At 47.6% G+C, this 57,671-nt stretch carries 43 protein-coding genes, 2 tRNA genes, 1 rRNA gene and 1 riboswitch; of the genes, 36 read left to right on the top strand and 10 right to left on the bottom strand.

Annotated features, from left to right (window positions below; translation table 11 throughout):
- The 5 genes from rrf to PQQ36_RS18760 form a co-directional block, all read left to right on the top strand.
- Positions 1-75, top strand: a 5S ribosomal RNA gene (gene rrf, locus PQQ36_RS22785); the annotation flags it as partial.
- 32 nt (positions 76-107) lie between these two features.
- Positions 108-184, top strand: a tRNA-Asp gene (locus PQQ36_RS18745).
- 51 nt (positions 185-235) lie between these two features.
- Positions 236-312: transfer RNA gene (locus PQQ36_RS18750), tRNA-Trp, on the top strand.
- Positions 313-536: 224 nt separating this feature from the next.
- The gene (locus PQQ36_RS18755; protein WP_130247748.1) at positions 537-1,667 is read left to right on the top strand and encodes an FIST signal transduction protein; all 1,131 of its coding nucleotides are present in this window, start codon (positions 537-539) and stop codon (positions 1,665-1,667) included.
- A 1-nt stretch (position 1,668) separates the two neighbouring features.
- Entirely contained in the window at positions 1,669-3,108 is a 1,440-nt protein-coding gene (locus PQQ36_RS18760) for a sensor domain-containing diguanylate cyclase (protein ID WP_039554808.1), read from the top strand.
- A gap of 29 nt (positions 3,109-3,137) precedes the next feature.
- Here PQQ36_RS18760 and PQQ36_RS18765 read toward each other — a convergent pair whose 3' ends face one another.
- A complete protein-coding gene (locus tag PQQ36_RS18765) occupies positions 3,138-4,472 on the bottom strand; it encodes a cation:proton antiporter (RefSeq protein ID WP_039554806.1) in 1,335 nt (444 codons plus the stop codon).
- Positions 4,473-4,655: 183 nt separating this feature from the next.
- On the opposite strand from PQQ36_RS18765, the gene metH reads away from it, so the two are divergent.
- A complete protein-coding gene (gene metH, locus PQQ36_RS18770; protein ID WP_273662201.1) occupies positions 4,656-8,336 on the top strand; it encodes a methionine synthase in 3,681 nt (1,226 codons plus the stop codon).
- A gap of 81 nt (positions 8,337-8,417) precedes the next feature.
- On the opposite strand, the gene lysC is transcribed toward metH, so the two are convergent.
- The gene (gene lysC / locus PQQ36_RS18775) at positions 8,418-9,767 is read right to left on the bottom strand and encodes a lysine-sensitive aspartokinase 3 (protein ID WP_039554802.1); all 1,350 of its coding nucleotides are present in this window, start codon (positions 9,765-9,767) and stop codon (positions 8,418-8,420) included.
- Between the two features lie 120 nt (positions 9,768-9,887).
- Positions 9,888-10,066: riboswitch (Lysine riboswitch) on the bottom strand.
- A gap of 215 nt (positions 10,067-10,281) precedes the next feature.
- Between lysC and PQQ36_RS18780 the strand changes: the two genes are divergently transcribed.
- Positions 10,282-11,403: a pyridoxal-phosphate-dependent aminotransferase family protein gene (locus PQQ36_RS18780; RefSeq protein ID WP_039554800.1), complete on the top strand. Its 1,122-nt coding sequence runs from the start codon at positions 10,282-10,284 to the stop codon at positions 11,401-11,403.
- 64 nt (positions 11,404-11,467) lie between these two features.
- Here the strand turns inward: PQQ36_RS18780 and PQQ36_RS18785 are convergent, their stop codons facing one another.
- The 4 genes from PQQ36_RS18785 to PQQ36_RS18800 form a co-directional block, all read right to left on the bottom strand.
- Positions 11,468-13,231 (bottom strand): PglL family O-oligosaccharyltransferase, encoded by a 1,764-nt coding sequence (locus PQQ36_RS18785; RefSeq protein ID WP_039554798.1) that lies wholly within the window; start codon positions 13,229-13,231, stop codon positions 11,468-11,470.
- Between the two features lie 66 nt (positions 13,232-13,297).
- Entirely contained in the window at positions 13,298-16,120 is a 2,823-nt protein-coding gene (gene uvrA, locus PQQ36_RS18790) for an excinuclease ABC subunit UvrA (RefSeq protein WP_243301915.1), read from the bottom strand.
- Positions 16,121-16,261: 141 nt separating this feature from the next.
- Positions 16,262-17,134, bottom strand: a complete 873-nt coding sequence (gene galU, locus PQQ36_RS18795) for a UTP--glucose-1-phosphate uridylyltransferase GalU (protein WP_011079387.1) — start codon at positions 17,132-17,134, stop codon at positions 16,262-16,264.
- A gap of 185 nt (positions 17,135-17,319) precedes the next feature.
- Complete coding sequence (locus PQQ36_RS18800; RefSeq protein WP_045596394.1) at positions 17,320-17,967, bottom strand: response regulator transcription factor; 648 nt, start codon at positions 17,965-17,967, stop codon at positions 17,320-17,322.
- Between the two features lie 299 nt (positions 17,968-18,266).
- On the opposite strand from PQQ36_RS18800, the gene PQQ36_RS18805 reads away from it, so the two are divergent.
- From PQQ36_RS18805 to tldD, 26 genes are all read left to right on the top strand, one after another.
- Positions 18,267-18,806: a single-stranded DNA-binding protein gene (locus PQQ36_RS18805; protein ID WP_011079389.1), complete on the top strand. Its 540-nt coding sequence runs from the start codon at positions 18,267-18,269 to the stop codon at positions 18,804-18,806.
- Positions 18,807-18,958: 152 nt separating this feature from the next.
- The gene (csrD, locus tag PQQ36_RS18810) at positions 18,959-20,956 is read left to right on the top strand and encodes an RNase E specificity factor CsrD (protein WP_045596393.1); all 1,998 of its coding nucleotides are present in this window, start codon (positions 18,959-18,961) and stop codon (positions 20,954-20,956) included.
- A gap of 12 nt (positions 20,957-20,968) precedes the next feature.
- Positions 20,969-22,429, top strand: coding sequence for an MSHA biogenesis protein MshI (locus tag PQQ36_RS18815; RefSeq protein ID WP_263217732.1), 1,461 nt, complete (start codon positions 20,969-20,971; stop codon positions 22,427-22,429).
- Positions 22,426-23,076, top strand: coding sequence for a type II secretion system protein GspM (gspM, locus tag PQQ36_RS18820; RefSeq protein ID WP_045596391.1), 651 nt, complete (start codon positions 22,426-22,428; stop codon positions 23,074-23,076). Before PQQ36_RS18815 ends, gspM begins: the two co-directional genes overlap by 4 nt.
- Entirely contained in the window at positions 23,069-23,389 is a 321-nt protein-coding gene (locus PQQ36_RS18825) for an MSHA biogenesis protein MshK (protein WP_011079393.1), read from the top strand. Before gspM ends, PQQ36_RS18825 begins: the two co-directional genes overlap by 8 nt.
- A gap of 15 nt (positions 23,390-23,404) precedes the next feature.
- On the top strand, positions 23,405-25,051 hold the full coding sequence (mshL, locus tag PQQ36_RS18830; protein WP_072612424.1) for a pilus (MSHA type) biogenesis protein MshL: 1,647 nt from the start codon (positions 23,405-23,407) through the stop codon (positions 25,049-25,051).
- A 7-nt stretch (positions 25,052-25,058) separates the two neighbouring features.
- Complete coding sequence (locus PQQ36_RS18835) at positions 25,059-25,907, top strand: ExeA family protein (RefSeq protein WP_273662202.1); 849 nt, start codon at positions 25,059-25,061, stop codon at positions 25,905-25,907.
- On the top strand, positions 25,904-27,025 hold the full coding sequence (locus PQQ36_RS18840; protein ID WP_273662203.1) for a tetratricopeptide repeat protein: 1,122 nt from the start codon (positions 25,904-25,906) through the stop codon (positions 27,023-27,025). The genes PQQ36_RS18835 and PQQ36_RS18840 overlap by 4 nt, the downstream gene beginning before the upstream one ends.
- A complete protein-coding gene (locus PQQ36_RS18845; RefSeq protein WP_263225659.1) occupies positions 27,022-28,746 on the top strand; it encodes a GspE/PulE family protein in 1,725 nt (574 codons plus the stop codon). The genes PQQ36_RS18840 and PQQ36_RS18845 overlap by 4 nt, the downstream gene beginning before the upstream one ends.
- 9 nt (positions 28,747-28,755) lie before the next feature.
- A complete protein-coding gene (locus tag PQQ36_RS18850; RefSeq protein ID WP_011079398.1) occupies positions 28,756-29,976 on the top strand; it encodes a type II secretion system F family protein in 1,221 nt (406 codons plus the stop codon).
- Between the two features lie 3 nt (positions 29,977-29,979).
- Positions 29,980-30,441 (top strand): MSHA biogenesis protein MshF, encoded by a 462-nt coding sequence (locus PQQ36_RS18855; RefSeq protein ID WP_273662204.1) that lies wholly within the window; start codon positions 29,980-29,982, stop codon positions 30,439-30,441.
- A 78-nt stretch (positions 30,442-30,519) separates the two neighbouring features.
- Positions 30,520-31,098, top strand: coding sequence for a prepilin-type N-terminal cleavage/methylation domain-containing protein (locus PQQ36_RS18860; protein WP_045596382.1), 579 nt, complete (start codon positions 30,520-30,522; stop codon positions 31,096-31,098).
- A 33-nt stretch (positions 31,099-31,131) separates the two neighbouring features.
- A complete protein-coding gene (locus tag PQQ36_RS18865) occupies positions 31,132-31,578 on the top strand; it encodes a prepilin-type N-terminal cleavage/methylation domain-containing protein (protein WP_206627579.1) in 447 nt (148 codons plus the stop codon).
- A gap of 59 nt (positions 31,579-31,637) precedes the next feature.
- Entirely contained in the window at positions 31,638-32,123 is a 486-nt protein-coding gene (locus PQQ36_RS18870) for a type II secretion system protein (RefSeq protein WP_011079402.1), read from the top strand.
- Positions 32,123-32,689 (top strand): prepilin-type N-terminal cleavage/methylation domain-containing protein, encoded by a 567-nt coding sequence (locus PQQ36_RS18875; RefSeq protein ID WP_273662206.1) that lies wholly within the window; start codon positions 32,123-32,125, stop codon positions 32,687-32,689. Before PQQ36_RS18870 ends, PQQ36_RS18875 begins: the two co-directional genes overlap by 1 nt.
- The gene (locus PQQ36_RS18880) at positions 32,689-33,378 is read left to right on the top strand and encodes a PilW family protein (RefSeq protein ID WP_273662207.1); all 690 of its coding nucleotides are present in this window, start codon (positions 32,689-32,691) and stop codon (positions 33,376-33,378) included. The genes PQQ36_RS18875 and PQQ36_RS18880 overlap by 1 nt, the downstream gene beginning before the upstream one ends.
- Positions 33,368-33,784: a hypothetical protein gene (locus tag PQQ36_RS18885; RefSeq protein ID WP_011079405.1), complete on the top strand. Its 417-nt coding sequence runs from the start codon at positions 33,368-33,370 to the stop codon at positions 33,782-33,784. The genes PQQ36_RS18880 and PQQ36_RS18885 overlap by 11 nt, the downstream gene beginning before the upstream one ends.
- 41 nt (positions 33,785-33,825) lie before the next feature.
- Positions 33,826-37,758, top strand: a complete 3,933-nt coding sequence (locus PQQ36_RS18890) for a DUF6701 domain-containing protein (protein ID WP_443098527.1) — start codon at positions 33,826-33,828, stop codon at positions 37,756-37,758.
- Positions 37,759-37,910: 152 nt separating this feature from the next.
- Positions 37,911-38,954 (top strand): rod shape-determining protein, encoded by a 1,044-nt coding sequence (locus PQQ36_RS18895; protein WP_011151240.1) that lies wholly within the window; start codon positions 37,911-37,913, stop codon positions 38,952-38,954.
- 56 nt (positions 38,955-39,010) lie between these two features.
- Positions 39,011-39,901 carry a rod shape-determining protein MreC gene (gene mreC / locus PQQ36_RS18900; RefSeq protein ID WP_011079408.1) on the top strand — a complete coding sequence of 297 codons (891 nt, stop codon included), beginning with the start codon at positions 39,011-39,013 and terminating at the stop codon, positions 39,899-39,901.
- The gene (gene mreD, locus PQQ36_RS18905; protein ID WP_011079409.1) at positions 39,891-40,379 is read left to right on the top strand and encodes a rod shape-determining protein MreD; all 489 of its coding nucleotides are present in this window, start codon (positions 39,891-39,893) and stop codon (positions 40,377-40,379) included. The genes mreC and mreD overlap by 11 nt, the downstream gene beginning before the upstream one ends.
- Positions 40,380-40,383: 4 nt before the next feature.
- Entirely contained in the window at positions 40,384-40,944 is a 561-nt protein-coding gene (locus PQQ36_RS18910) for a Maf family protein (protein WP_011079410.1), read from the top strand.
- 22 nt (positions 40,945-40,966) lie between these two features.
- The gene (gene rng / locus PQQ36_RS18915) at positions 40,967-42,436 is read left to right on the top strand and encodes a ribonuclease G (RefSeq protein ID WP_011079411.1); all 1,470 of its coding nucleotides are present in this window, start codon (positions 40,967-40,969) and stop codon (positions 42,434-42,436) included.
- Between the two features lie 10 nt (positions 42,437-42,446).
- On the top strand, positions 42,447-46,334 hold the full coding sequence (locus PQQ36_RS18920) for a YhdP family protein (RefSeq protein WP_206627577.1): 3,888 nt from the start codon (positions 42,447-42,449) through the stop codon (positions 46,332-46,334).
- A 10-nt stretch (positions 46,335-46,344) separates the two neighbouring features.
- A complete protein-coding gene (locus PQQ36_RS18925) occupies positions 46,345-47,169 on the top strand; it encodes a carbon-nitrogen hydrolase family protein (protein WP_273662218.1) in 825 nt (274 codons plus the stop codon).
- A gap of 22 nt (positions 47,170-47,191) precedes the next feature.
- Positions 47,192-48,637 carry a metalloprotease TldD gene (tldD, locus tag PQQ36_RS18930; protein ID WP_263180588.1) on the top strand — a complete coding sequence of 482 codons (1,446 nt, stop codon included), beginning with the start codon at positions 47,192-47,194 and terminating at the stop codon, positions 48,635-48,637.
- Positions 48,638-48,768: 131 nt separating this feature from the next.
- Here tldD and PQQ36_RS18935 read toward each other — a convergent pair whose 3' ends face one another.
- Complete coding sequence (locus PQQ36_RS18935) at positions 48,769-50,148, bottom strand: PhoH family protein (protein ID WP_273662210.1); 1,380 nt, start codon at positions 50,146-50,148, stop codon at positions 48,769-48,771.
- 521 nt (positions 50,149-50,669) lie between these two features.
- On the opposite strand from PQQ36_RS18935, the gene rapA reads away from it, so the two are divergent.
- The 3 genes from rapA to PQQ36_RS18950 all read left to right on the top strand — a co-directional run bounded on the left by rapA (position 50,670) and on the right by PQQ36_RS18950 (position 55,585).
- Positions 50,670-53,579, top strand: a complete 2,910-nt coding sequence (rapA, locus tag PQQ36_RS18940) for an RNA polymerase-associated protein RapA (protein WP_225470987.1) — start codon at positions 50,670-50,672, stop codon at positions 53,577-53,579.
- A 234-nt stretch (positions 53,580-53,813) separates the two neighbouring features.
- The gene (gene rluA / locus PQQ36_RS18945) at positions 53,814-54,566 is read left to right on the top strand and encodes a bifunctional tRNA pseudouridine(32) synthase/23S rRNA pseudouridine(746) synthase RluA (RefSeq protein WP_013571073.1); all 753 of its coding nucleotides are present in this window, start codon (positions 53,814-53,816) and stop codon (positions 54,564-54,566) included.
- A 56-nt stretch (positions 54,567-54,622) separates the two neighbouring features.
- Positions 54,623-55,585, top strand: a complete 963-nt coding sequence (locus PQQ36_RS18950; RefSeq protein WP_123773065.1) for a D-2-hydroxyacid dehydrogenase — start codon at positions 54,623-54,625, stop codon at positions 55,583-55,585.
- 59 nt (positions 55,586-55,644) lie between these two features.
- Here PQQ36_RS18950 and PQQ36_RS18955 read toward each other — a convergent pair whose 3' ends face one another.
- The 3 genes from PQQ36_RS18955 to pyrB all read right to left on the bottom strand — a co-directional run bounded on the left by PQQ36_RS18955 (position 55,645) and on the right by pyrB (position 57,548).
- Entirely contained in the window at positions 55,645-56,034 is a 390-nt protein-coding gene (locus PQQ36_RS18955; RefSeq protein ID WP_011079420.1) for a RidA family protein, read from the bottom strand.
- 108 nt (positions 56,035-56,142) lie between these two features.
- Complete coding sequence (gene pyrI, locus PQQ36_RS18960; RefSeq protein ID WP_011151230.1) at positions 56,143-56,604, bottom strand: aspartate carbamoyltransferase regulatory subunit; 462 nt, start codon at positions 56,602-56,604, stop codon at positions 56,143-56,145.
- 14 nt (positions 56,605-56,618) lie between these two features.
- Positions 56,619-57,548, bottom strand: coding sequence for an aspartate carbamoyltransferase (gene pyrB, locus PQQ36_RS18965; RefSeq protein ID WP_011079422.1), 930 nt, complete (start codon positions 57,546-57,548; stop codon positions 56,619-56,621).
- Positions 57,549-57,671 lie beyond the last annotated feature (123 nt).

A 57,671-nucleotide genomic window follows, 5' to 3' on the forward strand; every position in this document is an offset into this window, starting at 1 on the left:
GAACTCAGAAGTGAAACGAAATAGCGTCGATGGTAGTGTGGGGTTTCCCCATGTGAGAGTAGAACATCGCCAGGCTTTAAATTTAGACTTAAATGTCTAACCAGTGCGGAGCGGTAGTTCAGTTGGTTAGAATACCGGCCTGTCACGCCGGGGGTCGCGGGTTCGAGTCCCGTCCGCTCCGCCACTTATTTAGAAACCTCGCTAATTAGCGTTTTTTTAGATATAAGAAAAATTTAGGGGTGTAGCTCCAATTGGCAGAGCAGCGGATTCCAAATCCGCGTGTTGGGAGTTCGAATCTCTCCACCCCTGCCATATTTAAGGCTCTGAACGAAAGTTCAGAGCCTTTTTCATATTCCATTTTAGAGTATGTAAACTTCTGTTGTTGGTGACTATATCATCGATCCCATATTCCCTTTCGCATCTTCTTTGTTTCTGAAAGCGCCTCTCTGTCTGCTTATTTTATTCCACCTTCAGTATTTGCTCTTGAATGATAGGCAAAAGCAACTAACTTTAATTTAAAGGGATGGGAGCGCATCATGAAGATTGAGCAAATTGTATGGCAAGAAGGTCATTGGCAAGGTTTATCTTCCTCCAGCCAGTTAGATAGCATAAATACATTAATCATCGTGTTTGGACGAGCGAGTGATACATCGCTCGAGCAGTTAAGCGCTCAGATGCCCTACTCCCAAGTCATAGGTTGTAGCACAGCAGGAGAAATTATTGACAATACGATTCTTGAAGATGCTGTAGTTGCAACCATCATACTATTTGAAAAGTCGACAATTCATCTAGCGAGTGCACACATCGAAGAAGGAATGAGAGCAAGTTTCAACATCGGAGTTCAGTTAGGTCAGGAGTTATCTTCTCACAAGGATAATTTAAAACACGTCTTTGTTCTGAGTGATGGTTTGCTCATTAATGGGGGGCATCTTGTTGAAGGCTTTCATTCTGTCTTGCCGAAAAACATTAAAGTGACTGGCGGGTTAGCGGGTGATGGTGAGCGGTTTGAGCAAACAACCGTGATTTCAGGAAACCGATCTAGCTCTGGGCTTGTGGTCGCGTTAGGGTTGTATGGTGAGCATTTGTCTGTAGGGTATGGTTCACGTGGCGGTTGGTGTCCTTTTGGCATGGAAAGAAAGGTAACACGTTCAACCGATAATGTTCTTTATGAGCTTGACGATCAGGATGCTTTGTCTATATACAAAACGTATTTAGGAGACTTAGCACAAGAACTGCCCGCTAGTGGTTTGCGATTTCCCCTAGAGATTAGTGTACCTGGTCAAGAGCTAAAGCTTGTGCGCACGTTACTCGCGATTGATGACGCACAAGGATCGATAACGTTTGCAGGCAACGTACCCAAAGGCGTCACTGCTAAATTGATGAGAGCCAGTTCAGAATCGCTTATTGAGGGGGCGCGTAATGCCGCGAGTTTGTGCCATCACGATAGTTCATCTCCTGCGTTGGCCATCTTAATCAGTTGTGTCGGAAGGCGCTTACTCTTGAGGCAGTTGGCTGAAGACGAGGTTGAGGCGGTGAGCGAAGAGTTAGGCGAAAATACTAGGGTATGCGGTTTTTACTCTTATGGTGAGATTGCCCCTAGCTCGGAGGAAGGAAGCGCAGATCTGCATAATCAAACCATGACCATTACTACTCTGTCGGAAATATAGTATGCATCGCTTACTGCAGCGACAGCTCAGAAAAGTATTTCCACAAGGTCTTCCCGATGACCCTAAAATTCAGTTGTTGGTTGAGTTGGTGGAGTCTGGCTATCAATCCTTCTCAGAGCAACTCACGATATTAGAGCGTTCACTAGACATTAGTAGTGATGAGCTCAATCAACGCAATCAAACCTTAAATTCGATTTTGGACTCTTTGCCTGACATGAGTTTATGGATGGATAAAGATGGCATTATTCGAGATGTCAGAATTGGTCATTTTGACCCTCCACTACTTGGCCATGATACTGATACGGATTGCATTTTTGAGCTCCCTTTCATCAAAGCATCTAGCGAGTTTCAAGCTTTTCTTGAGAACTATCAGTCACGTGGTGGAAGAAGCGAAGACATCGCATTTCAGTTGGATGACCACGAATATAGAGTGAGGGCGAACATTACTGCTGTCGGGAATCATCGTTGGCTGCTTGTGTTACAAGACATCTACCTGCGTAAAAAGCTCGAAGAGATGCAATATCAGCGTTTACAACAATCGAAACGTGCTGAAAAACAGCTACAGCAGCTCGTGAACTCTGCTCCTATTGGTATTTTAATTTGCGATCCTCGATTGAATATCTTGATGACGAATGATTTTATTTGTCAGCTATTTGGCATGTCTGAACAAGATGTGTTGTTCCACCATCCAATGGATTTTATTTCTTTGCGTAGCCGGGAGTTATTCCAGCGTTATATTCAAAAAACCATTAACGAACAAGATAGTCAGGAAATTGCTCGTGCGGATTTGTTACTCATGCTGCCGGAAAAGAAAGATATTCCGATTGAGATGGCCTTCAGCCGCTTAGTTTTTGAAGGCAAACCAATGATCATCATGTCGATCACCGATATCAGTGAACGTAAAAAGCTTGAAGCCATGTTGCGTAATCTGGCGGCGACCGATCCGCTTACAGGTGCATTTAATCGCCGTAGTTTTATGGAGCAAGCCGAAAAATCAATCAGAACGTGTCAACGTTGGAACTGTCCACTGTCAATCATGATCCTAGATATCGATCACTTTAAACAATTCAACGATAGCTATGGTCATGCCGCTGGTGACTTGGTCCTTGTTGAACTTGTTAAGATGGCTGATTTATCAACACGAGAAATAGATATTATCGGTCGTTTAGGAGGAGAAGAGTTCGCCGTTGTATTACCAGGATTAGGTGAAAAGGAAGCATTTGAAGTGGCGAAGCGATTACGAAGCGTTGTGGAAAACATGCAAGTCCACTATGAACAGCAACCGTTACAAATGACCATTAGCATTGGCGTGGCAACATTGCAGCCGTCGGAGCTTAACACGCCTCTCGAACAATTGATGAAACAGGCTGATGAAGGCCTCTATTACGCAAAAGCGCATGGTCGGAACTGTGTTATCTCACCACTGTTAATGAATGGCTGAAGTAAAAAGGGCCCTAAGGCCCTTAATCATTATGATGAAATGGATTCTGTCTTGCCCTCAGGAACAGTCACCGAACTTTGCTTCGCTTCGAATTCAGCTTCTGATTTTTTGGCTTTCTCGATCATTGGAGTGATGGTTGAACCCTGAACCAATATTGAAAAAACCACCACCGCGTAGGTCATTACCAGAATAATCTCTTTCACGTCGATGAGCTTATCTGGAATAACCCAAATACCTGATGGAATTGAGAGTGCCATCGCTAAGGCTAAACCACCGCGTAATCCGCCCCAAGTGAGGATTTTAATTGACCATGGATTGTATTGGCGGAAGCGTTTAAAGCCGATATAGGACAAAAATACGCTGAGGTAACGAGCGATTAAGACCAGTGGAATAGCGATGGCCATCAAAATCCAGTCCTCTTGATGGAATTTAAACAGCAACATCGACATACCAATCAGAAGGAAAAGCACACCGTTGAGAAACTCATCGACGAGCTCCCAGAAATGATCGAGATGATCTTCACTCTCTTTAGAGAAGCCGATGAATCGTGTCCAGTTACCAATCATAATGCCAGAGACCACCATTGCTAATGGACCAGAAACATGGAGCACTTCTGCAAAAGCATAACCTGCCGTTGGGATGCCAATGGTGAGTAGTAGCTCCATTGAGTGGTCATCAGTGGCACAGATAAGATAATGGAAGAGTAACCCCAATGCGAAACCATACAAAATACCCCCGATGGCTTCCTGGATAAACAACATGGTAACGCTGCCTACCGTGGGTGTTTCGTGGCCAAATGCGATGGTAAACAAGGTCACAAAAATCACAAGGCCAAAACCATCATTGAAGAGTGATTCCCCTTCAATTTGCGTTGAGATTCTACGAGGTGCCTTGAGTTTTTTCACGATAGCCAAAACGGCGATCGGGTCGGTCGGTGAAATGAGTGCACCGAAAAGCAGGCAGTAAATCAGATCAAACTGAATACCAATGAGCTGGCAAATGCCATACAGAGCAAAACCAATAAAGAAAGTAGAGAAAAGTGTCGCACCTAGCGCCAACACGGTAATTTCCCATTTTTGGTCTTTAAGGTTGGGTAGTTTGATACCTAAACCACCAGCAAACAATAAGAAGCCCAAAATACCTTTGAGGAGGAAATCTTCAAAGTCGATGCTCGACATGGTTTGTGTGGCGATTTCAGTTAAGTGGAACCAGTTGTTCTGACCAGCAATTAAAATAAGTAATGAGAGCACCATTGAACCTGCGGTAATCGCGATGGTAGTCTGCATTTTGCCTATCTTGCTGTTTACAAAAGCAATCAACATTGCTGCAGCGGATAGAAAGCAGAGAGTATAGTAGACCGACATACAGTTCTCTATTTGTAACAAATTGTGAACGAAATTCTCCTCGTTTGATGAGCAAATAGCAATCTCTTTTTCCTAGTAAATTAGTCCAAATGAGCTGTAATGAAATTAGTGTTTTTAGACGTCTAGACTCCTGAAAATTGTGTGATAGGATGTCGATAATAGAAAAAGGAATGAGGCGGTATTGTGGGAAGTAATATTAGAGCGCAGATTGAAGCACAACTGAAGCAGCGAATCTCATTGATTGATGGTGGTATGGGCACCATGATCCAAGGCTACAAGTTGCAGGAGCAAGATTATCGTGGTGAGCGTTTTGCTGATTGGCATAGCGATTTAAAAGGCAATAACGACTTACTGGTTCTAACTCAGCCACAGTTGATTAAAGAAATTCATCATGCCTATCTAGAAGCGGGTGCCGATATTCTTGAAACCAACACCTTTAACGCCACCACCATCGCGATGGCTGACTACGATATGGAAAGCCTGAGCGAAGAGATCAACTTTGCTGCCGCGAAGTTAGCACGTGAAGCCGCGGATGAGTGGACAGCCAAAAATCCCGCAAAACCGCGCTATGTGGCGGGGGTACTTGGCCCAACCAACCGTACTTGTTCCATTTCGCCAGATGTAAACGATCCGGGTTATCGCAACGTCAGCTTTGATGAGCTGGTAGAGGCGTATTCTGAATCGACTCGTGCGCTTATCCGCGGTGGTTCTGACCTCATCCTCATTGAAACTATTTTTGATACCTTGAACGCGAAAGCGTGTGCTTTTGCAGTGGAGTCGGTGTTTGAAGAATTAGGCTTCGCACTCCCTGTCATGATTTCGGGTACCATCACCGACGCCTCAGGTCGAACGCTTTCCGGTCAGACGACGGAAGCCTTTTACAACTCTCTTCGTCACGTACGTCCGATCTCTTTCGGCTTAAACTGTGCGCTTGGGCCCGATGAACTGCGCCCTTATGTGGAAGAGCTTTCTCGAATTTCTGAAACGTTTGTTTCCACTCACCCGAACGCGGGCTTACCGAATGCCTTTGGTGAGTACGACCTATCTCCAGAAGAGATGGCGGAACACGTCAAAGAATGGGCACAAAGTGGTTTTCTAAACCTGATTGGTGGTTGTTGTGGCACCACGCCAGAACATATTCGCCATATGGCAATGGCGGTAGAAGGGGTGAGTCCTCGTGTATTGCCTGAGATTCCAGTTGCCTGTCGCTTATCTGGCTTAGAACCGCTGACGATTGCCAAAGATACTCTTTTTGTTAACGTGGGTGAGCGTACTAACGTTACTGGTTCTGCGCGCTTTAAACGCTTGATCAAAGAAGAGCTGTATGATGAAGCGTTGGACGTTGCGCGTGAGCAAGTTGAAAACGGTGCGCAAATCATCGACATCAACATGGATGAAGGGATGCTCGATGCAGAAGCGTGCATGGTGCGTTTCCTTAACCTATGTGCATCTGAGCCAGAAATCTCCAAAGTGCCGATCATGGTCGACTCCTCTAAGTGGGAAGTGATCGAAGCTGGCCTGAAATGCATTCAAGGCAAGGGCATCGTGAACTCCATTTCTCTCAAAGAGGGTAAAGAGAAGTTTGTCGAACAGGCGCAGCTGATTCGTCGTTATGGCGCGGCGGTGATCGTGATGGCATTTGATGAAGTCGGCCAAGCGGATACGCGTGAACGCAAACTGGAGATTTGTACCAAAGCCTATCGTATTTTGGTCGATGAAGTCGGTTTCCCACCGGAAGATGTCATCTTCGACCCCAACATTTTCGCTGTTGCAACGGGCATTGATGAACACAACAACTACGCGGTCGACTTTATTGAAGCGGTGGCGGACATCAAACGCGATCTTCCGCATGCAATGATTTCTGGCGGGGTATCGAACGTTTCCTTCTCATTCCGTGGTAACAATTACGTCCGTGAAGCGATACACGCTGTGTTCCTTTACCACTGTTTTAAGAACGGGATGGACATGGGCATCGTGAATGCTGGCCAGCTCGAAATTTATGACAACGTGCCTGAAAAGTTACGTGAAGCGGTTGAAGATGTCGTACTGAACCGCCGCGACGATGCCACTGAGCGTTTGTTGGAGATTGCCGAAGAGTACCGTGAAAATGCCGTGGGCAAGCAAGAAGATGCGTCGGCGCTAGAGTGGCGTACTTGGTCTGTCGAGAAACGTCTTGAGCATGCATTGGTTAAGGGGATCACCGAGTTCATTGTCGAGGACACCGAAGAAGCACGTTTAAATGCCAGCAAACCACTGGAAGTGATTGAAGGTCCACTGATGGACGGCATGAACGTGGTGGGCGATCTGTTTGGTGAGGGCAAAATGTTCTTACCACAAGTGGTGAAATCCGCACGCGTAATGAAGCAGGCGGTGGCTCACTTGGAACCCTTCATCAATGCGTCCAAACAAGCGGGTTCTTCGAACGGTAAGATCCTATTGGCGACGGTGAAAGGGGATGTACACGACATCGGCAAAAACATTGTTGGCGTGGTACTGCAATGTAATAACTACGAGATCATCGATCTCGGTGTGATGGTGCCGTGTGAGCAGATCTTGAAAGTCGCGAAAGAGCAGCAAGTCGACATCATCGGTCTTTCTGGTTTGATTACCCCATCACTCGATGAAATGGTGCACGTAGCCAAAGAGATGGAGCGCCTTGGCTTTGATTTGCCACTGTTGATTGGCGGCGCGACCACATCAAAAGCGCACACCGCGGTGAAGATTGAACAAAACTACTCACATCCTGTTGTATACGTAAATAACGCCTCTCGCGCAGTCGGTGTTTGTACCTCGTTACTTTCTGATGAACTGCGTCCTGCGTTTGTTGAACGCTTACAGGCCGATTATGAGTTGGTTCGCGATCAGCATAATCGCAAGAAGCCGCGTACTAAGCCGGTGACGTTAGAAGCGGCACGTGCGAACAAGGTGGTAATTGATTGGCAAAGCTACACGCCTCCTGCACCGAGTCAGCCTGGTGTGCACGTGTTTGATGACTTTGACGTGGCGACGTTACGCCAATACATAGACTGGACACCATTCTTCCTCACCTGGTCATTAGTGGGTAAATACCCAACGATTTTTGAGCATGAAGAGGTAGGTGAAGAGGCGAAGCGTCTATTTGAAGATGCCAATGAGTGGCTAGATCGTATCGAACAAGAAGGGTTACTCAAGGCGCGTGGCATGTGTGGTTTGTTCCCAGCGGCAAGTGTTGGTGATGACATTGAAGTCTATACCGATGAGTCTCGCACTCAAGTGGCGAAAGTGTTGCACAATCTTCGTCAACAGACGGAGAAACCCAAAGGGGCGAACTACTGTTTGTCAGATTACGTTGCGCCAAAAGAGAGTGGTAAAAAAGATTGGATCGGCGCTTTTGCTGTGACTGGTGGGGTGAACGAGCGTGAGCTCGCAGATCAGTTCAAAGCACAGGGTGATGACTACAACGCCATCATGATTCAAGCGGTTGCCGATCGTCTAGCGGAAGCTTTTGCAGAGTATCTGCATGAACGTGTCCGTAAAGAAATTTGGGGCTATGCTGCCGATGAAAACCTTTCAAACGAAGAACTGATTCGCGAGAAATACCAGGGGATCCGTCCTGCACCGGGTTACCCTGCCTGTCCAGAGCACACCGAGAAAGGGCCGTTATGGGAACTGCTTAACGTAGAAGAGACCATTGGCATGTCACTCACCAGCAGTTACGCAATGTGGCCGGGAGCTTCGGTATCAGGATGGTATTTCTCTCATCCCGATTCTCGTTATTTTGCCATCGCACAAATTCAGCAAGACCAAGTGGAAAGCTATGCTGAGCGTAAAGGTTGGGATCTCTTGGAAGCCGAAAAATGGCTTGGTCCTAATATTAATGGCTGATACTGGCCTGCGTTGAGCAAAAGAAAAGGTCACAGCGATGTGACCTTTTCTCTTTGGATCAATGTGATCTTGAAACGATGTTTAGCGTTCAAAAAGATCTTGATGCAGTTTTTGGATCACGCTCTTAGAGTCGTGTGCATCGACTAAGAAGCAAAGGTTGTGATCACTTGCCCCGTAACAGATCATACGCAAATTGAAATCCCCTAAGGTGCTGAAGACTTCTTTAGCGTAACCCTTGGTTTCCATATGATTGCCGATCAAGGCCACCAGACAAAGGTTGTGCTCGACTTCAACAGTACATAGCTCTTCAAGCTCCTCTCGCGCGGCCTGTGGCAGTTCAGGTGCACCACCAGAAGTGTCTGTTTTGTCTAGAGTGAGGGAAACGCTGATCTCTGAGGTTGTGATCAAATCCACGGAGATTTTATGTTTTGCGAGAATTTCAAATACTTTGGCTAAGAAGCCGTACGCATGGAACATTTTCGCACTGCGTAAGGTGACCATAGTCTGATTGCAACGCAGTGCCAGTGCACGGAAAAGCGGCGAGCTTTGTGCTTCGTGGCGAATCCAAGTACCGCCTTTTTCTGGCTCTTTTGACGATCCGACAAAAACTGGAATGTCGTGACGAAGGGCTGGAACGAGCGTTGATGGGTGCAGAATTTTGGCACCAAAGTTAGCCATTTCAGACGCTTCTGCAAAGCTGATTTCTGGAATTGGCGCTGCTTTCGCCGCAATGCGAGGATCAGTGGTGTAGATCCCTGGAACATCGGTCCAAATCTCTAGGCCACTTGCTTTAACGCCTTCGGCAATCAAAGCCGCACTGTAGTCGCTGCCACCACGGCCTAAGGTAGTGGTATTGCCTTCCTCATCCGAACCGATGAAGCCTTGAGTTACTACCACGTAATCGCGGCAAAGTGGTAAAAGCTTCTCTTGCGCCAGCTCTGCAATCTTTGCCACGTCGGGTTCTGCGCGGCCAAAGTTGTCGTCTGTGCGTAGGACTTCTCGAATATCAAATCGCACCGCGTTGACTCCACGCTCACGCATCAACTGGGCCAGAATATGAGTCGACATCAACTCACCACACGCGACCAAGTGGTCGGTGAGTTTATTGCTGGCTTGAATCGATGCGGCTTCAGCAAGGCTAGTGATGGTATCGAGAATGGCATACACTTCCGCCGCCGCTTCTGTTGCATCTTCCAATTGATTGAGAATCGCGTCATGAATTTCAGCCAATTGGGCTAGAAGTTCAGCGCGTCTTTCTTGTGATTGAACACCATTGGCCAACTCTACCAATAGGTTAGTGACGCCAGAGCATGCACTGCTTACCACTAAGCGTGTCTCTGGATTGTTTTCAATAATGGCCGAGCAACGACTCATTGCCTCAAAGTTTGCAACACTTGTTCCACCAAATTTCGCTACATTCAATGCGCTCACGGCATTTCTCCCACGACTTCCGAAAAATATTAACCGTTGGTAATCCAACATCCGATGTTTGTTTTGGTGAGGAAAGGGGCAGAGCAGTTTAGAGAGGTCAGTTTGAATAATCAGAAAATCCATCTCAGAAGCTCTTCATCAGGCTGAGCTGATGACAGTTGATGGGACTCAACCCAAGTCAACCGACAGATCAAATCCTGCAATTTTGATCTACCTCGGCACTACTCCCCCTGAATGTTCTGTGTTGGAGTTGCGGCTCCACAAAACATCTGCCTGGGCAGTGCTCCTCTTCTGCAAAAAGCTTAAACATTGAACGTTTTTCACACTCCAATGTCAACGCTTAATTCGATCGTGATTGAAAGTTTTTATTAACAAATTTGTGACACTGGTTTGACCTCTAAGACTGTCGGCTAATTGCTGTCGTTGCTCGTTTGCTTTAGTGTGGAGAAACATAATTTGCATTAAAACGATTACGCTGTCCGTTAACCTTTTTCACGCTTAGCAAGGAGCCGGTATGTCAATTCAAAGCTTTATTCCACCACGCCGTATTTTAATGGGGCCAGGACCATCTGATATTTCCCCGCAAGTATTACAAGCACTTAGCCGCCCAACCGTGGGGCACTTGGACCCGCTGTTTATTCAGATGATGGATGAGCTCAAACAATTGCTTAAATACGCCTTTCAAACTAAGAATGACTTTACCATTGCGGTCTCTGCGCCAGGCAGTGCGGGAATGGAAGCGTGCTTTGTGAACCTGATTGAACCGGGAGATAAAGTCATCGTCTGCCGCAATGGCGTGTTTGGTGAGCGCATGCGTGAAAATGTCATTCGCGCTGGTGGTGAGGCGATATTAGTGGATGATGAGTGGGGAACACCAGTCTCGATTGAGAAGGTCGAGCAGGCCTTAACGCAACATCCGGATAGCAAAATTCTGGCTTTTGTTCATGCAGAAACATCGACAGGCGCAAGAAGTGATGCGGAGACACTGGGGAAATTAGCAAAACAATATGGAGTGCTGACGATCGTTGATACGGTCACTTCGCTGGGAGGCATTCCGCTTAAAGTCGATGAATGGCAACTTGATGCTGTGTATTCCGGTAGTCAAAAATGTCTCTCTTGTGTCCCGGGTCTTGCTCCTGTGACGTTTTCTTCTGCCGCCATTGAGAAAATTCAGTCACGTAAAACACCCGTGCAAAGCTGGTTCTTAGACCAAAGCTTAGTGTTAGGGTATTGGAGTGGGGAAGGAAAACGCAGTTATCATCATACCGCACCCGTCAACAGTTTGTATTCACTGCACGAAGCGTTGTTGATGCTGAAAAATGAAGGCCTGGAGAACGCTTGGGCGCGGCACGAAAAGATGCACAGCAAGCTGAAAGTGGGTCTCGAAAAATTAGGGTTCCAATTTGTGGTCGATGAAGAGTACCGTTTGCCTCAACTCAACGCGATCTATGTGCCTGAAGGTATCGATGAAGCGAAAGTGCGTAGCCATTTGCTTGAAACCTATAACTTGGAAATTGGCGCCGGTCTAGGAGCGTTAGCTGGTAAAGCGTGGCGTATAGGCTTGATGGGTTACGGTGCGAGAGAGGAAAATGTCGCGTTATGTTTAAGAGCGCTTGAAGAGTCGCTCACTCAATAATCTTTGGTCAGTTAACAATAAAAAAGCGAAGCTGGTGAGCTTCGCTTTTGTATTACATGACAAACTACTGACCGGACGACACGGAGTGAGACAATGCCGCTGACGGTGGTTGATAGTGAATGTTGCTGAAGTCGTTTTTAGGGAAGAGGAATTCAGCTTCCGCCTTTACTTGTTCTGCCTTACTCAAATCGCCAAGCCCTTGGTAGGCTAAGATTAAATTGGAATAAAACGCTGGTCTTGGCTTGGTCTTAATAATGTCAAGGGACCAATCAATATAGGTCTGAATCAATTTGGCATCTTGTGTTGCTAAGCCAATGTTGAGGTAGGTGCTGTAGACATCCCAATCGAAACGATCTTTCCACACCACGGGATTGGTGACGCGTTGTAAGAGATCTGGATTGACTGGGCGAGTGGTTTCAAACTTGGTCAGCACGTAGTTAGTATGCAGGGCGCTCAGCATGTAGAAAGTGGTCAGTATCGGCACCACTAAACTGGCGACTCGTAATGCCGTTTTACTGATGCGAGAAAAATTCACGCTTTTGACTTTCGCTACACGTTGATCAACCCAATAGATGAGTATGATGAAAATCAGCCAGTGTGCCGCAGAGTGATAAAAAGGGTACTCCAGTTGACTGTGTAGTACGATCGGCACAAACAGGGCAAACATGGCCAAACGCGTGCCTTTCTTGGCACTGTAGATTCGGTTCAATACCAAGATGGCTGCGAGAAAAATCCCTAATAGTGGAACAAGCCCACCTTCTACACCCCAATAGAGTAGCTCGTTATGTGGATGATCCATCGCCGGAAGTGCTGGTGGATATTGCTTGTTGAGTAAGTGCTGCCTTGCCGTGTACAAGGTGTAAGCCGATTCAAAATTGCCGTAACCGTAACCAGTGAAGGGCTTCTCTATCAGCATATCGAGTGCTTGCGGGAAGGTATAGGCTCTTGGTGATTCTAAGTTGGTTTTCTGTCCCGCCAAATTGCTATCGGTGCTTTGAAGTAGCGCACCGGATAAGCTTAAACCCAGAATAATGGACCCCAGCCAACCCCAAAAACGAATTTTAGTACCAAATCGGTAGAGATAGGGCAGCAACAAAAGAGTGGCAATCATAGCGGCTAGCCAACCGGTACGAGAAGCTAACACCACGATCAAAGGGACGGTGAGCAGTGGAATCAAATAGAGTAAAGTGATTTCACTCAGATGCTTATTGTATTTGTGTGGCTGTCTCGCTAGTAGGTAACCAGAAATAATTAACCCCGTTGCAAGGAAGCTTGCCATCACATTGGGTTGTTGAAATATGCCATAGGGTCGATTTGACAGCGTGTCATACCCCATCCAATTACCGGGTTTGAGCCAAAGGAACTGGTAATAGCCGATGAAGGATTCGATCACGACAGCCAATACGACGAGCCATAACAAGCGTTGTTTGTGTTTATTACTAAAGCTGAATTGTTGCAGTAACACAAAGAAGCCAAAGCCAGCCCAGAGGCCAACCAAGCGACCCACCGACTGCATGTAGTGGCTGTTGGCATAAAAAAGTGGCACGGTCAGAATGAGACAACTGACAAATAGGCCAATGGTCAGTTTGGAATAACGCAAATATTGCTGACTAGCAAGTTGGTAGCAACCAAGCGCAAAGACAAAGGAGAACGCAATCCAAGTGGTTGGGTTGAAAGAGAGCGCAAGCCCCGCACCTCCAGGATTGGGCATAAAGAAATGCATAGCGACGAGAAAGAGGATCGCCAGTGCCAGTAAAAACTTTTTGTTGAGAGGCACTTGTGCCTTAGGTTCTGCTAATTGCGTACCGCTTACGTGTATCGTTGCCATAACGTGATTCTTAATCTGAAAAAAGAAACCAGCTTTACGCTGGTTTCATCACTTTACCTGTTTTTTCTATTTCAACATAGGCTTAAGGAAGCGTGCGGTATGCGAACCTTCGATCTGCGCCACATCTTCAGGTGTTCCTTGGGCAATGATTTCCCCTCCACCTTGGCCGCCTTCTGGACCTAAGTCGATGATCCAGTCGGCCGTTTTGATCACATCTAAATTATGCTCAATCACGACAACGGTGTTGCCATGATCACGTAAGCGATGCAATACGGTCAACAGTTGCTGGATATCGTGGAAGTGTAGGCCCGTTGTTGGTTCATCCAAAATATAAAGGGTTTTGCCCGTATCGCGTTTGGACAACTCTCGGGCCAGTTTCACACGTTGTGCTTCACCGCCAGAGAGGGTGGTGGCCGCTTGACCTAAGCGGATATAAGAAAGACCCACATCCATTAAGGTTTGCAGTTTACGCGCGATGACAGGGACAGGAGCGAAAAACTCATGAGCGTCTTCAACCGTCATTTCCAGCACTTCATCGATGCTCTTCCCTTTGTAGTGTACTTCTAACGTTTCACGGTTGTAGCGCTTGCCTTTACACACATCACAAGGGACGTAAACATCAGGTAAAAAGTGCATTTCAACCTTGATAACACCATCACCTTGGCAAGCTTCACAGCGGCCACCACGAACGTTAAAGCTGAAACGCCCTGGCTTATAGCCACGTGAACGAGACTCTTGGGTGCCGGAGAACAGCTCTCGAATCGGAGTGAAAATCCCCGTATAGGTTGCTGGATTCGAACGCGGTGTGCGACCGATGGGGCTCTGGTCGATATCGATGACCTTATCAAAATGCTCTAAGCCTTTAATAGACTTATAAGGCGCTGGTTGAGCTGTGGTCGCTCCATTGAGTTGGGTATGCGCAATTTTGAAGAAGGTGTCGTTAATCAGTGTTGATTTACCTGAACCAGAAACCCCAGTGATACAACTGAATAGCCCGACAGGCACCGAAAGATTGACCTCTTTAAGGTTGTTGCCACTGGCTCCAATGAGCTCAACGGTTTTGTTCTTATCTCTTGGTGTGCGTTGAGTCGGCACAATAATCTGCTTGGCACCGCTCAAGTATTGTCCGGTCAAGGAATCTGGATTGGCGAGAATCTCGGCCATTGTTCCTTCGGCAACCACTTGGCCACCATGTACGCCTGCACCAGGGCCAATGTCAATCACATGGTCGGCACAACGAATCGCATCTTCATCATGCTCTACGACTAATACGGTATTGCCGAGATCGCGTAAGTGCGTGAGTGTTTTGAGTAAGCGCTCGTTGTCACGCTGGTGAAGGCCTATTGACGGTTCATCGAGCACGTACATCACGCCAACCAAACCGGCACCGATCTGGCTAGCCAGACGAATACGCTGTGCTTCGCCACCAGACAAGGTTTCAGCGCTGCGAGACAGGTTCAAATAATTGAGGCCAACGTTGACTAAAAACTGCAGTCGATCGTTGATCTCTTTCATGACCTTCTCCGCAATTTGAGCTCGCTGCCCTTCGAGTTTTAAGGTGGCGAAAAAGGTCAATGCATCAGCGATACTCAACTCGACGATTTGTGGCAATGTCGTGTCATTAATAAACACGTTGCGTGCTTCTAGGCGCAGACGTGTTCCACCACAACTGGTGCAAGGTTTGGTGGAGATATATTTCACCAACTCTTCTCGTACCGAGTTAGATTCGGTGTCGCGATAACGGCGCTCGAGTGTATTGAGAATACCTTCAAATGGATGGCGTTTAAGACGAATGTCGCCTCGATCGTTAATGTACTTAAATTCGATTTCAGTGCGCCCTGAGCCTTTTAAGATGACCTCTTGGATGCGTTTTGAAAGCGAATTAAAAGGGGCATGTAAATCGAAATCGTAATGCTCAGCCAGCGAGGTGAGCATTTGGAAATAGTAATAGTTCTTCTGATCCCAACCCCGAATCGCCCCTTGTGCAAGACTTAAATTGGCATCTTGAATCACACGTTCTGGGTCAAAATATTGCTGTACCCCGAGGCCATCACAGGTGCCACAAGCCCCTGCTGGGTTATTGAACGAGAACAAACGTGGCTCAAGCTCTTGCATACTATAACCACAGTGGGGACACGCAAAATTGGCGGAAAAAACGATCTCTTCACCGTCACCCTCCATAGGGGCAATCACAGCGATGCCACCTGAGAGTTCCAGTGCCGTTTCAAAGGATTCTGTGAGCCTTTGTTGTAAATCGCCACGCACTTTAAAGCGGTCAACCACCACTTCAATGGTGTGCTTTTTGTGTAACTCTAGCGTTGGTGGATCGGTGAGGTCACAGGTCTCTCCATCAATACGCGCACGGATAAAACCTTGAGCAGCAAGATTCTCTAATGTTTTAACGTGCTCGCCTTTGCGCTCTTTCACGATGGGGGCGAGCAACATCATTTTGGCACCTTCAGGCAGCTCCAGCACTTTGTCGACCATTTGGCTAATGGTTTGAGCCGCTAAAGGGACTTTGTGGTCAGGACAGCGAGGCTCACCAACGCGGGCATACAGTAGGCGAAGGTAGTCATACACTTCGGTGATGGTCCCTACGGTTGAACGCGGGTTGTGCGAGGTGGATTTTTGCTCGATAGAAATGGCTGGCGAGAGGCCTTCAATGTGGTCAACATCGGGCTTTTCCATCAATGAAAGAAATTGACGAGCATAAGCAGAGAGGGATTCAACATAACGTCGCTGACCCTCTGCGTACAAAGTGTCAAATGCCAAAGAAGACTTACCTGAGCCGGATAAGCCCGTAATAACGATCAGTTTATCTCGGGGAATGGTGAGATTTATGTTTTTGAGATTATGGGTACGTGCTCCGCGAACTTCTATCTTGTCCATCTTTGATGCTCTGTGTAATACCAACAAGTTGAGCAAGTATTACATAGTGTGAGAAATGTGCAATAAAATACTGGATAAAAAAACAGTTAAAAATAAGGCGCTTTATCAAAGCGCCTTACGTCTCGGTTTAGAGGAAGTTGATTACTTCTCTTTTTGCGTACTGAATTTACCCAATTCAGACGTCTTCTCATCTTTCAGATAAAGGTTTTGGTAGCAATAGTTGGTTGCTTCGATATAGCCTTCAACGCTGCCGCAATCAAAACGACGACCTTTAAACTTATATGCCAATACACAACCTGCTTTTGCTTGTTTGAGTAGTGCGTCGGTGATTTGAATTTCGCCGCCTTTACCTGGTTCAGTTTGCTCAATCAGATCAAAAATATCTGGGGTAAGAATGTAACGACCAATAATTGCAAGATTACTTGGCGCGGTACCAGGTTCTGGCTTCTCCACCATGTTGTCTACGCGGAAGAGATCGTCTTTGATCATTTCGCCAGAGATCACGCCGTATTTATGAGTTTCATTTTCAGGTACTTCCTGAACAGCAACGATCGAACAGCGGAACTGCTTAAACAGCGCGACCATTTGTGCCAAGACACCTTGTTCTTCATTCACACAAAGGTCATCAGCCAGTACGACGGCAAAAGGTTGATCCCCAACGAGTTCACGGCCCGTTAAGATGGCGTGCCCTAAGCCCTTCATTTCACGCTGGCGAATGTAGGTAAAGTTCGCGGAGTCGATCAAAGCACGTACATCTTCCAATAGGGCTTCTTTGTTGGTACCACTAATCTGATGTTCTAATTCGTAGTTTTTATCGAAGTGATCCATGATTGAATGCTTACCACGACCAGTAACAATGCACATTCCGTCCATACCCGCTTGGATGGCTTCCTCCACACCGTATTCGATCAGAGGTTTGTTCACCACTGGCATCATTTCTTTTGGCATCGATTTGGTCGCAGGTAAGAAGCGAGTGCCGTAGCCAGCGGCAGGGAAAAGGCATTTTTTAATCATTGAATAGTGTCCTTATCAAATCGAACTCCTCACCGAAACAATACGCACGTAAAAATTAAAGCCGAGCGCGCAGCATTTCCTTTGTGGTGTGTTGTTCCATAAACAGTTAGTTATCATTAGGGGCGATTCTAACCTGTTATTTTGTCATACGTTACACTCTAAAGGAAAATTCGCGATCTTCTTACTTATGAGATCAAATTTTGGTCAGCCCACGCGGCAGCTTGGACACGATTCTTCACGGAGAGCTTTCTAAAGGTTTGATAGAGATGCGACTTTACGGTGAATTCACTAATGAAAAGATCTTCGGCGATTTGAGAATTTGACTTGCCAGATTGCACGCAGCGTAACACTTGAATTTCTCTCATCGTGAGATCCACATTCACTGGTGAAGTGTGTGAACAAACCATATTTCGATAGTAGTGGATGAGTTGTGCGCTGACGTCGCGTGGCAGCCAGCTTTTGCCATTAATCACCGAATTTAGTCCTTTGGCCATGTCTGTCATGGCGGTGTCTCGGTAGAAGATCGCTTTGCACTGGCCAAAACCGATCAGTTCCTCAGTCGTCAATCGGCTAGGTACATTACACAGGACCGTTTCAAACCCTTTCCATATCAGGGGTAGGTTTTTAATTTCTCTCAACAGCACCTTATGTTGCTGATGATCAATCAATAAGATCCGATTACGATGATTGGGATCGGCTTGCATGAGCGTTGCCGGGGTAATCACAGGGATCTCCATTTGAATCTGTTTAGCTAATACCGTGACGAACTCAGGAGTTTGTTCGTTTTGCAAACTGATAAAAAATGGCTTCCGCGCGTAAGAAGATTTTCTCATAACAACCTCCATTTATGGTTAATTATTGAATAAGTCGAATGCGCGGGTGCAACGTTGTCATCATTAAATCGCACAGGCTACTGGCAGAATAGCGAAATGCGTAGAATTTCATATGGATAAGTAAATGAGAGATTTATTAGCGCAAAAAAACGTTTAGTCGCTCCTAAATCTTGCAATTTTTAGCTTGGTCTGAGGTGATGGATAACACACAATTTGGCGACTATTTTTACCATAGCTAAAAGCGTGCTATTCTATTGCGCTAACTATTTATTAATACCGAAAGTTAAACGGAGCACATCATGGCCAGCCGTGGAATTAACAAAGTAATCTTGGTAGGGAACTTAGGTAACGACCCTGAAATTCGTTACATGCCAAGTGGCGGTGCGGTGGCGAATATCACCGTTGCAACTTCAGAAACTTGGCGCGACAAAGCGACAGGCGAGCCTCGTGAGAAAACAGAATGGCACCGTGTGACGTTATACGGCAAGCTGGCAGAAGTCGCGGGTGAATACCTACGCAAAGGTTCTCAAGTCTACATTGAAGGACAACTGCAAACGCGCAAATGGCAAGACCAAAATGGTCAAGACCGTTATTCAACTGAAGTTGTTGTACAAGGCTACAATGGCATTATGCAAATGTTGGGTGGCCGTCAGCAGCAAGGTGGCGCTCCAGCTATGGGCGGTGCTCCGCAGCAGCAACAAGGTGGTTGGGGTCAGCCTCAACAGCCAGCCGCACAGCCGTCTTACCAAAAGCAGGCTCCAGCGCAACAACAGCCAATGCAGTCTCAGCCTCAGTACAATGAGCCGCCAATGGACTTTGATGACGACATTCCGTTCTAAACCGTCGCTAAATTATATAGACGAAAGCCGCGATTCCCGCGGCTTTTTCAATGACACTTCTCACATCTACTGAGAGTAGATTGTTAACCATTCACTTATCAAGTATATAGAAATAAACGGTATATGATGAATGGAAAAGGAATTCGGTGTTCATGAGGTATACCCCGACTCTCAAACTCAGTACTCGACTTGTAGCCTTCGTTACAATGATCGTTATCAGTGCCATGTTTATCCTCTTTATTGGTGGCACTCTCTCATTTAAAAAGCTTGGTCAGGAATATCTCAACCACTATTTGGCGGGCATTGTCGAAGTGTTGGATAAAGAGATGGAAGATCCTGATGCCGCATATTCTATGCAGCGTTGGATGCCGAAAATGCTGCAAGCTTCCAATATCGTAGAAATGAAGCTTTCTACCGATTCTGGGGTGGTCTACCGTTTCAAGGACACCTCGCCACAAATTGACGTCAATCGCCTTTATGAACAAAGTTATGTGCTTCAGCGTAATCCCGGGTATCGCGTCGAGTTCAAAGCGACACCGCCTTACGTTGGCTTTGGTTATTCGTTTCAAGCGTTGTGGTCGATTACCTTAGCGGTTGGCTTGATCATTTTTTGTTTAATGCGTGGTGTGAAATGGCTGAAAGAGCAGTTATATGGCTCAGAGCTATTGGAAGAGCGCGGACGCATGATTCTGGCAGGACGAGTGGAACAATACGCCAAAGGTGACGAGCGAGAGTGGCCTTACACGGCAAGTGAAGCGTTAGACATGCTGATTGAAGAGCTGCGCGATGCACGTCAAGAGCGCAGTCGCTTTGATACGTTTATTCGTACCCAAACTTTTCTGGATAAATTGACGGGCACGGCGAATCGGGTGTTATTTGACAATAAACTGGAATCGGCGCTGCATGAGAGTGGGGCGCAAGGTGCGGTGTTATTGATGCGCATTGCGGATTGGAAAAGTGTGTCAGAAGAAAATGACAAACAAATGGCCGATGAATTTGTTATTGAAGTGGGCAGCCTCATTTCCAATTTGGTTCAACGTTTTCCTGAAGTGGTCTTCTCACGCTATTACCCGTCCGACTTCGCTCTCTTTATCCCTCATTTAGGTGCCAAAGACGTGGCCAATCTGGCGTCGCAGTGCATTCGTCAGCTGGAGAAACTCAATCCTCCTTACCCACTGGATAAAGAAAACTGGTGTCACATTGGTGTCACTATGTATCAGGAGGGGGAACGACACAGCCAAATTATGGATGAAGCGGAAACCGCACTGCGAAGTGCTCAATTACAGAGCAATAATAACTGGAGTCGATTTAAGAAGTGGAATCATATTGATGAAACAAGAGGTAGTGTGAAGTGGCGTACCATTTTTGAGACAGCCATGTCGACTGAAAATGTGCTAGTCTTCGGACAATTGTCTTATTTATTAGACGGGCAGCAGTTAAATCCATTGCATACTGAGTTAACATGTCGAATTGTTGATCCAGAAAACGGCATTGTGAAAGCCTCTCGCTATATGTCTGCGTTAAAGCAGGTTGGGTTTGAGAGTCAAATGGACCGCGCGGTCATCGGCAAAGTGTTTGCTCATTTGCGTGCAAATTCTGAGAATATCGGCAAATTGTCACTGAATTTACACGTCACGCCGTTTGCCAACCGTCATTATTTCAAATGGTTCCGAGACGAACTGCTACAGTTACCTAGTGAGTATCGAACAAAATTGAGTTTTGAGTTTGTTGAAAGTCACTTAGTAAGGCATCTGGATTATATGAGACCTGTGGCAAAAATGTTGTCAGGTTTGGGGTGCCAACTGGTGGTCGGGCAAGCTGGTAGAACCATTGTGAGTACGCATTATTTGAAAGATTTGGGTGTGGATTACTTAAAATTACATCGAAGTCTGACAAAGAAAATAGAACAACGCCATGAAAACCAGTTGTTTGTTCGTAGTATGCTGGGTGCGGGCGCAGGGACGAAAGTGAGAGTCATTGCGGTTGGCGTTGAAACCAAGCAAGAGTGGTCAACCTTGGTTGAGCTTGGCATACATGGTGGACAAGGGCGCTATTTCTCCGTTGAAAATCAGTGGTTACCGCCAGTCGTGACTACTGTGGAAGAAAAACAAACGAAAACGGCAAGACGCAATCGCTGGCGTCGAAAATAAGAAGAAAAACAGATGAATGTGAAGTCATTGCTCGAAAAATTGAGAGGCCAAGCTAATGGCGGGGAGCAGCGTTTTGTCATGCTTCAGCCTGATGCCGTCTACTTTGCCGCTCAAGGCGAGTTGAGTACCGAAAGTGCCACGTCTCAAGCGCTTTTTGAACCTATCGATGAGAGTTGGGAAAAAGCACTTGAGAAAGTTCTGCAGTTACAGTTCACGCCTGGTGAAAAGGTGACTGTGTTACTAGCCAGCCATCATTACCAAGTTTTTCAAATAGAAAAACCAGCGATCCCACGAGAAGAGTGGCCTTCAGCTTTACCTTTCCTAGTCAAAGATCTTATTTCTGAACGCCCAACCGAAATTGTCGCTGATGGACGTTTACTTCCGAATAGCAACAAGCTGCAAGTGTATGTTCTGTCGAAAAAGATCGTGGATAAACTGCTGGATTTGATTGTTCGAAATCAGTGCGAGTTACATTCGATTGTTCCCGAAGACGAAATTTGGGCGCACAGCGCTGGTGAGTTGGCCAATTTTCTTCTATTGCAACGCAGCGCCAAAGGGCAATTCAAACTCGGTGCCTTTGTTGAACACACGCCGATGTTTCAACGAACCATTCGTTCCGTTTTTCCTCCATTAACTGGTGAAGCAGCCAGTGCCCTTCAGCTTGATGGGTTGGCTCTTGAGCTACAACGTTCCATCGATTATCTCTCATCACAAATTAAAGGTGTCTCCCTCAATCAGCTTAAAATTTGCTGTGATGAAGAGGACCACGCAGAGCTTGTCTCGGCGCTCAATGAACGATTAAGTGCGAATGCCTCAGTATTAGATGACGAGGGAAGGCTCTCTGGCAACATCGTAGTGGATTGTGCAGCGCAGCTCGGTCAGGCTGAAATCAATCTTTATCCTGAGCACCTTAAGCCTAAAAAAGAGCTGTTCACGCTCAATAATGTAGCGGCTGGCTGGGGAGGCATCGCGGCGATTTTCTTGATGGTGTACGCCTTCGCGTTATGGCAGCAACGCGCCATCGATAATCAACTTGCTAATGTGCAAGCGGAATCTCAGAAACTGACTCAGCAGCTTAGTCAACTGCAAGCCAAGTTAGACCAGCATAAACCCTCTTCAGAAAAACTGGCGGCGGTGGAGCGTTTAAAAGTAAAAGTTCGAGCGCAAGAAGCGTCGTTAAACGCGATTAGCCAATATGATACGTCATTGCAAACAGGGTATTCTGGCATGATGTTGTCGCTAGCGAAGCTCGGCAGAAATGACATCTCACTGACGGACATCAGTGTGGTGGGGGCGAATTTAGACGTGAAAGGCCTTGCGATCAGTGCCAATGCGGTGCCGAACTGGGTAAACCAGTTTAAGCATGAACTGCCTCTGGTTGGTCGCAGCTTTGATAAGGTGAAAATCGGACGTAACGAAGACGATGTCATCACGTTCGAACTCAAAACGAAAGCAGAAGGTAAAGGCCAATGAAGCAGCAGTGGAATGCTTGGAATGACAAGTTTCTTGCCTTAAGTGGCCGAGAGAAGTGGCTGATTACGCTCTGTGGTTTGGTGGTGATTGTACTGCTGTTGTTTACCTTGGTGATTGAGCCTGCTTGGAAGCAGTTAGCGGCGAAAAAAGAACAACTGAGTAGCACCATTCAGCAGAATCAGAAGCTACAAGGCGACATTCTGGTAATTCAGGCTAAGCTCAATAAAGATCCGAATAGAGAAATTGACATCGAAATGAAGAGCTTATTGGCGCGAAGTCAAGAACTCGGCATGCAGTTGTCTGAAGTGATTGGCAATCTGCTTTCTCCTAGCCAAATGGCGGAATTACTGGAGACGGTACTCGATAAAAGCAGTGGCGTTAAGTTGATTTCATTGGAGTCGTTGCGTGCAGAGCCAATAGAGGGTAACCCAGAAAATTCTGAGTATTCGGGGTATTACGTTCACCCAGTGCGATTAGAAATGACTGGCGACTTTTTCGCGATTCAAGGCTATTTGAGTAAGCTTGAGAATTTGCCAGTGAAATACTATTGGCGCCGCTTCCACTACCAAGTAGAGGAGTATCCTCAAGCTCGCGTGGTGTTGGAAGTGTATACGTTAGGAACAAGACAGGAGTTTATTGGTGGTTAGATTTCTTCTGTTATCACTGTGTTTCGCTGGTGGAAATGCGTATGCGACTCAAGATCCAACGGCTCCGCTAGGTTGGACGAAGCCCGCTCAAACCAAGCCAAGTGCACAGAGACAATATCGCTTACCGACGTTACAAAGCATCGTCTGTCAGTCACCGAAAGAGTGTGTGGCGATTTTAAATGACGATGTGGTCAGTGTGGGCGAAACCATACGCGGTTATAAAGTCACTCAAATTGATTCTGATGTGGTGACATTAAAGCGAGGCTCCAAGCTGTGGAAATTAGAGCTTTTTAATCTGGATATAAAAGAATAATAAGGTTTGAATCAAATGCGCAAGATTGTAGTTGGAATTATCATTGCCTCGCTAATGGGGTGCTCTATGGGGCACAGAGATCCCGTTGAAGTCAAACAGACCTTAAACCAGTCCATCAATGAGGCTAATAGCCGAGCACTGGATGAGCTGCCACCTTCTGTGGAAGAGGACTTAATGCCGGAACTGGAAGCGGCCAATACGGCAGGCAGCAATACGGTGAAGCGTTTTCGCATTAAAGCCAGTGGCGTTGAAGCAAGGCAGTTTTTCACCTCCCTGATCAAAGGCACGGAGTTCAGTGTCGCAGTTCATCCCGATGTAACAGGGCGTATCACGCTGAATGTCAGTGATGTGACGCTCGATGATATCTTATTGATCGTACAAGATATGTATGGCTACGATGTGATTAAAACGGGCAAGGTTATTCAAGTTTACCCCGCTGGTTTACGCACAGTGACCATCCCGGTCGATTATATCCAGTTCCAACGTTCTGGCCGCTCTTTAACCAGTATCGTGACCGGCTCTGTGACCTCGACGGGCTCCACCAGTTCCGGCGGCGATTCTGATTCTAATTCCAATAACAGTTCGAATAACTCCAATAACAGCGGAGATAACACAACCACAGCCAGTGGTGGCACCCGTATTGAAACCATTACGGAAAGTGATTTCTGGCCGTTATTGCAACAAGCAGTGGCGGGCTTAATTGGTTCAGGTAAAGGACAAAGTGTCGTCGTGACACCTCAAGCGGGGGTGATTACTGTTCGTGCTTTCCCGGATGAGATTCGCGAAGTAAGGCAATTCCTCGGCATTTCTCAAGAGCGCATGCAGCGCCAAGTCATTCTTGAAGCCAAAATTCTTGAAGTCACCTTGAGTGACGGCTATCAACAGGGGATCAATTGGTCGAACATCTCAGCGTCGATTGGTAATTCTGGCAGCATCGTAGTGAACAGACCGGGCTCTACCGTATTACCTGGCTTGGATGCCATTGGCTCACTGCTCGGTGGGCAAACCAATGTAACGATCTCTGATGGTAGCTTTGAAGCGGTATTAAGTTTCATGTCTACTCAAGGTGATTTGAACGTGCTTTCTAGCCCGCGCGTTACCGCATCGAACAACCAGAAAGCAGTCATCAAAGTGGGTAACGATCAGTATTACGTCACCGCGTTGTCAAGCAACGTGGGCAATGATGATAAATCTAAAGCTGTGCCGGAAGTGACGCTAACGCCATTTTTCTCGGGTATTTCTCTCGATGTGACGCCACAAATTGACGATAAGGGCAATGTGTTCTTGCATGTACACCCTGCGGTGATTGAAGTGGAAGAAGAAACCAAGCAATTGAATCTGGGCGGCGACTTCCAAAACGTCACTCTTCCTTTGGCCAAAAGCTCTATTCGTGAATCTGATTCGGTGATTCGTGCTCGTGATGGTGACGTGGTGGTTATTGGTGGTTTGATGAAGTCGAACACGATTGAACGCGTGTCTAAAGTACCATTTTTTGGTGATATTCCAGCCTTGGGCCACCTGTTCCGCAATACATCGAACTTAACGCAAAAAACGGAACTGGTTATTTTGCTTAAGCCAACGGTAGTGGGTGTGAACACTTGGCAGAAAGAGCTAGAGCGTTCAAGGGATCTGCTTCAAGAATGGTTCCCTGATCAGCAGTAGTTTAACCATGTATTTGCAGCACTTTGGTTTTCACACTCAGCCTTTTTCGCAGACCCCAAACACCGAGTTGTTTTTGGGATTGGCGCCGCACTTTGAAGCGATTCAAACCGTCATGGCGGCGCTGGACATGGGAGAGGGGATCGTCAAAGTGACTGGGGAAGTGGGCACTGGTAAAACCATGGTGTGCCGCATGTTGATTGATCAACTGAGCGATAAGGTGAACTTGGTTTATCTACCCAATCCCGTGTTGAGTGGCCATGAGTTGCAAATGGCCATTGCGCGCGAAATGGGGCTAAAAACCTATGATAGTGTCAGTTTGGTACCACTGATCCAAGACCGTTTGATAGGCATGCGTCAGCGTGGTATGCGTACTGTGTTGTTAGTGGATGAAGCTCAAGCATTACCGCTCGAAGCGATGGAAGCATTGCGTCTGTTTGGCAATTTAGAAACCGAGCAAGAGAAATTGTTACAGATAGTGCTATTTGGTCAGCCTGAGCTCGATGAACGTATCGCCCAACATGAGTTAAGGCAATTTCGTCAGCGTATAACGTTTAGCTGCCAACTACGACCACTGACGATTGAAGAAGGTGTTGCCTTTATCGATAGTCGCTTAGCGAAGGCGGGAGATGGTGAGCATCAATACCTCACTACAGAGCAAAAGAAAGCACTTTGGCGCGGGGCTGGTGGCATTCCTCGTTTAATCAACCAGTTGTGCCATAAGGCGTTTTTGTTGGCTTATATGCAACAACAGAAAAATGTCACTAATCAACATTTATTTACCGCGATTCATGACACTTATGATGCGTGTAAACCTTTGTTTAAAACCCCGGTATTGTGGGGATGGAGAGCATTTTGAGCGAAATAAACAAAGCGCTTGCTGAATTGGCAAGTCAGAAGTCGCAACCTGCTCAACTGCAAAGAGCGGAGCTGCCAAAAGTGACCTCGGTGAAACCGATTGTATGGATTGCCACTGGATTCGGTTTGAGCTTAGCCGTTGGGGGTTGGGCAATCACACAATCCGCGCCTGTTAGCCAAAATTACTCTGAGCCTGTGACCACGACGGTCGTCACGGTTGCCGAAGAAACCTTACGCTCTCCGACACAAAAAACACCATCCGAGGGAGCGCAAAGTGTCACTGTTTCTCAGCCTAACATTGTCACGACTGCGCGAGTGGAAAAGGCAACATCTGTTGCTCCCTCTTCGGTAAAACCAGCACCAGCGCCAAGCAAATCGGAAACAACGCTGGTAGCGAAAGCCGCTGCGAAACCATCTGCTACGGAAAATCAACTGGTTTCTCACTCAGTACCAAGCCAAGTGAAGGCTCAAGCCCCCGCCACACAAAATACGCCAGCGGTGGAAAACAGCATGTTGGTTGAACAAGTTGAGTTAACCCAAGAACAACTAGCCGAAAAAGCCATTGGTCGAGCGGAAAAAGCGCTGGATGCCAATAACTTACAAAATGCTTTGTCTGCCTACAGCGACGCTCTGCGCCATACACCCAACAACGAAGTGGTGAGACAGAAATTAGCGGCACTCTATTTTGGTAAAGGAGACAGCCGCAAAGCGTATGAATTGCTTCAGGCTGGGATTGCTCTTAATCCAGAAGGGGAAACCTTACGCATTGCATTAAGCAAAATGCTGATCAAAGCCAATCAAAATGAAGCTGCGCTCACCCCCTTGGTGGCACTGTACGATGATTCTGGAAAAGAATATCTCGCGATGCGCGCCGCGTTAGCACAAAAAATTAAGAAAGATGACATTGCATTAGAAAGCTATCAGCGCCTAAGCCAAATGGACAGCGAAAATGCACGCTGGTGGCTAGGGTTGGCGATTCAACAAGAGCGGGCATTGGATTTCAAATCGGCGCAAGTGTCTTATCAAGCCGCATTGAGTAAAGTCGGAATATCCAATCAATCGCAACGTTTTATTAAAGATAGACTCGCGCTGTTACAAAATTTGGAGAGTGCACAATGAAAGTAAGATTAAGAAAGCGACTTGGTGACCTTCTTGTTGAGGAAGGCATTATCAATGAAGCGCAACTTGATCAAGCACTCGGCGCGCAAAGAAGTGGTGGACGCAAGCTTGGCGATACGCTGATTGATTTGGGTTTTTTGTCTGAACAACAGATGCTGGCGTTTTTGTCTCAGCAACTTGATCTGCCTTTAATTGACTTAAATCGAGCCACGGTCGATATCGATGCAGTGCAGTTGCTACCAGAAGTGCATGCTCGTCGTTTACGTGCATTGGTGATTGGCCGTAATGGCGACACGTTGCGCATTGCGATGAGTGATCCAGCGGACCTTTTTGCGCAAGAAGCGTTGATCGGTCAGCTAGGACAATATGGCATTGAGTTTGTTATCGCGCCAGAAAGACAATTGGTGGAAGGCTTTGATCGCTATTATCGCCGTACCAAAGAGATCGCCAACTTTGCCGAGCAGTTACAAGCGGAGCACCAAGTCAACGATGCATTCGATTTCAATATCGAAGATGACGACAGTGATGAGGTGACCGTCGTTAAGCTCATCAACTCGATGTTTGAAGACGCCATCCAGGTGGGCGCATCGGATATCCATATCGAACCGGACGCCAATGTGTTGCGCTTGCGTCAACGTATTGATGGCGTGTTGCACGAAACCTTGCTGAATGAAGTCAACATCGCGCCAGCATTGGTACTGAGATTAAAACTCATGGCCAACTTGGATATTTCAGAAAAACGTCTGCCACAAGATGGCCGTTTTAACATCCGCTCCAAAGGTCAGTCGGTGGATATCCGTATGTCGACCATGCCAGTTCAGTATGGTGAGTCGGTGGTGATGCGTTTGCTCAATCAATCTTCCGGAGTCAGAAAATTAGAAGACTCAGGTTTGCCGGACGATCTTTTAGTGCGCCTACGCCGACAGTTGAAACGTCCGCACGGCATGATCCTTGTGACTGGCCCTACGGGCTCTGGTAAAACCACCACGCTGTATGGTGCTCTAACAGAGTTAAACCAACCGGGGAAAAAGATCATCACAGCGGAAGATCCGGTTGAATACCGACTGTCGCGTGTCAATCAAGTGCAGATCAATCCGAAGATCAACCTTGATTTTTCCACCGTGTTAAGAACGTTCCTCCGTCAGGATCCCGATATCATTTTGATTGGTGAGATGCGTGACCATGAAACGGTTGAAATTGGCCTGCGAGCGGCGCTGACCGGTCACTTAGTATTGAGTACCTTACACACCAATGACGCCGTAGACAGTGCGCTTCGTATGATTGATATGGGTGCTCCGGGTTATCTGGTCGCGAGTGCCGTACGTGCTGTGGTCGCGCAGCGATTGGTGCGCCGTGTCTGTCCGGATTGCAAAACGGAAGATCATGTTGGTGAGTCACGCAAAGCGTGGTTGGCACAACGCTTCCCGAATCAAGTGGAAGCAGGCTTTGTGAAAGGGCGCGGTTGTCAAAACTGTAACTTAACAGGTTATCGCGGCCGTATTGGTGTGTTTGAAATGCTGGAACTTGAGCATGGAATGATGGACGCGTTGCGCGCCAATGATGCCGTCGAGTTTGCGCATGCTGCGCGTCGTTCGCCTGGCTATAAACCTTTGTTAGCGTCGGCAATGGAGTTGGCGCTGCAAGGCGTAGTGAGCTTAGACGAAGTGATGAATTTAGGCGAAGGTGACTCCTCTGGGGTTACTGAAGCGATCATTATGTAAGGTTAAACCATGGCAACCTTTCATTACCAAGGCAGAACGCTTGACGGCAACAAAGCCAATGGACAAATCGATGCGGTGACCTCAGAAGCGGCTGCTGAGCAACTGATGAACCGAGGGATCATCCCAGTATCGATAACCCAAGGCAAAACGGGGTCTGGGCTCGATTTCGATCTCAATGCGTTATTCGCTCCTGCGGTGCCATTGGAGATCTTGGTGCTCTTTTGTCGCCAGTTGTACAGCTTGACCAAAGCAGGGGTGCCATTACTGCGCTCGATGCGTGGTTTGGTGCAAAACTGTGAGAATAAGCAACTTAAGGCAGCCCTTGAAGAGGTCGTGGCAGAATTGACCAATGGTCGCAGTTTATCGGCGTCCATGCAGTTACACTCAAAAGTGTTTAGCCCTTTATTCGTCTCAATGATTCATGTTGGGGAAAATACGGGTCGACTGGATCAGGCTTTATTGCAACTGGCCAATTATTACGAGCAAGAGCTGGAAACACGTAAACGAATTAAAACGGCCATGCGTTACCCGACTTTTGTGATCAGTTTTATTGTGGTGGCGATGTTTATCCTCAACGTCAAAGTTATCCCACAGTTTGCGTCGATGTTCAGTCGCTTTGGGGTGGATTTGCCATTGCCGACGAGAATTCTGATTGGCATGTCAGAATTTTTTGTTAACTACTGGATGCTGTTGGCGGGATTCATCGTAGGGCTTATCTTTGGCTTCAAAGCCTGGGTCGCGACGGCGGATGGCCGAGAGCGTTGGGATAAATGGCGATTAAAGTTGCCCGTCGTTGGCGGGGTGGTCAACCGTGCTCAGCTGTCGCGTTTTTCACGCACGTTTGCGCTGATGCTCAAAGCGGGCGTGCCACTGAATCAGTCACTGGCATTATCGGCAGAAGCGATGGGTAACCGTTACTTAGAACTGAAGATCCTTAAAATGAAAGCCGACATTGAAGCGGGTAGCCAAGTCTCTGTCACGGCGATAAACAGCGGTATTTTTACTCCTTTGGTGATTCAGATGATTTCTGTTGGGGAAGAGACGGGTCGTATTGACGAGCTCTTGATGGAAGTAGCAGATTTCTACGATCGAGAAGTGGATTATGATCTGAAAACCCTTACGGCTCGCATTGAACCGATTCTATTGGTGATCGTGGCGGGCATGGTATTGGTGTTGGCGCTGGGTATTTTCCTACCAATGTGGGGAATGCTCGATGTTATCAAAGGTTAGCCTGTGATTCGGGATAGTCATCGTGCCAGCTTAGTGCTTTGGTTGGCATTAGTATTGGTGATTATGGCGGTTTTTGTGCAGTGGTGGCGACCGGTTGAATCGGAGGCGTCCAAAACGGCTGCCCAAATCTCAGTCAAGCGAATGTTAGAGCGAGCGAACCTGTATAAGCAGGAATGGCTTTTGCAGGGAAAACCTAAGCATATAGAGATGGATGGACAATCCATTCCTCTCTCTACTTATGGATGGGTGCCCTTAATTGGTGAAAATGGGCAGCTAGATTGTCAGAGATGGTTAGACTTTCACTCTCCAGAACGTCGTATTTTGGAATCTCATTTAACCAATGTAAGCGAAAGTAAGATAAATGAAACCTATCAATGTCAATTTAACTACCAGAATGGCTTATTGATTGTGGTAAGTCAGCAACATAAGATATTGAAAATTAGTGTCGAAAATATGGCAGAATGATATTTTTTGACGCATTAGTCTATTTTGATATTCAAAGATAGGTATAATAGCCGAAAACCTATAAGTGAAAGGTTGAGTATGAAACAAAATCAAAACGGTTTTTCTTTGGTTGAACTGGTTGTGGTGATCGTGGTTGTCGGTTTATTGGCAGTTGCGGCGCTACCACGCTTCTTGGATGTCACTGACGCTGCGAAGAAAGCCAGTATTGAAGGTGTGGCAGGTGGATTTGCGACGGGGGTTTTATCTGCGCGAGCGCAGTGGGAAGCCGAAGCTCGTCCGTCAAGAAACATCAATAGCCAAGAGCAAAATACCGTCAACTACGATGGTGTCGATTTTTGGTTAACGCGTTCTAAAGACGCTTCGAATGCCGATACGGGCTTCCGAGATGGTTATCCTTGGGGCTTAGCGGGCAACTTTGCGAGTTATCCAACGGCGCTAACTGGCCAAATGTGTGTAGACTTAATGGAGAACCTTCTGCAAAACCCACCAAAGGTTGGTATTGAAGGCTCAGGCACCACAAGTGATAACGGCTTCAAATATTCCGCATCTGCTGACTCAGCAAATGCTAAATGTACTTATATTCAACTTGACGGCAATACTAAGCATCAGTTTGAATATGAAGCGAAAAATGGTCGTGTGACCGTAACTTTGCAGTAACCCTGCACGATTTAAACATAGAGAGAGAACACTATGAAAAGACAAGGCGGTTTCACCCTGATTGAGTTAGTTGTGGTGATTGTAATTCTAGGTATTTTGGCAGTAACTGCGGCTCCGCGTTTTCTAAATCTGCAGGATGATGCGCGTTCAGCAGCTGCGGAAGGGCTTAAAGGTGCCATTGCTGGCGCTGCTGGTATTGTTTATGGTAAATCGGCGATTAACGGAACTGAAAATGCTCAAACATCATCTGTGACCGTTGATGGCACTGTTATTGCTACAACATTTGGTTATCCAGCGCAAACATCAGCAGCACTTTCTGCTGTAGTTTCTGGTTTGGCTACAGATTGGACATTGGTGAGTGGTGCAACTAATGGTATTGGTTATGGTTTTACTGCGTCTAATGCAGACTGTCATGTAACTTACCAAGCGCCAACAACCAGTGCTGGTGAGCCTACAATTTCTTTAGTTAACTGTAACTAAGTTATCGAAATAAAAGGCCAGCTTAGCTGGCCTTTTATTTCTGCCGAACAGCGTAAGCTATGATAAAGCGTGCACAAGCTGGTTTTACTCTCGTCGAGCTGATCGTGGTGATTCTACTGCTCAGTATCGTCTCTGCTTATGCTGCCAGTCGCTATATTGGCACTGGCAGTTTTTCTGCGTATGCCGCGCAAGAGCAGGCGATTTCGATCATTCGTCAGCTCCAAGTCTATCGTATGCAATCCAACACCACGAATTCTGCCAATCCAAATTTTGAGTTAACCGCCAGCGGTGGTTGTTTAGGTTCAACCGCAGGTTGTACTGCTGCCTCCACGCCTCAAGCTGCGGAATCGCGCAGTGATGTGATGCGCCTCGATGGTGTATCCGTCTCCTCGACAATTTCTCCTATTCGCTTTGATTTGCGTGGTAATCCATTGCAGACCAATGGTTCTGCTCTTAACAGTGTCACCATTACCTTTACGGCCTCCGGAGAGAGTGCTTCGGTTTGTATCAATAGCCAAGGCTACGTAAGTGGTGGGGGCTGCTGATGAAAAAACAGCAAGGGATGACACTTATCGAAAGTATTGTGGCGATGGTATTGATTGCCGTTGCTATGGTGACCTTGACCAGTTTGCTCTTTCCCAATGTAAAAAATTCCGCGGCGCCGCACTACCAAACGCGTGCCATTGCGTTAGGACAAGGCTTTATGAGCCAAATTCTCGCACGTGGTTTTGATCACAACAGCAATTTTGATGGTGGCCGTACACGTTGCGGTGAAGACGGCGTGTTGTGTACTGCTGCTGATGGCTTAGGCGCAGAAGAATCACAAGTGGTCGATTATAACGATGTCGACGATTATATTGGTTGTTGGTATACCACCAATACCCAATCTCAATGCCCAGCGGGTTCGGTTCAAAAGTCATTAGCGGATGTCTTTGGCAGTACCATCAACACGGAATATCCGAATTTTCGGGTTGATGTGCGTGTGTTCTACGATGGCAACATGGATGGCAGTGACGATGGGGCAGTGAGTACCTTAAAGCGCATTGAAATGGCAATACACGCCGGTCAATACGGGCCGTATCCTCTCGTGGCGTATAAGGGGAACTATTGATGAGTTCTCGTGGTTTTACCTTAGTGGAAATGGTGCTGACGTTAATTGTCGGTAGCATTTTGGTGCTGGGCATTGCTGGTTTCGTTGAGCTCGGGACAAAAGGCTATGCGGATTCAGTAGACAGGCAGCGTATCCAAACACAAGCCCAATTTGTGTTAGAGAAATTGTCTCGTGAATTTCGTCATGCTGTGCCAAACAGTTTCAGTGACAGCGGAAATTGCTTGTCTTTTTATCCAATTGTCTATTCGGGCTTTTACGCCGTGGAAGGCAATGATATTCGTTTTTTGATAGGCAATACGAATGTTACGCCACCGTTGGCCAACGGGCTAAGCTTGGTCATTAATCCAAGTCGTCAGCAAGATCTTGTTAACGGTTCATTTGATGTCTCAGGGTTAACTAACGGCGCGGGTTATTTTGCGGTGTTAAACCAAGCCGCCAGCTTAGAAAGTAATTCCATCAACCGTCGACACTATATTTTTAACGCCAATGGTCGTGTTGAATATTGTTTTACCGCAGGGCGCATCAGTCGCAACGGTGTGCAAGTCGCCGATAGTGTTTCCGCAGCAAGCTTCAACTACTTAGAGCCGACACTGCAGCGTGGTGGGTTAGTGCATATCAAGCTGACGTTTACGCAAAATGATGAATCGAGTCATTACCAACAAGATGTGCAGGTGCTCAATGTTCCCTAATCGACGTAAACAACAAGGAAACATGCTGGTGGTCGCCATCTTCGTCATTGTGGTGATGGGTTTTCTCGCCTCTTCATTGACGCGTATTAACTGGTCTAACAGCGATAATTTAACGCGTGAGCAGCTAGGTACTCAAGCATGGCTCATGGCGCAATCTGCCAATGAGTGGGCGTTAACTCAGCTCTACCCACTTGGCGTATCAGCCTCGGTGTCTACTGCATGTACTGCCATTCAAGGTGCAACGCCAAATGTCAGTGCCAATAGCCCTTGCCGCAATCCACAAATTAGTTGCCAATCAATTGGTACATTGCAAGGTGAGACTTTTTATCGCCTTGAGGCGAGCGCAGTCTGCGGGAGTGGTATAGTTGAAGTAGAGCGTAGACAAGAAGTATGGGTGAAGGAATGAGTATCTTAAAGCGAAGCCTCTTGTGCATATGTTGGTTTGGAATGATCTTTTCGGCTTCTTCTTGGGCTATCAATTACAACCCTCAATTTGAATTTGGTACTATTCCTGCGGATAAATGTACGGTTTCCGGCCCTACAGTAACTTGTAATATCGTCTTTCAAAACACCTATACCTCTCCACCGTTAGTTTTTGTAATGTCGACGATTAACGCAAATCGATCGAATTTTAATACTAAAACGACAGAATACCCTTCCGATCTAAGAGTTTGGAATGTCAACAATACGCAAGCCACAATAAAACAGATCTTGCCACCCAATGATGCGGCGTGTGTCCGTTTAAGACAGCAAAGTAATGGTAATTGGCGTTGTAGTAACAATAGCAATGATCCTTTAGTGAACTATGTTAACGCGCCAATGGAAAACATTGATTACCTCGTTATTGAGCCCGGCGTTTTCGAGTTTAATAATGGAGCTAAAGTTGTTGCTGGTCTTGTTGAATACAACCGTACATATTCCAATGTAGGAGGAATCAGTAATCAAAACAAAACGGTTCGCTTTCGTGATTACGGACTAACGAGCAACTTTTCTTCTTCGCCAGGCGTCTTGGTTCAAATTCAATCGCGCAACAATAATTCGGGTGGCCAACCAATCTGGTTGACATCAATAGCGCTCAACCCTTCGACAAGCCAGTTCAGCTTAGTGTTGGATCGTTCAGAGGTCTCTGCAAATGCAGTTTTAGCGAATAACGAACAAGTCGCGTTTGTTGCAGGCTTAGGTGAGGGCTTTGTGAATGGACGTAAATTTTGGCTCGGTCAAGGTTCAACTCAGAATACTCTGAACATCAACGACCAAGTGATAAAACCCATTACTGAGGGCTGTACGCAGATCAGCACTTTTCCCGTTTCTGGTTTTACAAAAGTGCCGACACTGTTGGCTGCAAAAAGAACTCGAAATGGTAATAACGGTGGTTGGTTAAGGCGTTGTTCTGTTTCCAAAACCGGAGTGGCGTTGATAAATGAAGAGGACATGGCAAGCGATTTTGAACGTGCTCACGTTGTAGAACCATACTCCTATTTTCTATTTGATAAACCGCCAACCAGTGAAGTTTGTGCGCTTTTTCCTTCTCCAGCACAAACTTGGAAAGGGAATGGGAATTCTTATATATACATTGATAACAACGCTAATATTTCTGGAGCGCCAATTTCTGGTGGGAAAAGATTCATCGGTTTTCCTCAAAGCGTCATCAACGACAATAAAAATCAAGGTTGTGATGGTTCAGAGTGCTTTGGTGATACTGGGTTAGAAGTGACCAAACAGCAACTCGAGAGTTTTCAGTCGCCAGATTCTGGTTTAACGCATGTGGTGGTCCAAAATAACGCGACACGAACCTTCCAAAACAACGAATCTATTGGTGCATTAACGATTAATGGTGGTTCTCAAGCGATTTTCCTATCGGGGACTTACTGGATAGACAGTATCAATATTATTGGCAGTATTCGTATTCCTGATGGAGAAAAAGTCGTTATCCACACCAAGGGCTTTGCTCTGAGTAATGGCTCGAGTTTTGAAACATTAGGGAAAGGTGAATTGATCATTTATGTTCATGATCTTTCGTATTCTTATAACGTAGGGACGATTCATAACTGGGTCGATCTAGCCAATAACTCTATTTTTACTGGTCTGCTATACAGTGAAAAAAATGTCATTTTGAGTAATAACGCCACTGTGAATGGGGCGGTTACCGCAAGACAAATTCAAATGAACAATGGCTCTCAAATTATTGCCACTGACAATAACTGTTTCAACCCTTCTGATGATTATCAAGTGACCATGACTCCACCGACGGAGCTGGCACTGATGTGTGGTAATGATAAACCCGAGTTTTCGATTACTACGACGAACAATAATGTTGTTGAAAGCTTGGGAGTGAGAGTCACTGTTTCACCAGATGAGAGTAATTTTGTCGTCAGTGTGGCAAATGGCAAAGGGAGCGGTGTTTATCCTAATTTTACCTCTAACAGTAATGGTGAGTTAGATCTGCAAATTGCGGTTAACGACATTAGCCAAGTCGATTTGAGCCAGTCTTACACTCTGAAGGTTGTGATGGATGATGATAGTGGTAAGTCGGTAAGCAGCCACTTCAAGTATGTGCCGTTTAAGTTTGAGGCTTATGATCCAGCCACCAATCTGACGTTGCCATCTGTCGATGTCATTGCTGGCAAAGCCGAGACGGTCAATACGCGAATTCTGGCCTGTGATGACTCGGGTGCGAAGCAAGTGGCAAGCAATTATTCGGGCTCACCCAGTGTTACGCATGTGGTTGTTCTCCCCAGTGGCGGATTGAATGGCACCTTGAGTTATTCCCCTACTTTTTCATCTGGCATCTCGTCTGATAGTTTGTCCATTACTGAGTCTGGTAGCTTTACGGTAACCTTGAGTGACAGTTTTGAGTGTACGGGCTTTCTAGGATGCCCCACTGATAATACAAAAGAAGTGACGGGCAGTTTCGTTGTGAACTCTCGCCCGTGGACGTTTGCTATCTGCAGTGGTGAAACGCCTGCGTGGACCATGGATGGTACTTCATCCTCGGGGACTAAATTCAAACTTGCCTCTGAACGCTTTAACCTTCACGTAAAACCAATTGTTTGGCAGAGCGGTGGTGCTGTCTCAGGAGAGATTGAAACCAGCAGCTACTGTAATGCAGCGATTACCCAAAACTTCTTTGCCAGTAATGCGCCCAGTGCGGTCGTTGAGATGAGCAGTGCCTTACACTCCCCAATGGGAGGGAGCACAAGTGTGTTACTTCAAGGAGACAATGGACTGAGCAAAGTACACAACAGTGGCAGCGGTAGTGGTACAAATCAACACTATGATTTCACTCAGCTCTATTGGGATGAAGTGGGTAGCTTGAAAGTCATGGCGGATACGCAGGCTAATTATCTGGGAATGGATATTAACTTGGGCTACCGCAATATTGGCCGCTTTGTGCCTGAAAAATTGGTGTTAGTGAGCAATAGCTGGACGTATGCCACCGGGCATTCGGGATTCGCGTACATGAACCAACCCATTGAACACGCTTTTAGTGTTGAGGCGCAAAATGCTTCAGATCAAGTGACGCAGAATTATGGCTTGTTCGATTCAGCGTATGTTTCAGCCGTTTCTTATTTCAATGTTGATAACGCGCACAAAGAAATCGTTGATCGGGTGAGAGATTATTCAACGTTAACTTGGCAACAACCTGCTTGGTCTTTAGGGAAACTCAACATATCACTTGCTGATTTTGAGTTCGCCAAAAAAGCGACTGCGTCGACACCCTATACCACTGAGTCTGATGGGCCCTATACGCAAGGTTTTGGCTTGTGGGCCAGTACGGTGGTGGATGGCGTTGATTTTGAAAATAAAGAGTTGGAAGTGCATGATAGTGGCGCCATCGTCAAATCGGGCAAGGCATTTTCTGAGCAGCCAGATTTCCGCTATGGACGCATGCGCTTGCAAGACGTGGGTGGCTTTACTGGCAATCAAATTGAAGTGCCGTTAAGTGCGGAATATTGGAATGGCAGCCAGTTTGTCACCAATGGGGACGATTCTGGCAGTGACTTCGATGGCAGTCAGTTCTGTCGTCAGCTGATTTGGCATAGCCAAGCGCAAACCAGCAGTAATGCTTCACTTAGTGGCAGCGGTACCGTCTCGGTTGGGCGCTCGGATCGACTCTCTGCTCAGCAGTCGACAACCGATACCGACAATCAAATACGCGAGCAGGTGCGATTTTGGCTGCGCGTCAGTGATACCACCTTGCAAAAAGTCGCTACCACAGATAACGATATTCAGTGTAATGGCAGCGGTGTTCGTCCGTGGCTTCGTTTCAATTGGCGTAATTTAGGCGATGAAGACCCTAACGCTGTCGTCACCTTTGGAATTAACCGTGGAAACGATCGGGTTATTTACAAAGGTGAATCGGGCTTAACGGGCCAATAAATAATGTGGATTTTTTGCGCTAAGTAAGGAATCTGTAAGAATTTGGGGCTTTGAGCCCATGTTTATACTTCAATGCCTTGCTGTCACAGCAAGGCATTGGTACATTTAGGACAATTTTTATCTTCTATTTTCTTGCAGGATGAGCGAAGAATATGTTTAAAAAACTTCGTGGCATGTTTTCCAACGACCTATCGATCGATTTAGGTACCGCCAATACTCTTATTTACGTTAAAGGCCAAGGCATTGTGCTAGACGAGCCTTCAGTAGTTGCAATCCGTCAGGACCGTGCAGGTTCAGCGAAAAGTGTCGCAGCCGTTGGTCACGCAGCTAAGCAAATGCTTGGTCGTACACCAGGCAATATCTCCGCGATTCGTCCGATGAAAGATGGCGTGATTGCGGACTTTAACGTGACTGAAAAAATGCTTCAGCACTTTATTAAGCAAGTGCACGACAACAGCATTCTCAAGCCAAGCCCACGTGTATTGGTGTGTGTGCCTTGTGGTTCGACGCAAGTTGAGCGTCGCGCAATTCGTGAATCTGCGTTGGGTGCAGGGGCTCGTGAAGTCTTCTTGATTGATGAACCAATGGCGGCAGCAATCGGTGCGGGTCTGCGTGTTTCTGAACCGACCGGCTCTATGGTGGTCGATATCGGCGGTGGTACCACAGAAGTGGCGGTGATCTCGCTAAACGGTGTGGTGTATTCTTCTTCTGTGCGTATCGGTGGTGACCGTTTTGATGAAGCGATCATCAACTACGTGCGTCGTAACTACGGCAGCTTAATCGGTGAAGCGACAGCAGAGAAAATCAAGCATGAAATCGGTTCTGCTTACCCAGGTGATGAAGTGCATGAGATTGAAGTTCGTGGTCGTAACCTTGCTGAAGGTGTGCCACGTAGCTTTACTCTAAACTCAAATGAGATTTTAGAAGCGCTGCAAGAGCCACTATCAGGTATTGTTTCTGCAGTGATGGTTGCGCTAGAGCAGTGTCCGCCAGAGTTGGCGTCAGATATTTCTGAAAACGGCATGGTACTCACTGGTGGTGGTGCGCTACTGAAAGATCTTGATCGTTTGCTGACAGAAGAAACAGGCATCCCTGTAGTGATCGCAGAAGATCCACTGACTTGTGTGGCTCGTGGCGGCGGTAAAGCACTAGAAATGATCGACATGCACGGTGGCGATCTATTCTCTGAAGAATAACGGTGATGGTTAAGCGCCGCGGCGTTTAACTTTCAAACCTAAGGTTCTAAAACAAAATGAAGCCAATTTTTGGTAGAGGTCCTTCTCTACAATTGCGTCTTTTTTTTGCTGTCATTACATCAGCCAGCCTCATGCTGGCTGATGGTCGCTTAGATGCTTTCTCTGGTGTTCGATATTTCCTCAATAGTTTAGTCGCACCGATCCAATATACTGCTAACTTACCACGCAGCATGTTTGACGGTGTCTATGAGCGTTTTAGTACCCGTCAGTCTCTGCTTGAGGGGAATCAAAATCTCAAGCGAGAAGTATTGAGACTGAGAAGTGATCTTCTGCTACTGGAACAGTACAAAGAAGAAAACCAGCGCCTGCGTAAGCTTCTTGGCTCTTCGTTTGTGCGTGATGAAAAGAAAATGGTCGCCGAAGTGATGGCGGTCGACACCTCTCCTTATCGTCATCAAGTGGTGATTGATAAAGGTCGTATTGATGGCGTCTACATTGGTCAGCCAGTGATCAATGAAAAAGGCATCGTTGGACAAATTACCTTTGTCGCAGCGCACAACAGTCGCGTGTTATTGCTTAGTGATGCAAAAAATGCGATTCCTGTGCAGGTGGTTCGCAATGATATTCGTGTGATCGCGTCAGGAAATGGTGATATCGACGAAATTCAGCTCGAACATATTCCAACCAGCACCGACATTCAAGTCGATGATCTATTGGTGACATCTGGTCTTGGAGGCGTGTATCCAGAGGGGTACCCCGTGGCTTACGTTACCTCCGTTGAGCATGACACTCGTCGAGAGTTTGCGGCAATAAAAGCCAAGCCTGTGGTGGAGTTTGATCGCTTACGCTACCTATTGCTGGTTTGGCCAAATGAAGATCGCCAACATAAAGTGTTGAACGCCAACGTAGATGAACATGCAACTCAAGAGGTGAGTGATGGCGAATAGTGTGCTGCGCAGCAAGATAGTTATTGGTGCGAGCTTCTTCGTTGCCTTGGTATTGCAGACCATTCCTTGGCCCGGTGCATTGGATTTGTTTCGTCCTTCGTGGCTGTTGTTAGTGACCTGTTACTGGGTACTGGCACTGCCGCATCGTGTTAACGTTGGCAGCGCGTTAGTGCTTGGTCTTTTGTGGGACCTCCTGATTGGCTCGACATTAGGCATTCGCGGCATGATGCTGTCGATCGTCGTGTATTTGGTCGCGTTGAATTTCCTCGTTATTCGCAACATGGCATTGTGGCAGCAAGCCTTGCTTATCGCCTTCCTAAGCGTGTTGCTAGAAGTATTCATATTCTGTGGTGAATATTTGATCCAGGACGTAGTATTCAACCCATTATCGCTATGGACCGCAGTAATTAACTGTATACTTTGGCCATGGGTGTTTTTACTGTTACGGCGCGTTCGTCGTCACTGGCATGTAAGGTAAGACGATGCACAAGCTGGTTTTAGCCTCAGGCTCACCAAGGCGTAAAGAGTTATTGGCGCAACTTGGTTATACGTTTGATGTCGTGTTACCGGATATCGAAGAATGCAAGGCGGAACAAGAGACGGCCGCTGAGTATGTGTTGCGCTTGTCGCAACAAAAAGCACAAGCAGGGTTGGCTTTAGTGTCAGAGTCCTCCATCGTGGTGGGCTCCGATACCGTCGTGGTGTGTGATGGCCAAGTCTTAGAAAAACCACACCATTTTGCTGATGCTCAGCGAATGCTCACGCAACTTTCAGATCGTCGTCATCAAGTGATGACGGCGGTGACTGTCGTAAGTGCAGAAAAACAACACTCTATCGTCGTGACGACAGAGGTGTGGTTCAAGAAACTGACTCAAGAAGAAATCGAACAATATTGGCAGTCAGGTGAACCATGCGATAAAGCAGGCAGTTATGGAATTCAAGGTTTGGGTGGACGTTTTGTTACCCGTATTGAGGGCAGCTATTCCGCTGTCGTAGGACTCCCTTTGTATGAAACAGACCAACTGCTGCACGAATTCATATAATTTCAAACATTGAGGTGTGCACATGAGTGCAGAGTTGCTGCTAAACGTGACCCCGAGTGAAACTCGCGTGGCCATGATTGAGGGTGGGGTACTCCAAGAAGTCCATATTGAACGTGAAGCCCGTCGTGGCATTGTCGGAAATATCTACAAAGGCAAAGTAAGCCGAGTTTTGCCGGGTATGCAAGCGGCTTTCGTTGATATCGGTTTGGATAAAGCCGCCTTCCTCCACGCGTCTGATATTGTTCCTCATACGGAATGTGTTGCTGAAAATGAAAAGCAGCAATTCCAAGTACGCGATATCTCTGAACTGGTCCGCCAAGGGCAAGACATTGTTGTGCAAGTGGTGAAAGATCCGCTGGGCACCAAAGGGGCTCGCCTCACCACTGACATTACGCTGCCTTCTCGTTATCTCGTCTTTATGCCGGGCGCTAGCCACGTTGGTGTTTCACAGCGTATCGAAAGTGAGTCAGAGCGCGAACGTCTGAAGAAAATTGTTAGCCATTACTGTGATGAACATGGTGGCTTTATTATCCGCACGGCGGCGGAAGGCGCTGATGGCAAAGAGTTGTCACAAGATGCGGCATTTTTGAAACGCCTGTGGCTCAAAGTCATGGAGCGTCGTAGCAAATACAAAACCCGTTCAACGTTGTACGGTGAGCTGGGGTTGGCGCAACGTATCCTTCGCGATTTTGTCGGAACCGAGCTGGATAAGATTTTGGTCGACTCTCGTCAAGAATTTGAAAACTTGAAAGAATTTACGTCAGAATACGTTCCTGAATTGACGGATAAGCTCGAGCTTTACGAAGGGGATAAACCGATTTTCGACATGTACGATACGGAGAACGAGATTCAACGTTCTTTGGAGCGTAAAGTGGAGCTGAAATCGGGTGGGTATCTGATCATTGATCAAACCGAAGCGATGACTACGGTGGACATCAATACCGGGGCATTTGTTGGCCGCCGCAATCTTGAAGAAACGATTTTCAACACCAACATCGAAGCGACGCAAGCCATTGCACGTCAACTGCGTTTACGTAACTTAGGCGGTATTATCATTATCGATTTCATTGATATGTCGTCAGAAGAGCATCGTAAGCGAGTGCTTACCTCGTTAGAAAATGCCTTAAGCAAAGATCGAGTCAAAACCAACATCAATGGCTTTACTCAGCTTGGTCTGGTGGAAATGACCCGTAAGCGCACACGTGAAAGCATTGAGCACATTCTCTGTTCAAGTTGTCCAACGTGTGAAGGGCGCGGCAGTGTCAAGACGGTAGAAACCGTATGTTATGAAATTCTGCGTGAAATCACCCGAGTCAACCGAGCTTACGATGCGGACAAATTTGTCGTGTACGCTTCGCCAGCGGTGGCAGACGCTTTGCATGGTGATGAGTCCCATGCTTTGGCAGAGTTGGAAGTCTTTATTGGTAAGCAAGTACGCATTCAAGCCGAGCCTTTGTATATCCAAGAGCAGTTTGATGTCGTGATGATGTAATGGATAGTTTGTGATTTCTGGTTTTACCCTATTTTGGCGAGCGGTGTTGTGGTTATTAGTGACCCTCTTGTTGCTGCTCGCCATCTTGGTCACTGGGCTGCGCATTGCGTTGCCGCAGATGAACCAATTTCAAGATGAAATCAAAACCTGGGTCAAGCAAGGCACCGGGTTGGATGTCTCTATTTCCAGTGTTTCGGGTTCTTGGCGTAATAGCCATCCTTCGGTCGCTCTTCAGGGCTTTGAAGCCTTCTTACCTGGAGAGAAAAAGGTCAATATTTCCGTTGATGAAGTGCATATTGAGTTTGACCTGCTGGAATCTATTCTGCGTCTGCAACCTGTGGTCGCCAATCTCAATATGAGTGGTTTAGCGCTCGACATTCGCTCGATAGAGCTTGTCGCCGCTGAAGGGCCTCCTACTCGAGAAGCCTCTTCTGAATCGCAAGAATCGTCTAACTTAATCAAGCAACTGGATAATCTTTTGCTGCGTCAGTTGGAAGAGTTCTCCGTCACGCAATCTAAAATCTGGTACCAATCGGTGTCGGGCGAAAACCGCCGTCTTGATATTGACCGTTTACGCTGGCGCAATCAAGGTGCGCACCATTTAGCGGAAGGCGTGGTGAGTGTTGCTGGGACCAATCTCAATGCTTTGTTAGTGAGTGCCAACTTTGTTGACCACGGCTCTTTGTTAGATGTCAGCGGAGAGTTTTACGTCAATGCTGAAGAGATCGCGGTTACCCAATGGTTAACGCGCTATGTCAAGAAAGAGACGGGGATTGATTCAGGCAAGATCAGTTTGAAATCTTGGTTGACGTTGCAACATTCTCAGCCACGCTATGCGTTTGTCGAATTGCTGCCATCTGAGTTGAGCTGGACGGAAAATGGCCAACATGAGCTCACTCTGGAGTCTGGTATTTTAAAACTCTCTCCCGATGGTGAAGGCTGGAAGGTGAGTGGTCATTCACTGACACTCCGTACCGATGAGATTGAATGGCCTCAATTGGACATTGCCTTTGATTGGCAACCACAAGGATGGAAGCTCAACTTATCCCAATTGAGTCTTGAAGCGCTGCTGCCGATGGCCAAGTTGTTACCCGACTCTGATCAAACCACCCAAATACTGCAAAAACTGCAGCCAAGTGGCACGGTGGAAGATATTCGTGTGGCTATGTCAGGCAGTGATCTGGATTCATTACGTTATTCTGCAGAACTAGACAGTTTGGCGATGCAGCAGTGGGATTTGCTGCCGGGCTTTCATCATGTCAGTGGGACGCTGTTTGGTGACGTGACGCAAGCCAAAGCGTCGATGTCAGTGATTGATGATGTTTTCCCTTATGGCGAGGTATTCCAAGCCCCACTTAATATCAAGCAAGGACAAGTGGATATTGTTTGGCAGAACGATCAAAACGGCTGGCGTTTATGGGCCGACAAAGTGACGGCAGCAACACCGGATCTTCAGGTGTTGGGGGCGTTTCGTCTTGATTTTCCAAAAGACAAGAGCCCGTTTTTGTCCTTTTATGCCGAGGCCGATGCGTATAACGTCGGTGAAACGTGGCGCTATTTACCCACGTTAGCGTTAGGACGGGAGTTAACGGACTACCTTTCTACGGCCATTCAAGGCGGCAAGGTCAATACCGCGAAGCTGCTTTGGTATGGTGAACTGGCGGATTTCCCTTACACCAAAAATGACGGCATGTTCCAAGCTTGGGTCGGCTTAAAACAAGGCAAATTCAGCTTTGATACTGCTTGGCCGCCCATTACCGATTTGCAACTGGATCTGCTATTCCAAAATGACGCCATGTATTTGGATTCCAAATCCGCCACGCTAAAAGATGTTAAAGCGAGCCGAATTACTGGCCGTATTCCTGAATTAGCGGAAGGTGGACATATTGAGATTGAAGCGAAAGCGACCGCCGAAGGCAATGCCGTGCGTGACTACATGACCGCCACGCCGCTGGTGGATTCGGTGGGTGCGGCGCTGACGGCGCTACAAGTACAAGGGCCTGTCAAGTCTGAGTTCCAACTGAATATTCCGTTTACCAGTGACAAAGAACCACGAGCATGGGGATACGCTGAACTGGCGGGCAATCGTGTCGACATTGATGCACCGCCAATGACGCTGGAAAAAGTCTCGGGAAGGATTGAATTTGACAATGATGTGGTGAAAGCATCTGGGCTTTCCGCTCGTTTGTTAAAGCAACCCATTGCCATCGATTTTGCTGGAGAAAGTGCAGATTACGGCTATAGCGTGGTGATCAACACCTTGGCGGATTGGGATGTAAAACCGTTGGTGCCTTATGTGGGTGAGCAATGGTTAGGCCGACTTTCTGGTCACGCGCCTTGGACCATGGATATCGATCTGCAATTAAACGATGTTGGCTTTACCTACCAAGTCGACCTCAATGCCAAGTTGAACAGCGTTGCAAGCCGATACCCCTATCCACTGAATAAGAATGTTGGCGAAGCGTGGCAAGCTCGCATGCAGGCTTCGGGCAATCAAGAGTCGATCACTGCACGTTTGCAAATGCCCAATGCCAAGTACCAAACGGAAATTGATATTACGGGCAAAGTGCCTGTGTTGAGTGCAACCAACCTGGTGCTGGGTAGTGGTGGCTTCAAAATTAGCCCAGTGGTGGGCCACCATGCCTTGATTCGTACCGAATACTTTGACCTCGACCAATGGCTGGGTGTGTTGAGTCAACCGCCTAAAGGCGCGACATCGAAACTGGCACAAATGGATACGCCAGAGATTCCATTGCCTACACGCATCAAAGTCGAAACGCCAACCTTAATGCTCAGTGGCATCGAGTTTCATGATGTGGATTTCTCGGCACGGAAGAAAAATCTCAATTGGCAGTTCAACCTGAAAAGCCAAGAGGCCGTAGGGCAGGCGAACTACCTTGAACCTTACGACTTGGCGGTATCATTAGAGCGTTTGCATCTTTATGTGCCAGGGTTGGATGAGAAGAAAGCGCAGGGTGAGTCCTTACTTACCGCGGAGAGTCTGGAAGCGCCATTGATCAGTCAGTTTGATCGCGAATTTCATCAACTGATGCCAAACTTAACACTGAACATCGATGATTTTTGGTTACAGGGCTACAAAGTCGGTAAAGTGAACATTGATTTGCAGCGCCAAGGCAAAGCTTTGGTGTGGAAAAATATTTCGCTGGTCAGTGGCTCAAACCGCGTGGATGTGAATGGTGACTGGACATTGGATGGGGAAACCAGTCAATCGCGCATGAATCTCAAGGTGAAAAGTGATAACAACAGCGATTTGATGGAGCGATTTGGTATTACCTCCGGCATTCAAAAAGCGCCGTTTGAAATCACCTCACAAGTGACTTGGGATGGAGCGCCTTGGTCGATGCGGGTAAATACGCTCGATGGTGATGTGCAAACCGAATTTGGCAAAGGCATCATTACTGACGTGAGCGGCGCGGCTCGTTTGTTGGGACTATTTAGTCTCGATTCCATCATTCGTAAAATGCAGCTCGATTTTACCGATGTGTTCGACAAAGGCATGGCGTTTAACTCGATTAAAGGCACGGGCAAGATCCAAGATGGCGTGTTTGTGACCAATGATATTGAGATGGATGCCTTAGCGGGTGCGATGAAAATTCGCGGGCTTGCCAACATGGTGACTCGAACGGTAGACGCGGAAGTGCAGTTTACTCCAGATATCACCTCTGGCATCCCGATGTTGACGGCGTTTGCGGTTGCGCCACAAACGGCACTCTACGTGTTGGCGATTTCCACCGTGATTTCGCCGGTTGTGGAAGTGTTTACCCAAGTTAACTATTCCGTCAAAGGGCCGCTTGACTCTCCAACGGTCAGTGAAATTTCGCGTAGCCGTGGTGAGTTTGAACTCCCAGAAAAACTGCGCAAAGAAGCGCAAGAATAAGGAGCGAATGATGGAAAGGATTGCCATTATTCAAATGACGTCGACGTCAGACTGTACAGACAATGTGGCTTATATTGAGCATTGGGCAGAGCAGGCGGCCCTTCAAGGGGCAAGTTTGGTGGTGACCCCAGAAAACGCCTTGCTGTTTGGATGTCGAGAGGATTACCACCAGCATGCCGAACCGCTTGGTAGCGGCCCATTACAACAGGCCATGGCGCAGCTTGCCAAACGGCCGGCAGTGACCCTGGTGATTGGCAGCATGCCGATTCGCCAAGGGCATGACGTTACCACCACCAGCTTGGTTTTTGGCCCCAATGGCGAACGTCTTGGTCATTACAGCAAGCTGCACATGTTTGATGTGGAGGTCAGCGATGGCCATGGGCATTACCGTGAATCAGACAGCTTTTTGGCTGGCGATCGCAGCAGTGTGGTGGCCACGCCCATAGGCCGTTTAGGGCTTTCCATTTGCTACGATGTTCGCTTTCCGGCGTTGTACCAAACACTACGTCAAAAGGGAGCCGATATTTTGTTGGTGCCCGCGGCGTTTACTGCGGTGACTGGAGAGGCGCATTGGGAAATACTCTTGCGCGCTCGAGCGATAGAAAATCAGTGCTGGGTGATTGCCGCAGCACAAGGCGGAATGCATTCCGCCAGTCGTGAAACGTGGGGCCACTCTATGGTCATTGACCCTTGGGGGAAAGTCGTCGCACAATTACCGCAACAAGGTGATTTGCTGCTTGCAGAGATAGACTTAGCCTTAAGTGACACGATTCGACGTAAAATGCCAGTGGTGAAACACAGCCGTTTTACTCATTTACTAGACAATAAAGATTGAATAACAAGGCAGAGCCAAGCTTATGAGCATAAATCAGATTGAAGAAGCGCTGTTAGCACCCGGGGGCCTGACGGCAGAGGATATCGCTGCTACGTTAGGCAGTATTGCGACGCGTCAAATTGACTATGCCGATATCTATTTTCAATCCAGTTGGCATGAGTCACTGGTGTTGGAAGACAGCATTATCAAAGATGGCTCATTTAACATTGACTGTGGTGCCGGCGTACGTGCCGTGACGGGTGAGAAAACGGGTTTCGCCTATTCTGATCAAATTCAGTTGGATGGTTTAAAGCAAAGTGCCATTGCGGCACGAGGCATTGCTCAACAGGGGCAAAATGGCCAAGTTCACGCCTTTAAACGCAGTGAAAACCAGCACTACTATGCCGCAGTCAATCCACTGGCGGGATGGGAAAAACAACAGAAAACTGAATTACTTAAATCATTGGATGCTTACATTCGCACTAAAGAACCGCTGATCAAAGAGGTGTCGATTAGCCTCAGTGGCGTGCATGAGCAAATGTTGGTGGCAGCGACGGATGGTACGTACGCGGGGGATATTCGTCCTTTGGTTCGTCTTTCCATTAGTGTGTTAGCTGAGAAAGGCGAACGACGCGAGCGCGGCAGTGCGGGTGGTGGCGGCCGTTTTGGCTATGACTTTTTCCTTGGCGATGAAAATGGTGCACAGCGCGCGTTCCATTTTGCCGATGAAGCGATTCGCATGGCGTTGGTGAATCTAGAAGCCGATGCCGCACCTGCGGGCAGTATGCCAGTGGTTCTCGGTTCTGGTTGGCCGGGCGTTCTGCTGCATGAAGCGGTCGGTCATGGTTTGGAAGGCGATTTCAACCGTAAAGGATCTTCGGTTTTCTCTGGCAAAGTGGGCGAACAAGTGACTTCTTCTCTGTGTACCATTGTTGATGATGGCACCTTGAAAGATTTACGCGGCTCACTTAACGTCGATGACGAAGGGGTGAATGGCCAGTACAACACGCTGATCGAAAATGGTGTGTTGAAAGGTTACATGCAAGATAAGCTCAACGCGCGTTTGATGGGGGTTAACCCAACGGGTAATGGCCGCCGTGAATCGTACGCGCATTTACCGATGCCGCGCATGACCAATACCTATATGTTGCCAGGTCAGCATACCCCAGAAGAGATCATTTCGACGGTGAAGAAAGGCTTGTACGCGCCGAACTTTGGTGGTGGTCAGGTGGACATTACTTCCGGTAAATTTGTGTTCTCGACCTCAGAAGCGTATTTGATTGAAGACGGCAAGATCACCCGTCCAGTGAAAGGGGCGACCTTGATCGGCTCGGGAATCGAAGCGATGCAGCAAGTCTCGATGGTGGGTAACGATCTCAGCATCGATCGCGGTGTCGGCGTGTGTGGTAAAGCCGGGCAGAGCATTCCTGTTGGCGTTGGTCAGCCAACCCTCAAGCTGGACTCGATTACCGTGGGTGGTACCGAGTAATCTTATGAAATCAAAGGGGCGACGTGTTCGCCCCTTTTCTTTGCGGGTCAACTTGTTTACTTATTGCGACTCTAACAAGTACCCTAGCTCCTAGCTCCTAGCTCCTAGCTCCTAGCTCCTCTCTTTTTCCACTACAAATTCTCCTCGGCAAACTCAGCCAAGCGACTGCGCACCACGCCATTGAGGTGGACGTTGGCGCTGCCTTCAAAGTTTTTAAAGCGCTCAACCATGTAAGTTAATCCTGAGGTAACTGGGGTGAGGTAGTGAGAATCGATCTGCGCAAGGTTACCGGAACAGACGATCTTCGTCCCTTCGCCGCAGCGAGTAATAATGGTTTTGATCTGCGAGGCGGTGAGGTTTTGACACTCATCGAGCAGAACAAACGCATTTTGGATCGAGCGGCCGCGCATAAAGTTGATCGACTTAAACTGAATGTTGGCTTTGTCGACGATGTATTTCAGCGAGCCTTCGGTACAGTGATCGTGCTTGTGCAGTGCTTCTAAGGTATCGGTGACCGCTGCCAGCCAAGGCATCATTTTTTCTTCTTCCGTACCCGGTAAGAAGCCGATTGACTCGCCAATGTCTGGGGTGTTTCGCGTGACGATGATCTTATCGAACATGTCTTTTTCAATGGTTTGTTCAAGCGCAGCCGCAAGTGCCAGCAAGGTTTTACCGCTGCCCGCCGCACCAGTAAGAATCACAAGATCGATATCGGGATCGAGCAAAGCGTCCAATGCCATCGCTTGGTAGATATTTTTCGGTGTGATGTCCCATGCTTTGCGGTGCATCAGGCGCTCACGGCTGAGATCGAGTAACGTCAATTTGTCACCATCGATGGTTTCGACGCGGCCAACGAAATCACTTTCCTCAGCATCCACTACGTATTGATTGATAAACGTCGGATCAAACGGCGCTCGATCCAGCTTATGGAAAGTGCGTCCTTCCAACGCGTAGCTTTCAACCTGATCGACTTGGCTCCAGAACTCACCTTCTCGCACTTGGTAGCCTTTGGTGAGGTATTGAATGTCATCAATTAATTGGTCGGTGCGGTAATCTTCCACATACCGCACCCCTGCGCCTTTGGCACGTAGGCGCATGTTGATGTCTTTAGTGACCAACACCACTTCGCGTGGGGCACGCTTGTTTTGTAGGTAGAGCACAGCATTGAGGATACGGTTGTCACCCGCTTTATCTGCGAATGCTTTGACGGTTTCTTGCAGTTCAAAATCGGCCAGAATAGAAATGGTGCCGCGGCCTTCGCCCTCTTTCGAAACAGGAATACCTTCTGAAATTTCATCAGGTGTCGCGTCTTTGAAAAGATCTTCCAGCGCCCGAATGGCCACGCGTGCATCACGGGCCACATCTCGTTTGCTGTCTTTGATTCTGTCGAGTTCTTCAAGCACCGTCATAGGGATGACGACGTCATGCTCTTTAAAGGAATAAATTGCGAAGGGTTCGTGCAGCAGTATGTTGGTATCAAGTACAAACAGTTTCCGATCAGTATCGCCCATAGCGTCTCCTTGCCGTAAAGCCGGCTTTGCTCAAAGTACACTAAGCGGAAGAATGCGCTTCCTGCTTAGCATCTTGCCTGCAGAAGAGGTCGTGAGCATTCGGCGTAATATACCGACAGAGGCACCAATTGGGGCGCTTATGGCATGTCAACCGAGTAGCGAGACGACTTACTGCAAACCCGTGTTGATCCAAATCGATTACGTTAAAGCTAGCATGAATTGTGCCGAGTCATCTTTCTGACGCGTTCATGTTGGCTTAATTCGAGTATACGTCATTTTTGGAACACCAGGACTCACAAATGACACGCTTTGTTTACATTTTGATTTCATCGTCACGGCTTGAAAAAAATATTGGGATTCCGAGTGTTTGAGCGTGACCTCCATCACGCCATCAAGTAAGATTAGCGGCCTTTTTCTGCGGCGATTTCTTCATCGATTGATAATTGATTTGTCCCGTTTGGCGGTGACAAAAAGCAGAACTAAGCTTTTAAGATTCACAATTAAAACGAGGTAGTCTATTCATGGCATTTGCTTTGGGGCAGCGCTGGATCAGCGATACGGAGAGCGATTTGGGTTTAGGTACGGTAGTGGCATTAGATGCTCGCACCGTGACACTGATGTTTGCAGCATCAGAAGAGAACCGAGTTTACGCCAGTAACGATGCGCCGGTAACCCGAGTAGTTTTTAATGTCGGTGATGTGGTTGAGTGTCAAGAAGGTTGGTCACTCAAAGTGGAACAAGTGGTGGAAGAGAACGGGTTATATACCTACCTTGGCACGCGTGAAGACACTGAAGAAACTGGTGTTGCACTGCGTGAAATCTTCCTTAGCAACCAAATTCGTTTTAATAAACCGCAAGACAAAATGTACGCCGGTCAAATCGATCGCATGGACAACTTTGTGTTGCGTTACCGCGCACTCAAAAATCAATACGAACAACACCGCAGTCCAATGCGCGGCCTCTGTGGTATGCGTGCGGGCTTGATCCCTCATCAGCTCTACATTGCCCACGAAGTGGGTCGTCGTCATGCACCACGTGTGTTGCTGGCGGATGAAGTGGGTTTGGGTAAAACCATTGAAGCGGGCATGATCATTCACCAGCAAGTGCTGCTTGGCCGTGCTGAACGCATTCTGATCGTGGTGCCGGAAACGCTGCAACACCAATGGTTGGTGGAGATGATGCGTCGTTTCAATCTGCATTTCTCTATCTTTGATGAAGAACGCTGTGTCGAAGCGTTTGCCGAGTCAGATAACCCATTTGATACCCAGCAGTACGTACTGTGTTCACTCGACTTCTTGCGTAAAAGCCGCAAGCGTTTTGAGCAAGCGCTTGAAGCCGACTGGGATCTGCTGGTGGTGGACGAAGCGCACCACCTTGAGTGGAGCCAAGAGAAACCCAGCCGTGGCTACCAAGTGGTAGAAGGCTTAGCAGAACGCACACCCGGTGTGTTGCTGTTGACCGCAACCCCGGAACAGCTTGGCCGTGAGAGTCACTTTGCCCGCTTACGCCTTCTCGATTCAGACCGTTTCTACGATTATGCTGCGTTTGTTGAAGAAGAAGCGCAATACGCGCCAGTTGCGGATGCAATTACTGCGTTATTCTCCGGCGTGAAGTTGGCGGATGAGGCAAAAAACCAAATTACCGAACTGCTCTCTGAGCAGGATGTTGAGCCGTTGTTCCGCATCATCGAAAGTAATGCTGACGAAGAGAGCAAAGCGATCGCTCGCCAAGAGTTGATTGATAATTTGATGGACCGCCACGGCACTGGCCGTGTCTTGTTCCGTAACACCCGTGCGGCGATCAAAGGCTTCCCTGTGCGTAATGTGCACCTGTTGCCGATGCCGATCCCAACCCAATACACCACCTCGATGCGTGTTTCGGGCATGATCGGTGGCAAGTTGGCCCCAGAAGCGCGTGCGATGAAAAACCTCTACCCAGAAGAGATCTTCCAAGAATTTGAAGGGGAAGAGTCGAGCTGGTGGCAGTTTGACTGCCGGGTAAACTGGTTGCTGGAAAAGCTGAAAGCACAACGCAGTGAGAAAGTTTTAGTGATCGCTTCGCGTGCCAGCACGGCATTGCAGCTTGAACAAGCGTTGCGTGAGCGTGAAGGCATTCGTGCCACCGTTTTCCATGAAGGTATGTCCATCCTTGAGCGCGACAAAGCCGCGGCTTACTTCGCGCAAGAAGAGGGTGGCGCACAGGTGCTGATTTGTAGTGAAATCGGCTCTGAAGGTCGTAACTTCCAATTCGCTAACCAGTTGGTGATGTTTGACCTGCCATTCAACCCAGATTTGCTTGAACAGCGTATTGGTCGTTTGGACCGTATTGGTCAAAAACGCGATATCGATATTCATGTGCCTTACCTGCAAGGAACCGCGCAAGAAGTCTTGGCGCGTTGGTTTGATGAAGGCCTCAATGCATTTGCTGAAACTTGCCCAACAGGCCGCACTGTCTATGACCAAGTCTCCGATCAACTGATCGAGATGTTGGCATCGGGTTCCAATGAGGCGTTGGATGACGTGATTGCGGAATCGGCCAAACTGAATCAAGCGTTGAAAGCCGATCTTGAGCAAGGGCGTGACCGTCTGTTGGAAATGCACTCCAACGGTGGTGAGAAAGCGCAGCAAATCGTGGCGGAAATTGCTGTCAAAGATGGCGATACCAACCTAGTGAGTTTTGCGCTTAGCTTGTTTGACACCATTGGTTTGAACCAAGATGACAAAGGTGAAAATGCGATCGTGGTGACGCCGTCGGAGCACATGATGGTGCCGAGTTACCCAGGCTTGCCGTATGAAGGCGCGACGATTACCTTCGATCGCGATACGGCGTTGTCACGCGAAGACATGCACTTTATCAGTTGGGAACACCCAATGATCCAAGGCGGCATTGATTTGCTGATGAGTGAAGGGGTGGGCACTTGTGCCGTTTCTCTGCTCAAGAACAAAGCACTGCCGGTTGGCACTTTGCTGCTAGAGCTGATTTACGCGGTGGACGCGCAAGCGCCGAAACGCAGTGGTATTGGTCGCTTCTTACCTCGCACGCCAATTCGTTTGATGATGGACGCTCGTGGCAACGATCTCTCTGGTCAAGTGGAGTTTGAAAGCTTTAACCGTCAATTGAGCCCAGTGAATCGCCATTTGGCGAGCAAATTGGTTTCGTCGGTGCAAAACGATATCCATCGTTTGATTGAAGCCGGTGACCAGTTGGTGGTGGAAAATGTCGAAGCAATTCGTCAGCAAGCGCAGCAAGAGATGCAGCAGAGCCTTAATAGTGAACTTGAGCGTCTGCAAGCATTGAAAGCGGTCAACCCGAACATTCGTGATGAAGAAATTGAGGCGATTGACGCGCAAATCAAAGAGTTGAACGGTTACATCTCGAAGGCGCAATTCCAATTGGATTCACTGCGTCTGATTGTGGTGAGCCACAACTGATCCCGAGTGATTCGTTAAACGACCATCGGCTCCTTTACTGGAGCCGTTGGGTTATGACAATATGCCCGTTATCCCCTTCCTACTTGAAGCTGCAGCGGCGTTGACTACGTTCGTCCTCTGGGTCGCCAGCCCGGCCCAATTACATAGTCTTTCTATGTTCATGGGGATGACCTCACTTGCCGCCTACCTGCAACTCCAAGTAGTTTGGGGACATTTTTATAGTGAGACTTTGCTATGGCAATGCTTGAGTACCTTCCACCGACCGACCCTTGGACGGAGATTATTTTCGAAGATGACCATATTTTGGCGGTCAACAAACCTTCGGGATTGCTTTCGGTTCCGGGGCGCTTGCCAGAGCATCACGACAGTATGTGGAGCCGCTTGCAAGAGCAGTATCCTGAGATCCAAGTGGTGCATCGCCTGGATATGTCGACCTCAGGCTTGATGGTGTTTGCCAAGAACAAGCGCGCAGAAGCGGCATTAAAGAAGCAGTTTCAATACCGTTTAACGCATAAGATTTACTACGCACGCGTGTGGGGCCATGTAGAAGCAGACTCAGGCATGATTGATTTGCCATTGATTTGTGATTGGCCAAACCGCCCGATGCAGAAGGTGTGTCATGAACATGGCAAGCCATCGCAAACGGAGTTCCAAGTCGCCAAACGCGAAGTGCATGCCAATGGAGCACAAACCACGATTATGCGCTTATTACCTGTGACGGGGCGTTCGCACCAGCTGCGTGTGCACATGCAGGCATTGGGGCATCCGATTGTCGGCGATGAATTTTACGCCCAAGGTGACGCGTTTACCTTCTCCGAACGCCTCGAATTGCATGCCGCAGAGCTGAGCTTTTATCATCCTAAGAGCCATTGGCTACGCAGCTTATTCGTTCCTTGTGACTTCTATCCGGATGCCGAAGAGATGATCTTTTCATATTTCGATCCTGCGCGTAAATTACCGGATTACAAGTCGCTGCCCAAGAGCTAGGCTCTCGCCTTTCACGTTTTCGATTTCTTTTCACTGGCAGTGCGTAAGGAGTTTTTATGTCGCTGCCTGTTGTGGTTTTTCTCGATCGCGCCACCATTCCTGCCCACATCACCCTGCCGACCTTGGCGTTTGAGCATCGCTGGGTTGAATACGATTTCACGTCGCCAGAACAAGTGATTGAACGTCTGCAAGCGGCCGATATTGTCATCACCAATAAAGTGCTGCTCGACCAAGCAGTGTTAGCGCAGTTGCCGAACTTACGGATGATTGCGGTCGCTGCAACCGGATTTAACAATGTCGATGTGGATTTTTGCGCGGAAAAAGGCATTGCCGTCGCGAATGTGCGAGGCTACGCGACGCGATCGGTGCCTGAACATGTGATTGCTATGCTGTTTGCACTGCGTCGTAACCTGTTTGGTTATCATCAAGACATTGCTGCCGGTGTATGGCAACAGGACAAGCAGTTTTGCTTTTTTAGTCATCCCATTGGCGATGTGGCAGGCTCGACGTTGGGCATCATTGGCTCTGGCGCATTAGGGCAAGCTACGGCGCAATTGGCGCAAGCTTTGGGCGTGAAGGTGTTGTTTGCTGATCGAAAAGGGCAAAGTGATTGTCGTCAAGGTTATCACCGTTTTGAAGAGGTATTGTCGCAAGCAGATGCAATTTCCCTTCATTGCCCACTGTCAGCGCAAACACACCACTTAATCGGCGCGGCGGAGCTGGCCAGCATGAAAAGCAACGCGATTTTACTCAATACTGGGCGTGGTGGCTTAGTTGATGAACAGGCTTTGGTCGAGGCGTTGAAAAAGGGCGACATTGCGGCGGCTGGCGTGGATGTGTTTAGCGCAGAGCCTGCCGATGAAAGCAATCCGCTGCTCGCGAATATGCATTTGCCAAACTTGCTGCTCACGCCGCATGTGGCGTGGGGCAGTGATTCGGCGATTACTCAGTTGTGTGAGATTTTGCTGGAAAACATCAACGCCTATTGGCGAGGTGAAACGCTCAACCGTTTGGTGTAGCGAGCACCCATGAAAAAGGGTGACTTAATGTCACCCTTTAAAATCGGTTGGATTGGCGATTATTTACGAACCGCGATCGCTTCGATTTCGATGCCCACGTCTTTTGGTAGACGAGCCACTTCCACACATGAACGTGCTGGGTAGTGCGCGACGTTGTGCTCGTCGAAGAAGTTACCATACACTTCATTTACTGTGCCAAAATCGTTGAGATCTTTAACGAATACCGTCATTTTCACGATGTCGCCTACAGTCAGGCCAGAGGCTTCGACCACCGCTTTGACGTTGTCGAGTGATTGGCGAGCTTGCGCTGCGATGTCTGCTGGCACTTCGCCTGTTGCTGGGTTTACTGGGATTTGGCCAGAGGTCAGTACCATATTGCCTAGGTCTACGCCTTGGATGTATGGGCCGATTGCAGCAGGTGCTGAGTCTGTATGAAGTACTTTAGTCATTATTATGTTCCGTCTTGATTGCAAGGAAAACAAAGAGCGTTCAGTGTGCCGTGAAAGAAATGATTGGTAAAGAAAAAATCCCCGCTAGGTAGGCGGGGATAGTATCGATTAACGCTCAGTGACGATCTCACGGGAGAAGACTTTCTCGCAGTATTTGCACTTCAAACGCACGTCGCCTTTTTTCTCAAACACGCGGAAGTTACTCGCAACTGGCTCGTTGTGTGTAATGCAGTTGCTGTTTGGGCACTCAAATACATCACTGACAAACTCAGGCAGCTCCAACGCGAGCTTCTTCACCACTTGGTAATCTTCAATTTGATTGACGGTGGCGTGAGGCGCATAAAGGGCCAATTTGCTCGCTTGTTCCTCGTTGATAAACACGTTTTCAATCTTGAGCAAATCTTTGTTACCCAGAGCGGATGAAGGTAAATTTAAGCCAATGGTGACGCGCTGCGATGAGTTGTGCATATCAAACAGTTTCAACACCTTGATGCCTACTTGCGCTGGGATATGGTCGATCACTGTACCGTTTTTAATCGCTTCAACCTGCAATTTTGTCTCTTTGTTCATCTTGATTCTCCTACTTACAGTGATTCGTTCAGTACCAGTGCCAACAAGGCTTCACGAGCGTAAACGCCGTTGCCTGCTTGCTGGAAGTAGTAAGCGTGCGGTGTTTTGTCGACGTCAGTGGTGATCTCATCCACACGTGGCAGTGGATGCAGCACTTTGAGGTTCTCACGTGCGCCTTCCAATAGCGCTGCGGTGAGGATGTAGGCGGATTTAATGTGCGCGTATTCCGATTCATCGAAACGTTCTTTTTGTACGCGCGTCATGTAGAGAATATCCAGCTCAGGGATCACGGTTTCCATGTCTGTGTGCAGACTGTAGCTGATGCCAGCTTCATCCAGATCTTCAAGAATGTAATCTGGCATTGCCAATGCGTCTGGCGCAACAAAGAAGAAGCGGATGTTGTTGAATTTTGCCAAGGCTTGCGTCAACGAATGTACGGTGCGGCCGTATTTTAAGTCACCGACAAACGCCACATTCAAGTTGTCCAAACGACCTTGCGTTTCGGAGATGGTGAACAGATCAAGCAGCGTTTGAGTTGGATGCTGGTTAGCGCCATCACCGGCGTTGATCACCGGAACACCGTTAGAAAATTCAGAAGCCAGACGCGCAGCACCTTCTTGTGGGTGACGCATGACAAAAGCATCCACATAGTTCGAGATGACTTGTACCGAGTCAGACAGCGTTTCGCCTTTTTTCGCCAGTGAGGTGTTACCACCATCGTCAAACCCAATGACATCGCCACCGATGCGTTGGATGGCCGTTTCAAACGACAGGCGAGTACGGGTGGAAGGCTCGAAGAAACAACTCGCGACGACCTTGTTCTTTATCAGCTCTGGGTTTGGCTCTGCTTTTAACTGACCTGCCGTTTTGACAATCAATTCCAGCTCAGCGCGGCTAAGCTCTGGAATGGAGATAATGTGCTTCTTATAAAGCGAGTTTGTCATAATCGTCTTCCCTATCTGAATGTTTCAGGCATAAAAAAGCCCCCCATGACGGGAGGCTTCAAAATTCTATTGGTTGAACAAATACAATGGTAGAAGAAACAACACCATGCAGGTGGAATTGCG

Origin of the sequence: Vibrio sp. CCUG 15886 (genome assembly GCF_028570825.1) — a bacterium.
Lineage (GTDB): Bacteria > Pseudomonadota > Gammaproteobacteria > Enterobacterales > Vibrionaceae > Vibrio > Vibrio vulnificus_B.

Bases quoted from the DNA above. Each gene is read 5' to 3' on its own strand.
- PQQ36_RS18755 (WP_130247748.1), top strand. From the start codon at position 537: ATGAAGATTGAGCAAATTGTATGGCAAGAAGGTCATTGGCAAGGTTTA.
- PQQ36_RS18760 (WP_039554808.1), top strand. From the start codon at position 1,669: ATGCATCGCTTACTGCAGCGACAGCTCAGAAAAGTATTTCCACAAGGT.
- PQQ36_RS18765 (WP_039554806.1), bottom strand. From the start codon at position 4,472: ATGTCGGTCTACTATACTCTCTGCTTTCTATCCGCTGCAGCAATGTTG.
- PQQ36_RS18780 (WP_039554800.1), top strand. From the start codon at position 10,282: ATGTCAATTCAAAGCTTTATTCCACCACGCCGTATTTTAATGGGGCCA.
- PQQ36_RS18785 (WP_039554798.1), bottom strand. From the start codon at position 13,231: ATGGCAACGATACACGTAAGCGGTACGCAATTAGCAGAACCTAAGGCA.
- uvrA (WP_243301915.1), bottom strand. From the start codon at position 16,120: ATGGACAAGATAGAAGTTCGCGGAGCACGTACCCATAATCTCAAAAAC.
- galU (WP_011079387.1), bottom strand. From the start codon at position 17,134: ATGATTAAAAAATGCCTTTTCCCTGCCGCTGGCTACGGCACTCGCTTC.
- PQQ36_RS18800 (WP_045596394.1), bottom strand. From the start codon at position 17,967: ATGAGAAAATCTTCTTACGCGCGGAAGCCATTTTTTATCAGTTTGCAA.
- PQQ36_RS18805 (WP_011079389.1), top strand. From the start codon at position 18,267: ATGGCCAGCCGTGGAATTAACAAAGTAATCTTGGTAGGGAACTTAGGT.
- csrD (WP_045596393.1), top strand. From the start codon at position 18,959: ATGAGGTATACCCCGACTCTCAAACTCAGTACTCGACTTGTAGCCTTC.
- PQQ36_RS18815 (WP_263217732.1), top strand. From the start codon at position 20,969: ATGAATGTGAAGTCATTGCTCGAAAAATTGAGAGGCCAAGCTAATGGC.
- gspM (WP_045596391.1), top strand. From the start codon at position 22,426: ATGAAGCAGCAGTGGAATGCTTGGAATGACAAGTTTCTTGCCTTAAGT.
- mshL (WP_072612424.1), top strand. From the start codon at position 23,405: ATGCGCAAGATTGTAGTTGGAATTATCATTGCCTCGCTAATGGGGTGC.
- PQQ36_RS18835 (WP_273662202.1), top strand. From the start codon at position 25,059: ATGTATTTGCAGCACTTTGGTTTTCACACTCAGCCTTTTTCGCAGACC.
- PQQ36_RS18845 (WP_263225659.1), top strand. From the start codon at position 27,022: ATGAAAGTAAGATTAAGAAAGCGACTTGGTGACCTTCTTGTTGAGGAA.
- PQQ36_RS18850 (WP_011079398.1), top strand. From the start codon at position 28,756: ATGGCAACCTTTCATTACCAAGGCAGAACGCTTGACGGCAACAAAGCC.
- PQQ36_RS18860 (WP_045596382.1), top strand. From the start codon at position 30,520: ATGAAACAAAATCAAAACGGTTTTTCTTTGGTTGAACTGGTTGTGGTG.
- PQQ36_RS18865 (WP_206627579.1), top strand. From the start codon at position 31,132: ATGAAAAGACAAGGCGGTTTCACCCTGATTGAGTTAGTTGTGGTGATT.
- PQQ36_RS18870 (WP_011079402.1), top strand. From the start codon at position 31,638: ATGATAAAGCGTGCACAAGCTGGTTTTACTCTCGTCGAGCTGATCGTG.
- PQQ36_RS18875 (WP_273662206.1), top strand. From the start codon at position 32,123: ATGAAAAAACAGCAAGGGATGACACTTATCGAAAGTATTGTGGCGATG.
- PQQ36_RS18880 (WP_273662207.1), top strand. From the start codon at position 32,689: ATGAGTTCTCGTGGTTTTACCTTAGTGGAAATGGTGCTGACGTTAATT.
- PQQ36_RS18885 (WP_011079405.1), top strand. From the start codon at position 33,368: ATGTTCCCTAATCGACGTAAACAACAAGGAAACATGCTGGTGGTCGCC.
- PQQ36_RS18890 (WP_443098527.1), top strand. From the start codon at position 33,826: ATGATCTTTTCGGCTTCTTCTTGGGCTATCAATTACAACCCTCAATTT.
- PQQ36_RS18895 (WP_011151240.1), top strand. From the start codon at position 37,911: ATGTTTAAAAAACTTCGTGGCATGTTTTCCAACGACCTATCGATCGAT.
- mreC (WP_011079408.1), top strand. From the start codon at position 39,011: ATGAAGCCAATTTTTGGTAGAGGTCCTTCTCTACAATTGCGTCTTTTT.
- mreD (WP_011079409.1), top strand. From the start codon at position 39,891: ATGGCGAATAGTGTGCTGCGCAGCAAGATAGTTATTGGTGCGAGCTTC.
- PQQ36_RS18910 (WP_011079410.1), top strand. From the start codon at position 40,384: ATGCACAAGCTGGTTTTAGCCTCAGGCTCACCAAGGCGTAAAGAGTTA.
- rng (WP_011079411.1), top strand. From the start codon at position 40,967: ATGAGTGCAGAGTTGCTGCTAAACGTGACCCCGAGTGAAACTCGCGTG.
- PQQ36_RS18925 (WP_273662218.1), top strand. From the start codon at position 46,345: ATGGAAAGGATTGCCATTATTCAAATGACGTCGACGTCAGACTGTACA.
- tldD (WP_263180588.1), top strand. From the start codon at position 47,192: ATGAGCATAAATCAGATTGAAGAAGCGCTGTTAGCACCCGGGGGCCTG.
- PQQ36_RS18935 (WP_273662210.1), bottom strand. From the start codon at position 50,148: ATGGGCGATACTGATCGGAAACTGTTTGTACTTGATACCAACATACTG.
- rapA (WP_225470987.1), top strand. From the start codon at position 50,670: ATGGCATTTGCTTTGGGGCAGCGCTGGATCAGCGATACGGAGAGCGAT.
- rluA (WP_013571073.1), top strand. From the start codon at position 53,814: ATGGCAATGCTTGAGTACCTTCCACCGACCGACCCTTGGACGGAGATT.
- PQQ36_RS18950 (WP_123773065.1), top strand. From the start codon at position 54,623: ATGTCGCTGCCTGTTGTGGTTTTTCTCGATCGCGCCACCATTCCTGCC.
- PQQ36_RS18955 (WP_011079420.1), bottom strand. From the start codon at position 56,034: ATGACTAAAGTACTTCATACAGACTCAGCACCTGCTGCAATCGGCCCA.
- pyrI (WP_011151230.1), bottom strand. From the start codon at position 56,604: ATGAACAAAGAGACAAAATTGCAGGTTGAAGCGATTAAAAACGGTACA.
- pyrB (WP_011079422.1), bottom strand. From the start codon at position 57,548: ATGACAAACTCGCTTTATAAGAAGCACATTATCTCCATTCCAGAGCTT.